Below are 50,452 nucleotides of genomic sequence, written 5' to 3'. Positions count from 1 at the left end.
ATTACAGCAACTAAATAAATTAATTAAAGAAGAGTGGATAAGTCAGGGGAACTGCGAATGGGTTGCTTCTATCTGAAATAGCTTATTGCTATAGTGTTGTGCCGATTCTCTACCAGAAAAATAGCCGAGACAATTACTCCTTGATGCCCTGGTATGATGTTAAGCTTTATGCTGGCGATCGCTTGATTGTTTTAGCCACAAGCAGTAGTTTGCAGCGAATTGAATGGGGTGAAATGCTGCCTCGCCAATGGAGCGTGCAGATTGAAAAAGCTCTGACTACAAATGCTATTATGTATGGCGCTGAGGAAATAGTCTTGATTACGGGATGTAGTTCTGTTACTGCTAGGCAATGGATGAATAATTTGCCTAGAGTGCTGCCAATACCACTTTATAAACATCAAGCTCAACGTCTTGTGCGTGAGCTAACAAAAATACAAGTTTTGGCAAATGTAATCTTTATTGGGCAAGACAATAGCTCGAATTGAGCAAACTGGCGTGTCTATTGTAGGGGCACGTATTGATATTGTGCCCCTAAGCATGAGGTCTAACTGCTAATAGCCTGAAGTTGACACAAACGCCGAGTGTACGCCTCTTACAGTGTGGTGAATACTATCTAGAACGAGTACCTGTTACTTCATTAGGATCGCTATAAGCCCGAACTTTTTCGCGATTACGAGCCAGACCTGCTAAACCGCCTAGACCAAGTAAACCTAACCAGCCCCAATCGAAACCGCGATCGCTAGTACTTTGGGTAGCTGTGATGCCTGTATTCCTGTTAGTACCTGTTGTGTCAATGCCTGTTGCACCAGTGCCTGTAGTGTCAGTACCTGTTACTCCAGTACCTGTTGTTCCAGTGCCTGTTGTGTCAGTACCTGTTACTCCAGTGCCTGTTGTTCCAGTGCCTGTTGTGCCAGTGCCTGTTGTGCCAGTACCTGTTGTGCCAGTGCCTGTTGTGCCAGTACCTGTTGTTCCAGTGCCTGTAGTTCCAGTGCCTATACCACCACCTGTAGTGCCAGTGCCTGTAGTATCAGTACCTGTAGTATCAGTACCTGTTGTTCCAGTACCTACACCATTACCTGTAGTTCCAGTACCTGTAGTTCCAGTACCTGTTGTGCCAGTACCTGTTGTGCCAGTGCCTGTTGCGCCAGTACCTGTAGTATCAGTACCTGTAGTGCCAGTACCTGTTGCGCCAGTACCTGTAGTTCCAGTACCTGTTGTTCCAGTACCTACACCATTACCTGTAGTTCCAGTACCTGTTGTACCAGTACCTGTTGCGCCAGTACCTGTAGTTCCAGTACCTGTTGTACCAGTACCTACACCACTACCTGTAGCTCCAGCGCCTGAGCTACCACCACTACCGGAGCCAGAGCCTCCGCTTTGGGCAGAAACAGAAGGAGGTAAGGACACGGAAGCGAAACTGACGGCAAAGACAGTAGCCAAAACAGCTTTAGATAAGTCGAAAGGCTTCATAATTATGGTTCCTTTTATGTTCTAGATTTCTTTGGTTGATTGATTTTCAAAACCGATATTGTCTATTCAATCCACTGCTAGATTAGGTAAAATTTCACAAGTCAAGTTAGATTGTGAAGCCTTTTACCTAGTTTTTTTGGAATATTTGAAAGCATTTTAAGCTTCTACAACAACTTACCTATTTGCCAAATTCAAACTAATTCATAATCAGTAATTACTAATTCATGATATGATTGCAAACTCAGGAGCAAAGCCACTTGTCCACAATGGCAAGGAATAATATTTTTATTTTTGGTAAAATTACATTCACTTGCTTGCGTCATAATTTTAATTACTTATTATGACTATTTTTTATTCCTATTAAACATAGCTGCTAATCTTTTAAAGGGCCTCTATCATAAGAATAAAATCAATTCTATCGCAGGAATTAATTTGCATTAAAGTTAGTTTATGAACGTGAAGATAATGAACCTTTTTGAAGCTTGCAATTAGATAAGCAGGCCTCAAGATAACCACAATCTTCACATTGGGGATTTTTCCCTGGATTGCTACATCCACAGGGAGGGTTTACAAAGCATTCAGATGGATCTTTATGTGTTTGAGATTTTTTAGATATAAAGGATAAAGCTGCTTCTTGTATACAAAAAACCAAATCTTCAACCATAAAATTCCTTGACAACCATAATTAATTTACGTTTTTTAGTTAATTATCCCAATTAGATACGTTAACTAAGTAGGCAAAAATAAATCAACCTCTGTTATGCAATCATATAGAACTTAATTTACAGTTTATAGGTCATAATAACTGATAAAGCTATATAATAGTAGAAGATATGATGTGTAGCTTGCTTCCTCCAAAGGGTATACTACAAACCTTTTAATTATTCACATCGGCTACTTAATGAGTACAAGCGATCGCTAACTTAAACAAGATTTATATCTTTAGAAATTTAATGATTTTGTTTACATTAGTTTTTGTTAATTTGCTAGAAAAACTATAAAATTCAAGTAGTCAGATGCTGCCAAAGATTAAGACCAAATTTACATTAAGAATACCCCATAATCTTATTTAACCTAAGAACTTATAACTTCATACTCTAGGTGTGTCTTATATTAAACTTAAGGAATATTTTTATTGCCATACCATTTCTATATGAGGGTGCATAGAACTGTTGACTGTTAGCCGTCAACGGCGTTGGGGCGTCTCTCATCCCATATTTAGAATATTGGGTTTTCTCAACGCATTTTTATGAAGAAGGGGAAGGGGTAAAGGGAAAGGGGGAAGGGTAAAAACCTCGCCTGCAAGTGGCGCGAAATAATCCTTATGAAGAAGGTTTGGTAAAAACCTTGCCCCTTGTGGGCAACCTAATTCATACCTTTACCCTTTACCCTTTAACCTTTACCCCTCTTTTTTATAATTTTTGCGTAATACACAGGTATTAACTTTAAGGGCGTTATTCTGTAAATATCCTTAAGCAATAAGTATTAGTTATATTATTAAGCGAAATGTTACTGTGATTTTATGAAGGCATTTATATATAAAGAGTTCATTTCAGAGAATTTACGGTAACAAAACCAAAGCGATCGCGGTACTTTAATTCCAGTAAACCTTACATTGTCAGCTTAAAAAACTCAGAAAAGATGACAGATACAGGATGTAGAAGCCCCAATTGCTATTCTGTACTGGCCTAGCCTACAGCTAGTATGGGAAAGCTCTGACAAACGCCGCAGGTATTCTCCTTTAGAGTATAAGAAGCTCTAAGCGTCTGTGCGTCTACAAAGATTTTAGGCTAAAAACCTCCCCTTCGCACTCCAGGCTTTGGTATAAATTTTGATTTTTATGATGGAATTTTTAAATAATTTTTTCTCTACTAGCCAGTTTATTCCCCACGGACATTGCTACCTCTGGAAACCAGGATTGGTGTGGTTGCATCTGGTTTCAGATGTATTAACTGGACTTGCTTATTATTCAATTCCAGTGATGTTGGTTTATTTTGTCCGTAAACGGCGAGATGTACCTTTCGGCTGGATGTTCCTCATGTTTGGCACATTCATCGTTGCTTGTGGCACAACCCATTTAATGGATGTGTGGACGCTTTGGCATCCTACCTATTGGCTATCAGGGTTAATTAAAGCTATCACCGCTTTCGTCTCGGTATTGACAGCTATACAACTTGTGCCATTAATACCTAAGGCACTTGCTCTACCGAGTTCTTCCCAGCTAGAGGCTGTAAACTACCAACTAGCAAAGGAAATTGCTGAACGCATACGAACTGAGGAGGTGTTGAGAGAAAATGAACAACGCTGGCAATTAGCTTTGCGCGGCAATAATGATGGAATTTGGGATTGGAATCTTAAAACCAATGAAGTTTTTTTCTCGGCTCGCTGGAAGGAAATGCTCGGTTACGAAGATAACGAAATTTCTAACCATTTAGATGAAAGGCTGACACGAGTGCATCCTGATGATATTGACTGGGTAACACAAGCACTTCAAGATCACTTTGCTCAAAAGACACCATTTTACATTACAGAGTATCGAGTTATATGTAAAGACGGCACTTATAAATGGATTTTAGATCGAGGTCAGGCACTGTGGGATGAAGATGGTAACGTAGTGCGGATAGCAGGCTCAAATACTGACATTACTGCGCGAAAGCAAGTAGAGGAGACATTAAGTAGTCTACTTAACCAACTAGAAAGCAAAGTTGAGCAACGGACAGCAGAGCTAACAAGAATTAATCAATCACTACAGGCAGAAATTAACGAGCGCCAGCGAATAGAAGAAGCATTGCGGGAAAGCGAACAGCGATTCCGTGCTGCATTCCATCAAGCTGCTGTTGGCATCGCCCATGTAGCAACAGATGGAAAGTGGTTGTTAGTTAACCAGAGGCTTTGCGATATTGTTGGTTACACATCAGAAGAACTACAATTGCTAACTTTCCAAGATATTACTCACCCAGATGATCTTAATGCCGATCTGGAATACGTTGACCAGATTTTAGCAGATAATATTCAAACTTACTCGATGGAAAAGCGCTATTTCCGCAAAGATAGTTCCATAGTCTGGGTTAATCTCACCGTGTCTTTAATGCGCGAACCTAACGGGGAGCCAAAGTATTTTATTTCTGTGATTGAAGACATTAGCGAACGGCAAGCCGCGCAGCGCGAAAGCAAGCAGTGGGAGGAGCAAATCCAAGCATCACTCTTAGAAAAAGAGGTGTTATTAAAAGAAATTTACCATCGGGTCAAAAATAATTTACAGGTTATTTCTAGTTTGTTAAGCTTGCAATCTGCCTATATTAAAGATAAAGATGATTTGGTAATATTCAAACAAAGCCAACAGCGGATTGCATCAATGGCTTTAGTTCATGAAAAGTTGTATCAGTCTCAAGACTTGGCAAGGATTAATTTTGGTGAATATATTCGAGACTTGGTAGGCAGTTTATTTTGTGCATACGAAGCCAACGAAGATGTGATCGCTCTGAGAGTAAATATCGATGAGCATGTGTTTCTAGGCTTAGATACAGCAATTCCTTGTAGCTTAATTATCCACGAGCTTGTATCCAATTCTTTGAAATATGCATTTCCATTAGGTAGAAACGGTACAATTTATATCGAGATGATTAAAAATCATGAACACCAAATTAAACTTGTAGTTAGTGATGATGGAATTGGTTTACCCTCAAATTTTAATTTCAAAAATATGGCCTCTTTAGGCTGGCAATTAGTAGATGCTTTAACCAATCAACTTGGAGGAAATCTCAATATTCAAGGTTCGATGGGAGTAGAGTGTCAGTTGGCATTTACATTAAGTTAAATATAAAATAGCTATAAGATGACAAAAGCAAAAATTTTAGTCGTGGAAGATGAAGCTATTGTTGCTAAAGATTTACAGTACCGACTTATAAAATTTGGTTACGCGGTTCCTGCTATTGCTTCTTCAGGAGAAGAAGCAATTAATAAAGCAGTAGAATTATCGCCAGATATAGTACTAATGGATATTAAGCTAAAAGGAGTAATGGACGGGATAGAAGCTGCCCAAGAAATCTATAAGCGTTTAGATATTCCAGTAATTTATTTGACTGCTTATGCAGATGAGAATACCTTAGAACGCGCCAAGATAACTGAGCCATTTGGCTATCTACTCAAGCCTTTTAAAGAAAAAGAACTACAAACGAATATTGAAATAACTCTGACTAAACATGCTTTAGAAAGGGAATTAAAAGCAAACAAAAAATGGTTGGATGCACTTTTAAGAAGCATTAGTGATGCTGTGATTGCTAGCGATATGCAAGAATTGATAACTTTTATGAATCCTGTTGCTGAAAATCTCACCGGATGGAAACAGGAAGAAGCTTGTGGCAGAAATTCATCAGAAATATTCAAGATTGCCAATGCAGAAACTCATAACGCTATTGAAAGTCCGATCGCAAGAGTCCTGCAAGATGGTATTACCGTTAATCTGCCAGCAGAAACTATTCTGATTACTAAAGACGGTGCAGAAATACCAATTGATGACAGCGCTGCACCAATTAAAGATGATAAAGATAATATTACAGGTGCTGTGTTAGTTTTTCGAGATATTACTGAGCGCAAACGAGCGATTGAGGCGGGTAAGAAGCAAATTGAGCAAGAGCAACTTTTGGTGCAATGGGAGGAGATAAATCAACTGAAAAATGACTTTTTGAATTTAGTTTCCCATGAACTGCGATCGCCTCTGAGTAATATGAAGTTAATGATTCAAATGTTACAATTGTCTCCTAATACTGAAGAAGCTCAACACTATCTCCACCTGATGGAGGGCGAGTGCGATCGCGAGTTAGGATTAATTAACGATTTACTAGACTTACAACGCCTGGAAAGCTCATCCTATCCAGTTATTACACCTGATGCGTTGGTATTACAACAGTGGATACCTTGGATTATTGAGCCGTTTCAAATCCGTATTCAACAACATCAGCAAACTCTAAGGTTAAATCTCCCTTCAAATCTCCCGCCGCTATTGTCAGATGGCATTAGCTTAGAACGAATCTTAGTAGAATTGCTCAATAACACGTGTAAATACACACCTGCGGGTGGTGAAATTATTTTAAGTGTACGTCACAATTCCTCAGAAGCGCCCGCAAAAACTATTATTACTGTTAGTAATTCAAAAGAAATTCCAGTAACAGAGTTACCACGAATCTTTGAGAAATTTTATCGCCTCCCCAATGCAGATATCTGGAATCAAGGTGGTTCGGGATTAGGTTTACCTATAGTAGAGAAATTAGTTGAACAACTGCAAGGAAATATTCAAGTAGAAAGCGGTAACGGATGGACGACATTTACTCTCATATTAACTGATTTATATAGCGATCCGATAGCGAAGCGGTAGCGAGTCATTGAGCGTCTTTGATTTCTGTTCGCGCAGCGTGGCGTAGCCATAATTATTTGTGTAGGAAGGCAATAGGCAATAGGCAATAGGCAATAGGCAAGAAGCCTCTTTGAGTTACACTGAATTTTTTCAAAAATCAAATATGAGTTCTATAGGTTTTTAACTTCTATGAAAAATTTATGAAATTTTTGCTTGTTGCTAGAGGCGCACATCTATGCGCTCTTACAGCCGATTCATGTATCGTAAATATTTTTGTAAATGGTATGAGATAATTAATCAAAATTATCAAATCTGAAAAATGTCATCAAATACATCTTCCGCACCTCAGGGTTTTAGTGCATTTATTACTAATTTAGGAATACGAGATACAACTGAGGATTTTGTATTTATTAAATCATCAGTTCCTTGTGTTGCTGATGGAGTCTTCACTCAAAGCCTTTTTGCCGGGCCAAGTGTTACGATTAGCCGTACTAACTTAAAAGATTCGCAAGCACAAGGAATTGTCGTTATATCTAAGAATGCAAATGTAGCTAACGGTTCTGTTGGCATCGCTGATGCTCAAGAGGTTCTGCAATTAGTTGCAACTGAAACTGGAATTGCTGCACATAATATTGTGATAGCTTCTACAGGTGTAATTGGCAGACGTTACCCAATTGAAAAAATCCGGGCAGGTTTATTAGGATTGGGGCAAAATTTGACTCCTGCTGATTTTCATGCCGCAGCCCGTGGTATTATGACCACCGATACAGTACCGAAATTAGTTACACGCCAAATAGGCAATGCCAAGCTAGTAGGAATTGCCAAAGGTGTCGGCATGATTGAGCCTAATATGGCTACCCTTTTAACTTTCTTTTTTACTGATGCTGCAATTTCTGCAAATAGCCTTCGTTCTATTTTTCGCTCTACTATAGATAAAACCTTTAACTGCCTGAGCGTAGACACCGACACTTCAACTAGTGACTCCGCCGTGATTCTAGCTAATGGAATAGCCGGTGAAGTTTCAGAGGCAGATTTTGCCAGTGCATTGCAAGAAGTTGCCCAAGAATTGGTGCTGAAAATTGCCAGAGATGCAGAAGGTGCTACCAAAGTTATTGAGGTGACTGTAGATTCAGCAATTAACTATGCACAAGCTAAAACAGTAGCTAAAGCAATTGTCAATTCACCCTTAGTAAAAACCGCCGTTTATGGAGCAGATCCTAATTGGGGACGAGTTGCTATGGCTATAGGCAAATGTGAAAATGAACAGCAAATAAATCCAGAAAAAGTTGTTATTAGTTTTGATAATGTGAAAGTTTATCCTAGTAGCTTAACTAATGAAAATTTAGAGCAGTTGCGGCAAATTATGTCCAAAGATCAAGTAAATATCCATGTTAGCCTGAATATTGGTGAAGCCTCTGCAACTGTATGGGGTTGCGATCTTTCAGAGGGTTATATAGAAATTAATGGCAAATACTCAACTTGATTAACAAGAAGAACCAGATTAAGTAAGTCGGCGTAAATAATTGTCGTTGGGATAAGGCAATAGGCAATAGGGTTTTAGCTTAGTTCATTTTTCTTCATGTAGTAAAAACTTCGCTCATCCCCCATAGATAAGAAAAAGCCAGAATTTATTGCCAGAATTGAATTTTAGCCGTTTTATAAAAATTCCGGTTTTGACAAAACAACTGCGGAGGGCAATAATTTGGGCATAATTACTCATGCATAATGCAATACGCTTGGGTTAAGGGCTAATTGTACAAAATTGTGGGTTTTCGAGACGCGATAAATCGCCGTCTCTACAAGTGTTTTGGTCTTATCTGAACTGTATTGATGCATAATGTGGGTTGGAATACAATTCTTTTGACTTTTGACTTCCCCAAAGGGGCTGCTAGCTCCTGATACCTAACATTTGTCTCCTAACAAGAGCATGGCCAGATTGAACATCAAACCAGTGAATATCCTCAGGGGGCAATGCTAATGTAATATCCTCGCCACTCCAATTTTTGTCTGTTGGCAACAAAGCACGTACTGTAATCGCTCCGGTTTGTAAACCCTCAATTCTGACACTGACTAAATAGTGCATACCCAAGTTTTCCACTAAAAACACTCGCCCTTGGATAGTTTGGGTATCACCTGGTTGAGCAATGCGGACATCTTCTGGACGGATTCCCAGAACAATCTGCGGTGGTACAGTTGGTATATCTGGAAGAAGCAGTTGGAAGTTACCCAGGATTGCGTGTTTTCCCTGACAAGGTAGAGTCAGTAAATTCATTTGCGGACTACCAACAAATCCAGCCACAAATAAGTTAGCTGGATGGTTATAGATGCGGTCAGGCGGGTCAAGTTGCTGGACATAGCCATCGTTGAGCAATGCAACTTTTGTAGAGAGCGTCATCGCTTCGGTTTGGTCGTGGGTGACGTAGACAACTGGTACTTTTTGGGCTGCAAAAATTTGCTTGATATCGGCTCGGACTCGTTCCCGCAGTAGTGCATCCAGGTTGCTTAAAGGTTCATCCAGCAGGTATACATCAGCATTACGCACCAAAGCACGACCGACAGCAACCCGTTGGCGTTGACCTCCAGACATTTGACCAGGCTTGCGGTTCATTAACTCTGCTAATCCTAAAACTTCTGCCACTTCTGCCACTCGCTGTTTAATTTCTGTAGGTGGTACTTTTTTCAGCTTGAGTCCAGAAGCGAGGTTTTCGTACACTGTCATGTGGGGATAGAGTGCATAGCTTTGAAATACCATTGCAATGTTGCGATCGCTTGCTCGTTTATAGGTGACATCTACCTCCCCAATCTTAATTTGACCGCGAGTAGGTTCTTCAAGACCCGCAATCATGCGTAAAACGGTGGATTTGCCACAGCCAGAAGGGCCAAGTAATGTGAGAAACTCATCGTTATCTACAGTTAAGCTAACGTCTTTGACAGGGACGACTTTGGGATTAAAAGTTTTATTCAAATTTATAAGTTCAAGTTTAGCCATCTTTACTTATCCTTTTACAGCACCAGCAGTAAGACCTTGGACAATCCTACGTTGGAAAAACAACACTAGTAAAATTAAGGGTAATGTGCCGACGACAGTAGCAGCAGCGATCGGGCCGTAGGGAATTTCATATACTGTCGCACCACCCAACTGAGCAGCAGCAACGGGAATTGTCTTCAACTCTTCACGCGTCATAAACGTGAGAGCGAAGATAAACTCGTTCCAAGCAAAAATAAAGGTGAGAATTCCAGTAGTCACTAAGGCGGGAAGGGTCATAGGTAGCACGATTTGCCACAAAAGTTGAAAAGTGTTGTAGCCATCGACCCTAGCAGAATCTTCCAAGTCTTTCGGTAATTGTTGGAAAAAGCTTCTAAGTACTAGAATTGTTAGCGGCAAATTTATTGCAGTGTAGGGTATAATCAGCGCCAAATAATTGTTGCCCAATCTAAGCGCCTGGATAATTTCTAACAGTCCTAAGAATAAGAGAATTCCAGGAAATAAGGTAACAATTAGAACGCTGGCGAGGATAGCTCGTTCACCCCAAGGGCGTAACCGTGCCAGGGCATAGGCAGCAGGTGCGCCGATCGCTAAAGCTACAGCTGTAGAAGTAATCGATACAAAGGCACTGTTGAAGATGTAGCGCCAAAATGGACGACGGGTGAATAACTCAATGTAGTGATTGAAAGTGAATCGCGTGGGGAAATAGACAGTAGGAACGGCGGCAATATCCTCATTCACTTTAAAGGAGGTCAGCAATTGCCATAAAGCTGGCGCTAGGCTGAATATCACCACTAATGCAACTATTATAGGCAGCAAGATTTTTTTCAGAGAAAACTTGGTTTTCCCTGTTGGTTTTGGAGTCGTTGGAACTGCTTGTGGTGTTACACTCATGAGTTAAATGGCTCCTGATGTTTTGGCACGGTATTTGTTAAGCAGGAAACTAGCGATCGCCACCGCAGCAATCAATATTAAAAATGTCACCACTACAAGGGCTGCTCCATAACCAAAATCTAAGTAGCGCATCACCGTGGAGTAAATATACAATGACACCACTTCCGTAGCGCCACCAGGGCCACCCCCAGTCATCACAGCAATCAAGTCGAAAATTCCGAAAGCTTGAGCAAACCGAAATAGCACTGCAATTAAGATTTGCGGCAGCAGCAATGGCAGGGTAATATTGCGAAAGCTTTGCCAAGCAGTTGCCCCATCAACTGAGTAAGCTTCATAGAGGTCTTTTGATATCGACTGTAAGCCAGCTAGCAACAGGATGCTGATAAAAGGTGTAGTTTTCCAAACATCAGCAAAAACCACTGCTATCATCGCCAGCGTTGGATCTCCTAACCAATTAATCCCAGTCTCAATCAGTCCCAACCGCCGCAGAATATCGTTCACAACCCCAAACTGATCGTTAAAAATCCAAGCCCACGCCAGACCAATCAGAGCGGTAGGCAAAGCCCAAGGTATAATCGCGCTTGTACGCACTATGCCCCGCCCAAAAAACGCCTGGTTGAGAACTAGGGCAATCCCCAGTCCTAGCAGTAGTTCTGTGATTACTGATGCTGTCGTGAACACAGTCGTCGCCCACAAACTCTGCCAGAAACGACCATCCCCCGCCATCCGCACATAATTGTCCAAACCAGAAAATACGGGTTGTAGCTCCGTTCCCAGATTTCTAGTAAATACGCTTAACCAAAATGCTCGTAAAATCGGGTAGGCAAATACAAACAACAGCAGCAGTAATGCGGGTGTTAATAAAATCCATGCTGTTTGTTGTTCTCGACTTCTGAGTGTATTTAAATTTGTCATTAGTTATTAGTCATTTATCATTTGTCATTGGGACTGGTTATTAATTCTTCTCCCCCTGCCTCCCCTGCTCCCTCTGCCCCCTCTGCCCCCTGCTCCCTGCTTCTAGCAGTCGGCGCGTTTCCGCAGCAGCAGCTTGCATTGCGCGTTCAGGATTCATCCGACCGGATAGGGCGGCGCTGAGATAACGTTGTAAAATATCTGATGTCTGAGCATATTGGGCGATTGGTGGACGTAAAACGGCATTGTCCACGACTTCCAATAACTGAGGATAGTGGGGGTATTTAGCAACAATCTCTGGGTCTGTAAACAATTCTCGGCGACTTGGTACATAGCCTGCGGTCAAAATGAATCGGCGTTGTGCTTCCCGGCTGGTAAAATATTGAATTGCTTTCCAAGCCTCTTCGGGATGTCTAGAGGTTTTAGAAATCCCTAAACCCCAGCCCCCTAGACAAGCTGCTCCCGTCTGCCCAGGAGCGTGAACCATCGGTTTAATCGCAATTTTACCCCGGATTGGCGAATTTTCTGCCTGAGCTAAAGGCCAGGCATATGGCCAACTACGTAAAAACGCTACTTGACCACTTTGGAACAAGCGCCGGGTATCTTCTTCCTGATAAGTCGTGACTCCAGGAGGAGAAACGCCCTCGCTAATAGTACTACGCAGAAATTCAATGGCTCGTAATGTTTCCGGTCGATCTAGTCCAACTTCGAGGGTGTCAGCATTAACCCAGAAGCCACCAAAGCCATCAAGGACTTCTGCAAACATCGCCACGAGTCCTTCATATTGGCGGCCCTGCCAAACATAGCCCCAATTCACCTGATTTTTCTTCTGCAATACTTGGGAAATTCGGATCAAATCATCAAAGGTTTCTGGCGGTTGCAATCCTGCTTGTTTGATTAAATCTTCCCGGTAGTAGAGCATTCCCACATCAGAACGTACCGGAATGCGGTACAGTTTGTCTTGGTAACGTCCCCCTTCTACATCCTGGGATGAAAATGCTGCCAACTCTTCTTTAGAAATGCGATCGCCTAAAGGTAGCAACCATCCAGCAGCAGCAAACTTGGATGTCCAGATCACATCCATATTGATCAGGTCATAAGGGGATTCACCCAAAATAAAAGATGAAGTATACAGGTCTTCGAGTAAATTTGTGGCATTCGGCCCCTCAACCAGGTTAATGCGAATACCTGGGTTTTCAGCCTCGAAATCTTTAATCAAACCCTGTCTCCAAGGTTGAGCGTCAGGGGCAGTCATTAACAGATTCAGGGTAACTGGTTGCTGCGAGAGTGCTACCCAACTGAACAATATGATGCTCAATAGAGTTGCTAGGAAAACCCCTATATGTAAATAACTTTGTTTTTGGATGAATTTTTGCAACTTGTTTATTGGCTTTCGGTACAACATTATTAATGTAGCGATCGCTAGTGGTAATTATTAGAAAATCAAAACAGAAAATTTCTAAAAAAAGATTATTTTATATTACTTTTTTATCAAAATACTATGACTAATAAACAAGCAAGTCAATAAACTTAACATCAAGCTGGCTTCAAAAAAGGTATTAGGCTTCTCTGGATATATTGCAATAGTTAATACTGTGATCAGTAATTACACGTAGACGAGATTATTCCTCATTTAGAGATGGATGAATGGCGCAGGTATATCAAGAACTAAAAGTAAACCCTCAATTAGCAATTGCTTTGCTAAAAAATTTGACATAAGTAGTTTTAATGTAATACAGTATATTACATAAAGGATGAGTTAAATTAAAAAGGTTTCTTAGCTAGGACAGCACGGTGAAAATAAAATTACCATTTGTACGCAGTTAGTTAATATAACGAGAAAAGTTTTTCAAAATCTCATACTTAACACAAAATAATTCGATTAACGCTGTATAAGTAAACAAATATGGATTTTGACTATTTTAGAAGCAATGATGGCACTCCTGGGAATAATACCCGGCAAAGCTTGCTTGCTAGCGGTTGGCGACCATTTAACCGAGAATTAGACTGGGGGTTTTTGTGGCAACTGTTGTATAGTGACTCTCACGAATTAGCTCAAAAAAGTTTGAATCTGGCGAGTAATGTTGCTGATATTTTGGGACGAAATAATTATGCTTGGTGGGCTAATTTATTAAATGTTGTATCTGATAATACCCGTTACGAAGTTGAAAAGTTTTGGAATTACATCACGCCAGATCCTCACTCACCAGATCATCGGTATAAAGATGTTTTGAGTACGGAAACGCCTATCGTTCAATTTGTTAGTCGTAGTAGTATTCCCATTGATTATGTTCTTAATCGGCTGCAAGAAATTACTGTACTGCGAGTTTTAGGAGTGTTGGGTAATCCTGATATTATTACCCAGTATTATTCAGAAAGAGATTTTTATTTTCCTATAGACAAATTTGTTAGCTGGGAACGCTTAGACGTTATCAATACTGTTTATGCTTACTGGGGAAAGTCTGACGTTTGGTTGCAAATTGATCCCTACGATCGCGGGCGACGACAATATACTTTAATGGCGAAAAATCTCGCGCCCCTAATTAACAAAGCGACTTACGACTTAGCAGTTATGCTGAGTGGATATCAAAGCCGTGTAGGCAAGGTTCATAGTCAATTTGCCATTCGCACATTTCCAGCAGATATCCAAAACTTTACTGATTCTGTACAACAAGCGATTCTTAATCAAAACCAGTTAGCGGTTGTTGTACATGGGCAACCAGGTACTGGTAAAACAGTCTGGACACAGGCAGTAGCAAAAGAAATTCTTGTACCTTTAGGGTATGTAATTTTTATTTTAGATCATGATGCGATCGCTAACTTTGTTCCTCCAACTTACATAGAGCGTATTTGTATCGTTATTAACGAAGCTGATAATCTAGCGCAAAATCGTGCTTCCGAGGTAGCGCAATACAATAACAAAACCGAACACATTCTGAGTTTGTTGGATGGTACTTTGTATCAAAGTGTAATTGATGAGTCTGGTATTCAGATGCAGCAACGCTTAGTTGTTTTAATGACTTGCAATACTACTGAAAGATTAGATCCAGCCATGTTACGTAAAGGCAGGGTGGATTTAATATATGAGTTTACGCAACTATTTATTTAAAGTGGATAACTTGGTTGCTCTCTGAGAATAACGGACAATGCAAATGGGGCGGTTGCAGAACAGTGGGATAAATTGAGGCAAGCAGGGGGAGAATTTCGGAAGTTGCTAAATTATCCCGCAACTATGCAATACCGGGAATAGAAATACTGCCTGAAGCGGGAAGATGCATATACTCCAGATTCCGCAGGTGCAACTGATCAAAAATGCTGTATTTACGTTTTCAGCAATTTTGCCAAAGTTCTACCTGTTTTTGCGATACAAGTTGATGCTCTTTGCGCCAAGCTTGGGGAGGTAAACCGTGATGTTGGCGAAACTGGCGGGAGAAATGAGACACATCCTGATAGCCCAATGCTTTCGCTATCTTCTCGACTGTCTGATCATTATTTTGGAGTAGAAAACGAGCTCCCGCCATCCGACGTTTGACAATCCAGCAGTTTACAGTCTCTCCTGTCTGCTTTGCTACTCGGTTAGTTAAGTAAGCCGGTGAGTAACCAACAGCAAGAGCCACATCACACAAAGTAATTCCTTGATGATAATGGGCTTCGATAAAGTCGAAAACTTCTTTTAATTGAGGAATGTAGGGAAAGATTGACTTAGGAGGAACCATCATTTCTGTATCAGGTGCTTCTGTTCCAGAGGCTACTCCAACACTAACACTATTATCTGCAAATACTGATTTTGGAGCTTTCTCGAATTTCATAGCCCACCAGTATTCAAGAGTAGCTTGCTTTTGCAAGCGAATAGCGATCGCTCTGAGCAATTCGTCTAGTGTAGAGGGTTTGGTAAGATAGTCGTCTGCTCCCAATTCCATAGCTTTGCGAACATCTGCCTTGGTACTACTGCCCGTCAGAAAAATGAAGGGAATAATTGCTGTAAGAGGATCTTGGCGTAGCGTAGTTAAAACGTTATAACCATCCATATCAGGCATTGTGATATCGCAAATTACTAAGTCGGGTATATGCTCTTGTGCTTGTTGGATACCAGCAAGGCCGTTATTAGCGCCTATCGTATCAAAACCTTTAGCCTCAAGACCCTTTAAGTAAAGATTACGGGTAACGTTATCATCTTCAATGACGAGAATTTTCTTTGACGATTCGTACATCATTTTGTATTACCATAACTTTTTGCAAAAGCTGCTTACTATACTCTTTGGTGAGTATGTAAATAGGCATGAAATTAATGACTTCGTTCCGAGAGTTATGATTGTTAAGCTGTTAATAAAGAACTATCTTTATGTCAACATTCATAACTCGGAACTACTAAACTCTGATTTGATTAATGGCAACATCACAGTAAACGTAGTGCCTACACCAACTTGACTGTCTACAGAGACTTGACCGTGATGTAAATCAACAAGGGTTTTAAGAATTGATAGCCCTAATCCAGTACCAGGTATACTATCAATATTAGTACCACGGTAAAATGGCTCAAATATTCGTTGTTGATCTGCTATTGAAATACCAATCCCCCTATCTTTGACCTGGAAAATTACTTTCTCATTTTTGCAAGCTAGTTTTAAATCAATTGCAATTTTGGAAGGAGAATACTTTATTGCATTGTCTAGCAAATTCTTCAATATCGGCTCTAACAGTTTTTTATCTATGCAGGCTGTTAAAGAGTTATCTTGATTTACAAAATTAATCGGAATTTGGCTAACGCTCATCTGCATTTGTGCAACTAAATCTTTACAGAATTCCACTAATTCAAGTGGTTGTGGTTCACAGCTTATTTTTGCTGCTTCTGCCTTAGAGAAGAACAAAATATCATCCAACATCTGACTCAGTTGTTCGGTAGCTTTTTGAATGTGATCCAGTAGTGGTTGTATTTTCTTCTGTGTACGTTTGTCTACTTCTTCCTTTAATAAGCTATTAGAAAATGAAACAATATTCAGTGGTGTCCGAAATTGATGACAAACCATAGAAAGGAAACGCGCTCTAAGTTCACTAAGTTGTTTTGCTTGTTCTAAAGCTTGGTTAAGATTTAATTCTGCACATTTGTAATCGGTAATATCGATACCTGCAATCATTTCTACTGGTTTTCCACCAAAATCCAGCCCTCCATCGAGCATTACAACCGCACAAGCTAGCCAGCGTTCTGTACCGTTTTTTGTCAGAATATTCATTTCCTGGTATTCAAACTTAGCTGCTTCATCCTGCTTACGTATCTGTCTGCGTTTTTTGCTCTTAATCAGTCGGCGAAGATCAAAACCTGTTAGCAGTTCCTCTTTTGTGTAGCCAGTCAGTTGCTCTACTGCTGGATTTATATAGCAAAGCCGCGTGCCTTGAATCAGAAAAGTGATGGTATCTGTTGTTTCGGCTATTGTCCGAAATCTAGCTGCGTTCAGCCGTAATGCTTCTTCAGTTCGTTTCGATTCAGTAATATCCCAAATACTCCACACTCTACCAATAATTGTGCCCTCCAATAAGTGAGGCTTAGAGTAGTGGGCAAAAACTCTCCCATCTTTCAACTCCAGAATGTCGTAGCTCTCGAAATCAGATTGGCTAGACACTTCCCAAATCAGCCGACTAAAGGCTTGTGGGTCTTTAAGTTGGTTCTCAAAAAAGGCTTTGCATCGAGGACATTTCTTAGATAGTATTAAGGACTCCGGGATCTGCCACATATCCACAAATTTCTGATTTAAGCTCAGAATATCTCCCTCAAAGTTAACTGCAACAATACCAACGGCAGTAGATTCGAGAGTAGAACGAAGTAAAGAAAGAGATGTTTCTAGTTCTACTTCTTTGGCCTTGAGTTGAAAAAATTCCTGTTGCAAATTGTCTTTGGCATCCTTTAATCCATCAGTCCACTTTTGCACGCTCAATTCTACTATCTCGTCGCTTATTTCACGAGCAAAAGCACAGCCAAATTCCATATCTTGTTGTTTTACATAATTAATGGATATTTCTACTAGAAATATCCGACCTCCTTTTGTCCGGTAACGAGATTTAAAGGTAAGAGAACCTTGTGAGCCAATATCTGACCAGTTGTGTAGAGAAAAATCTATGTCTATATCATGCAGCCTCATGGAAAGTAATTCCTCACGGGAATACTCAGTCATTCGGCAAGTGGCATCATTGACGTAGAGAAATTGTGCATTTTCTCCTAAACAGAAGGCAGCATCTACAGCGTGATTTATTAGGAAGTGAGCAAACTTCATCTCTACTTCTGGTTGTAGTACCCATTGATCGTTTGATCTAGCTAATGTATAATCGCCAGAATTCATATTCCTACTTCCTCCTGGTAATCAATCAGTACCATAGCCATTAATGAGTTAATAGTCATAACTTACTAAAATCTTTGGGTCACTCTTGGGCTATTAAAAAATAAAATCAGTTAGTAAATTAAAAAATGTTACTAATTAAGTTAACAAAACTTATCATACCAATAAAAGGTGAGTTATTAAACAAAACTTTCCTAAAAAAAACTTAAATATTTAAAATTTTTATTCAATTAAACAGCTTTTTATAGCAACAAAAAATTTAGACGAATCAAATCAGATTAGTCAAGAAACCTTATTAAAGAAGAGTTCAAAACTTGTAATCTATTAAGTAGAAAAGATATTTTATATTTAAGTTAGTACAACAGGCGCAAAAATCAACATACCATTTCAAATGGCGCAAAAGCCAGTAATAGAATTATGCGTGACTTATGACTTGCGCCTTGCGGTACTAGCCCTGCACCAGAGTTAACTTCAGCCTTATGGTTCACCAACCTAAAATTGCTGGGCTTCGACTGGGGAAAGGTTAAAAGATCAGAATTTTTATCCTTTAACCTTTCCGCAACCAAGCGCTTTGACAAACTACTGGTGTAGAGTCGTTTGATTCTCAACATAAATGAATTTGCAGTGCTGGGGTTGGCTTAAATGAACTAATTTTACTCATCCATTTATTTTCTTAAATTATCTTAACTTACTCTCTCAGGAATTTAGCTATAAAGAAGATGCTTAGTCATCCGTCCTTAGAAATACATTTGTATTAGAGATATCACGGGCATTTTACGTAATTTTAATGCTTTTTTGTTACATAAAAAACATTTATATTGATAATGTACGGGATTTATGCTAAAATATACATCGAAAATAATAAAATTTATCAAATCAATACATACTTAGTATTTAGTCATCTCTCAAAGGTAAGATAAAAATTAAGTATTTATGTCTTTATAGTTACAAATAATTGCAACAATCAGTTTTTGGTGGCAATATAAAGACCGTTAAATTCTTGTAGTTAGGCTCATGCTTTAATTCGGATAATTTGTGACGGCCAGTTCAAGAGCCAATAATCAAGCTTTTTCCTGAACTGTTAGCTCCTTCGGGGTGAGGCTGGAAGACTCGTAGGGCTTACGCACAAGAGATCCCCTAAACCTCTCAAAAGTCCTATTTTTAACGGCTTTAGGGGAGCTAAAAGCAAAAGAATTGACAGCCTCATCAAAAGATTTTCTATTGTAAATTTTGTGATCAGTCTTAATGGCAATCGCAGTGTATCAATCTTTCACAATCACTAAGCTGGAAATGTTGCAATCACGGTAAAAGCGAAAGAATTGACAGCTTCATCAAAAGATTTTTCATTGCAAATAGGTTTTGATTATAGTGGCCATAACAATATAAGCACTTATCCAAGCGGCTCGTTAATTGAGTCAGCGTTATTAAACTTAACTAAGTGTAGTTTTGTAAAGTTTATGAGAAGTGCTTGAACTAAGCTTAAATGCTCGTTTGTATACCTTTATATGGTTTAATTTTTCCCCGCCAACCTACTTAAGCACTGTAGTCATCATAGTAGAAGCGAAAAATTTGACACCTTCATCAAAGGATTTTTGATTGCACAATATTCTTCATCTCCTTTATTCTGGTTACAAGAAGCACAGTATTGATTGCTGTATGCTTTTGTAAAAATTTTTTGTTACTGCGCTCACAAGCATCAATCAGCAGCGATTAACCGTTTTTATGAACGGCCAAGCTCCGTCATAGCTGTTAAAAACAACAGGGTTGTTTGTATAAAATGTTTTTATTGCTGTGATTGTAAACTCAAGAGCTTTATGTAACTTCCTGATAATTAGTGAAACTAATGAGTCAAAATTATACTGGTTCAAACTCTCCTCTCATCACCACTGAGCCATACAAGGAATTTCCAGCAAACAGATATGTAGAGTCTGTGTCTGACTCCCGTCAGCTTGATAAATCGCAGAATAATGAGGAAATTCAGCCTTTTTTAAACAACGAAACACCCCCAACGCTCTCAGTTGCCGATGCGATCGCTCAGATGTTGGTAAATTTGGGAGTAAGCTACGCCTTTGGTGTTGCAGGTGGTGCGATGGCCAGCCTTTGGGGTGCGCTGTCAAATAGCACTATTGAAGTGTTGAACTTCCGCCATGAAGCAGGAGCAGCATTTGCAGCCACCGAAGCATACTTTGCCAATAATCGCCCCACTGTAGTTTTTACCACAGCCGGGCCGGGGATCACTAACGCCCTCACCGGATTATTTGCGGCTCGTGGTGAAGGTGCAAAGGTGATTTTAGTGTCGGCTTGTACTTCAGCACCGCAGCGTGGACGTTGGGCAATTCAAGAAACCAGCACTTACACATTGCCCAGTGGAGGAATTTTTACCTCAGGAGCGCTATTCAACTATGCAATTACTATTGAATCTGCGGCTCAACTACCGCAGATTTTCCGCAAATTGGCTCTGGCTATGGCACAACCAGGCGGATTTGTCGCTCATCTGAGCATTCCCACCGCAGTGCAGACAAGTTTAGTTGAGAATATAGCTTTACCCCAGCTAGATGTTACTCCGTTTCCGATGACTGCTTCAAAAGAAGCGATCGCTAAATCTGTAGAGTTATTATCATCTGGCCCCTTTGCCATCTGGGTTGGTTTCGGTGCGCGTGACGCAGCAGAGGAAATCCTTGAACTCGCAGAAAGAACCGGAGCAGCCGTCATGTGCTCACCCCGTGGTAAAGGCATTTTCCCCGAAGATCATCCCCAGTTTGTGGGTGTCACAGGTTTAGGCGGTCATGCTTCCGTCTTAACTTATATGGAACAGCAACCTCCACTACGCACACTCGTATTAGGAACCCGCCTTGGTGAACCGACTTCCTTCTGGAGTTCGGCGATGGTTCCAAAAGGAGGTTTTGTCCATGTAGATATTGATCCCGAAGTGCCAGGTGTAGCTTATCCACACGTTGAAACTTTTGGAGTTCGGTCTGACATCAAAGCTTTTGTGGAAGAGTTGTTGCAGCAATTTCCAGATGCTCCTGATTCCACAACTTTGCCACTACCTCGTCCAGAACACAAAGCAATTGAACCTGCACCAGAGGTAGATTATCCAGTGCGGCCAGAAGTGTTGATGGCAGCAATTCAAAAGATGATTGTTGAAGATACCGATGCCGTAATCATGGCGGAGTGTGGTAACTCGTTTACTTGGTCAACTCATCTACTCCAATTTTCCGAAGCCAATCGCTACCGAGTCAGCACCGGAGTCGGCGCAATGGGCCACGCCGTCACAGGAGTATTGGGTGCAGCGCTGGCGAGCAATAGCAAGGCTGTAGGGATTGTCGGCGATGGAGCAATGCTGATGAATAACGAAATCAGCACAGCCGTGAAATACAAAATTCCTGCGATTTGGATTGTACTCAACGATGCTCGTTACAACATGTGCCATCAAGGGATGAAAACCTTGGGATTAAAAGGTGCAGATGCAACACTTCCACCAACAAACTTTGCCATGATTGCTCGTGGTATGGGAGCAGAAGCGCTCGTAGTCGTCAGAGAGTCGGATATTGAAGCGGCATTAGAACAAGCGATCGCATCAAATGTTCCCTTTCTCATTGATGTAGTGATTGATGCTGATCGACCAGCACCTTCTGGGGCACGTAATAAAAGTTTAGCAGCACAAGGAGTCAAATCAAGTGCAGCTAAAAATGGAGCAAAGCAAGTTTCATTTCCAATGGTTTAACTGTAAAACTTGGCAATTTACTTCAATTGTTATAGACACTAAAACATCTCAACAAGACGACTTTACAATCCAGTTTTGGATTCGTCTATTCAGCAAAAGACAAAGGATGGATTTAGAAGCCTTAAAAACTTTATTCCAGCCAAAACTATACCCAATCAACTGGAATTTTAAATTTTTGATTTTTGAATCCTAAAGTCTTTCTTTTAACTCACTCAATATTAATGTTCGAGAGTGTTTTTGTGTCTATATCTTTACATTTTGTAATAGTAATTACTTTCTCTAACCAATTCCAAACAATATCGAGAGGTGAAAATGCTGCTATTTGAAACTGTTAGAGAAATGGGTCACGAACAAGTTCTCTTTTGTCATGGTAAAAATCCCGAAATTAAAGCAATTATTGCTATCCATGACACGACCTTGGGCCCAGCAATGGGAGCTACAAGAATCTTACCTTATGTCAACGAAGAAGCTGCTTTAAAAGATGCACTTCGTCTCAGCCGTGGGATGACATATAAGGCCGCCTGCGCTAATATCCCGGCTGGTGGTGGCAAAGCAGTCATTATCGCTAATCCTGAAAATAAAACAGATGATCTGTTGAGAGCTTATGGGCGTTTTGTTAACAGTCTGAATGGACGTTTTATTACCGGACAAGATGTTAATATTACCCCTGATGATGTACGGACAATCAGCCAAGAAACTAAACATGTTGTTGGGGTATCAGAAAAGTCTGGTGGGCCTGCTCCCATAACATCACTAGGAGTTTTTCTCGGAATTAAAGCTGCTGTAGAGTCTCGTTGGCAAAGCAAAAGACTTGATGGCATGAAAGTTGCAGTGCAAGGTTTAGGCAATGTAGGTAAAAACCTCTGCCGCCACTTACATGAGCATGATGTCAAGCTTTTTGTTAGCGATGTAGATCCAGTAAAAGTGGAAGAGGCAAAAAGGCTTTTTGGCGCAACTATTGTAGAACCCAACGAAATTTACTCTCTTGATGTAGATATCTTTGCTCCTTGTGCTTTAGGAGGAATTCTAAATAGTCATACAATTCCTTTCTTAAAAGCTTCCATTATTGCTGGTGCAGCTAATAATCAATTGGAAAATGAGCAACTACATAGTCAGATGCTTACCAAAAAAGGGATTCTTTACAGCCCTGATTATGTAATTAATGCCGGAGGGCTAATCAATGTTTACAACGAAATGATTGGCTATGACGAAGAAAAAGCTTTCAAACAAGTGCATAACATTTATGACACGCTATTAGCAATCTTTGATATTGCTAAACAGCAGGGAGTTACTACTAATGATGCTGCTAAACGATTAGCAGAAGACCGTATCCAGAGTGGCAAGCGAAGTAAGACTAAAGCGATCGCAGCTTAATTGTTATTATCTTAAGGAGTAAAAAGTGGAAAAGAATACCTTTGCAACATCAGCTTACATTGCTACTTCACCAGAAAGCGCCTTTGAGTACCTTTGTAGTTTAAAAAACTTAGACGAATGGACGCTTTATAGCCGGATGAAAGAGCAAGTTGACGAAGATACTTGGCTCGGAACTGCATCTGGTTATCACAAAAATCTCTATTATCATGTTAAAAAACTAGAAAATCCGCTTTTCTACGGCATTGAATGGCACTGTGGATTAGAGTATCAGAAATACTTTCAGGTTTACCCTGTTTTGTTATTTCCCACCGACTACATCGAGCCGGGAACAGATGAAAAAGGCGTTTACTTTCACTGGTTGAGCTTTGTCGATCCAAAACGGCAAACTCAGATGATCATGCAGGGAATTCACACGGTACACACTTCCGAGTGTCGTTCTCTCAAAGGTAATTTGGAACGTAAATCTGGTCTTACCGCAGCAGCCAAAGGTCGCCACTTTATAGATACTGATACTATCTATGTTGATGCCCCAATTGAAATCGGTATTGAATACTTAAAAGACCTAAAAAACATAGATGAGTGGGCACATTTATTACGCCCAAATGGCGAGATTGGAATTGAATCAGGTGAATTCAAAGATGAATATGACCAGAAGGTAAAAGTTTCCGTGCGGGTTCATAGTCTGAGTAAATACTACTTGGTTGAACAGGAACACTTTTATCCAGATTATGAATATTATCAGCGCTCTGTAGCTTTACTCATCCCAACCGCCTACGCATTCGCTGACCCCGAAGCTTCAGGTTTCATCCTGCATCGAATCACATTCTGGAAAACAGATGGAACTGTCAGCCACGGCAAACTTCAGATTGAAGACTTTGGTGCTGAGAGCATGAATATCAAACGTTTGCTCGAAGCCAAAGCTGGCAACCTCCAATCATTTGATCGGGGAATGAGCTATCTACCAAAAACTCAAGAGGAGGTAGTTATTAGTCATTAGTCATTAGTCATTGGTCAACTAACAAATGACAAATGACTAATGACAAAGGACAAAATATGAAACTGAAACAACTTACTATTACTTTCCTCTCTTTTTGTGTTGCCACTTTTTCTGGAATGAAAGCTGCGTCAGCCGGATCATTTTCGGTAATCGCCGACGGTCTATATAATGCCGGAGGTTTGAGCTTTAGCCCTGATGGTAATCTCTATGTTACAGAGGCGGGAATCGGGGGAAATGGAGCTTGTGTTCCACCACCAAGTGGTCAAGGTTATTCTTTATGCTATGGCACAAGTGGAGCAGTTACCAAAATTGAGAATGGTAAGACTGAGCGCATACTTACAGGACTTCCTTCCTTAGCATTACCAGATGGTACTGGAGCCGCTGGGCCTCGTGACATCCAATTTGATGCTACAGGTAAACCTTATGTTCTGATTGGGTATGGGGCTGATCCAGCCTTTCGCGATCGCAATTTAGGTGACACTGACCTCGGTAAAATTATCGCTGCCGATTTTAATACCAATTCCTGGACGAGTGTTGCTGATTTAGCTAACTATGAACTCGCCAACAATCCCGATGGTGGTGATGTGGGTAGCAATCCCTTGGGTTTTGCAATAGATGGCAATAAGTTAGTTGCAGTTGATGCAGGTGCAAACAACTTACTCGGTGTTAACGCTGATGGTAGTAATTTGCAGGCGATAGTTGCGTTTCCCCAAGACATCCTAACTAATCCAGTTTTTCCACCCTCCGGTACACCATCCAATGAACCAGCACAAGTGCCATCTCAAGGTGAAGAGGTGCGATCGCAGTTTGCAACTCAACCAGTACCCTCAAGTGTGACCAAAGGCCCTGATGGCGATTATTATGTCAGCCAATTTACAGGTTTTCCCTTTCCTGAAGGTGGGGCAAAAATCTATCGAGCCGGTGCTGATGGTTTATCAACAGTCTTCGCCGATGGTTTTACCCAACTCACAGACTTGGAATTTGATGCTGATGGCAACTTGTATGCTTTGCAGTACGCCAATCAGTCAGCTTGGAAGGGTGATTTTGATGGTTCTGTGATCAAAATGGCTCCCGATGGAACACGCACAATTCTGCTAAGTGGGAATGGATTAGAGTCGCCTAGCGCCCTGACTATTGGTTCTGATGGTGCAGTATACGTCACAAACCGAGGCGATCGCCCTGGAGGTGGACAAGTTCTCAGAATTGAAAATATCAAATCTGTCCCTGAACCTAATTCTGCTTTAGGTGTATTAGCGATCGGTGCCTTTGGCGTTGCTTGGTTGAACAAGAAAAGAAACTCTAAACCTCTCACAGATAGAGTTGTGGCGCTCAAGTAAAAAGTTTCAAACCAATATCAGTGCCTCTCAAGGATATTTACCCTGCATTCTTCAGGGACTAGGATTCCTTCTCTTTAAAACCATAAAACTTTCCCGAAATTAGTAACTCTTAATCTCCCTTGAAAGGTATGAAACTCAAATCATTTGCTCTTACATCTCTGACATTTTGTTTTGCTGCTATTTGTGGAACAACATCTGCACAAGCTGCAACGCTAACGACAATTGTCGATGGAGTCAGTAATGCACGGGGTGTTAGCTTTGGCCCTGACGGTACTCTTTACGTAGCAGAGCCAGGTATCGGAGGAAACGGAAATTGCCAACCATCTCCAAGTACCCTGTTTCAGCCTATCTGTGCTGGCAATAGTGGTTCACTAGTCAAAGTTGCATCAGATGGCACCACACAGCGTCTATTCAATAACTTTGAATCTATAGCAGAGCAACCCAGTGGCAACCAAGGCGCTGGTATTCAAGACGTACAATTCGACTCTCAGGGGAATGCTTATCTTCTAACTGGGTTTGCCGGTTATCCAGGAAATCGTGATCTAGAATCACTTAACCTTGGTGCTAATTTCCCAATTCCAGAGCAGCAACTTGTTACTTTCCCGCCATCCACACCGGATGAAGTACTGAATACCCCGCTTTTAGCACAACTTTTCAAAGCTGACTTGAATACCGGGGAAATAGAAAGTATTTTCGACTTTGGCAAGTATGAAATCACTAATAACCCAGATGGTGGGGATGTAGTTACCAATCCGTTTGATTTAACCGTTAATGGTGATACTGCTTATGTCGTTGACGGGGGTGGAAACACCGCCTACAAAGTCAAACTTGACGGAAGTGAGTCTGAGGCGATCGCAATTCCCAAGAAAGTTCTTAGTGCTTCAACATTGCCACCTTTACCACCAGGACAAGAACTACCTCCAGGGTTAGTAGAAATACTTCCAGGAGGAAACATCGCAATTCAATCAGTACCTACAGGTGGCACGATTGGCCCCGATGGAGCCTTGTACGTTGCCGAATACTCAGGTTTTCCATATCCAGAAAATGAATCGCGGATCTTCCGCATCGGCGAGGATGGCAACCCAGAGGTTTTCCTAGATGGGTTTACGCAAATCACAGACTTAACCTTTGATGATCAAGGCAACTTGCTGGTGTTGCAGTTCGGCGATGAGTCTCAGTTGCAGGGTGACTTACGGTTCCTTCCCGGTTCTCTGATTCAAGTTGCTCCAGATTTAACTCGTACAACCTTGGTTGCTGCCGGTGAAGGGCTGGAATCGTCTGCTGGAATCGATATTGGCCCTGACGGGCAAATATACATCACCAAGCGCGGTGTTGGCCCAGAACTAGGATCGGTTGTTCGGGTGGATGGTATCGTTACAGAAAAAGTCCCCGAACCTACTTCAATACTTAGCTTATTAGCACTTGCTAGTGTAGGCGCAACTGGTGCGATCGCCAAGCGCAAACGCCAAGACAAGTTGGGTGAATTGCTACCCAAAGCAGAGATAGTCTAATTCCTCATTACCTGATGTCAGGTAATGGTTAGAAAATAGGCTGCTGCCTCACACAGAAAGTTGCATTTCAAACAGGAGGCAGCAGCCCGAATATTAGGGTTCCCGAACTAGGACTGGGAACAAAATTAGTCTAGGAAAGAGTATACACTCCTACAACCAGGACTTCAAACTCATGGGATTAGTCAAAAATTTCTCAATCGGCATTCTCGGTACTGGATTCATGGTGCTGGCAACAGCAGCCCAAGCCAATGCTGTAACATTAACTTACGACAGAAGTATCGGTAGTCCTGGCTTCGGCCCTGGAGAACTGTTTGTCCCCCAAGGGATAGCAGTGGATAGCCAAGGAAATACCCTCATAGCTAACGGACGCGGTATTAACCCGGCGGATGGTAGTCCTAACTTCGACCTTGGTAACAAAATTGAAATATTTAATCCTAGCGGTCAGTATATTGGAGCAATTGGCTCCGGTGGCACAGGGCCTGGGCAGTTTGACGAGCCAACAACTGTAGACTTCAATCCAGTAACAGGGGATCTGTATTCAGGTGATGTTTACAACAACCGCATCAATCAATTCGATCCTCAGGGTAACTTTATTAGATCCTTTGCAAACGGAGATTTTACTCCTCGCGTAAATGATCGGATTTTCTTTGGGCCATCTGGTTTGACATTTGACGAAACTGGCAACGTGTACGTTGGTGATTTTAACGGCGAAAGAATCCTTAAATTCACACCTGACGGACAGCCACTTGGTGTCATTGGTGGCACTCTGGGCACTGCACCTGGGGAATTCCAAGGTGTAGCAGGTGTGAGAATTTCCCCAGTTAGTGGAAATATCTTTGTAGCTGACCAGTATAACAACCGCGTTCAAATACTCGATCCAACTGGTAATCCTCTGTTGGCATTTGGTTCAGCAGGTAGCGAACCTGGACAGTTTCTTCAGCCAATTGGCATCGAAGTGGACGACCAAGAGAATATTTATGTAGCTGATTCTATCAATAGCCGCGTTCAGGTGTTTGATAAAAACGGTAACTTCTTGACTTCCTTCGGTCAACCAGCCCTAGATGCATCAGGTAATCCTGTACCGCCTCCAGCATTAACCGGCCCTCCTTTTGGCGACCCCCTCGACCTCACTCCCGGCAGATTTAACTGGACGGGTGGCACAACCCTCAAAGATGACAAGCTTTATGTGGGCGATTTCTTCCAAGGTCGCGTCCAAGTGCTAAATATAGAAGACAAAAAGCAGGTACCGGAGCCAAGTTCAGCACTGAGTTTAGCATTGCTCGGACTTGGGGCTGCTACCGTCACATTGCGGAAACGTGGACAACAAAAGCCAGTCTTCAGTTTAGAGAAGTAACTGGAAAAACAGTGCTTAGTTCTCATGCTTGACTAACAGTTTCGTAGGGTGCGTTATGCCCTTGGCTAACGCACCATCTCAATAAATTCAGTGCTACACTCTCGGCGGTAAGACACTTTACGATAACTTCAAGTTATTAAATCCGGAACAAGGGAGATAAAAACTGGATACAACTAATAAAGCCAGCATTATCAAGGTGCTTTTAGGACATTAAGAGTTCATGCAAATTCTGATTTATTCATACAATTATCATCCAGAGCCAATTGGTATTGCCCCTTTGATGACTGAACTAGCAGAAGGGCTGGTAAAGCGAGGGCATCAAGTGCGGGTAATCACAGGTATGCCTAACTATCCTCAACGTCAGATTTACGATGGATATCGAGGGAAATTATACGTTACTGAACAAAAAAATGGTGTGACTATTCAGCGTAGTTATTTGCGGATTAAGTCTAAACCTAACCTTATAGATAGGCTACTTCTAGAGTTAAGCTTTGTTTTTACGAGTTTGCCACAAGCGCTTAAGGGTGAGCGACCTGATGTAATACTCTTAACAGTGCCGCCGTTACTAGTTTGCTTACCTGCAATCTTAATCGGTTGGCTATACAACTGCCCAGTAGTACTAAATGTGCAAGATATCCTCCCGGAAGCTGCTGTGCGTGTTGGGCTTATTAAAAATAAGTTGATGATTAAGGCTCTGGAAGCTTTAGAGAAGTTTGCCTACCGAACTGCACATACCATTAGCGTGATTGCCGATGGCTTTGTAGATAATTTAATAAATAAAGGTGTACCTGCTAATAAAATTGCCTGCATTCCAAATTGGGTGAATCTAAATTTTATCCGCCCTTTACCGAAGGAGAATAACTCCTGGAGGGCTACCCATCAACTTGATGGTAAATTTGTAGTGCTTTATTCAGGTAATATTGCTCTGACGCAAGGTTTGGAGACAGTAATAGAAGCAGCATCTCGCTTGCGTCATCTAAAAGAAATTGTTTTTGTCATTGCCGGCGAATCCCAAGCCCTGGAAAGGTTGCAAAAACATTGTCTTGCTTGTGGTGCAGATAACGTTTTGCTTTTACCATTGCAACCGCGAGAAAAACTACCACAAATGTTAGCAGCCGCAGATGTCGGCTTGATTGTGCAAAAAAGCAATGTGATTTCCTTCAATATGCCTTCTAAAATACCACTGCTGTTAGCCAGTGGCCGCCCAATTGTGGGTTCAGTTCCCGCCACTGGGACTGCTGCCAAAGCCATCAAAGAAAGTGGTGGCGGCCTTATCGTTGAGCCAGAGTCAGCAGATGCTTTAGCTGCGGCAGTATTGGATTTATATAATCAGCCGGAATTAGCAGCACAGTTAAGCTGCAAAGGAAGAAAGTTTGCAGTAGAAAACTATTCCTTTGAGCAAGCGCTAGATCGGTATGAAGAGTTATTTTATGATGCGATCGCCAAAGAAGCAACAACTTTGGATATCTTGCCTGAATTGAGTTCTAAGGAATCACTTGTTGATCAAGAGCTTTTGGTACATACCTTGCCCCTTGTGCGCGTGGTATCTCAAAGACTAATGACAAATGACTAATGACAAATGACTAATGACTAATTCAGATCAGCTTAAAAAAACTGACCAAAGCTTGATCGCCCTACTTAGCGATCGCATATCATTATTAGCAGCATCAGAACAACCTTCTTTAGATGAACAACTGGCTAATGTGGCTCCCTTCCTCGCTCAAGCTGGTATTCCTGAGTCTGTTTGGGCAAGTGTAGTAAATAGTTGCCATGCTACTCTGATTCCTAAATCTGCAACAAATCATATCACTCCCCGACAAATTACCATCATCGGTGGACGCGGCAGGATGGGAAGATTATTTAAAGAGCAGCTTTCGCTAGTAGGTAACAATGTTAGCGTTCTTGAACATGAAGATTGGGATTATGCAGATCAACTGTTGAGTCAGGCAGACTTAGTATTAGTAAGCGTTCCCATTGAATATACAGTTGATGTTATTAAGCGTGCAGCTAAATACCTTGCCCCAACTACAGCTTTGTGTGACATCACGAGCGTAAAGATTCAGCCAACTCAAGCGATGCTCGAACACCATTCTGGCCCAGTCATGGGTTTACATCCAATGTTTGGGCCAAATATCAAATCGTTTTTGGGACAAAAAGTGGTAGTGTGTCCAGGCCGAAACGATGAATCATTTCAATGGTTATTAGAGTTTCTTAAAAGTAAGGGTGGAGAATTGATTGTTTGCACGCCTGAAGAACATGATCAAATGATGGTGATTATTCAAGCGACGCAGCATTTTTGTAGATTTAGTCTTGGTGTTTTCTTAGCACAAGTAAAAGTGGATATAGAGCAGAGCTTAACAATGTCAACTCCTAACTACCGTCAAGAAATTGATATTGTTAAACGTTTGTTTTCTCAAAATCCTAACTTATGTGTTGATATTATGCTAGCTACAGAAGAAAGGTGTAATACAATTAGCTTTTTAGCTAAAACTTACAGCCGTTTGGCGAGACTCGTAGCAAGGAAAGATAGAGACGCATTAATTCAAGAATTTGAAAATACCCAAAGCTTTTTTGAAGAAAAGATTAACAGTTTTATACAGCCTTTAAATACAACGGCTCTCCAACGAGATTTCAAACCCCAAATGCACACAAATATGAGCATTTGAAGAACACAAGCTATGTTGATAGACATTTTTCATGATACCGTTTGCCCTTGGTGTAGAATAGGGAAAAAGCATCTGTTTGATGCACTGGCACAATGGCCAGAAAAAGAAGTAGATATCCGGTGGCATCCATTTATTCTCGATAATACTATTCCTGCTGACGGATACGAGTTTCGCAGTTTTATGCAAGATAGAAAAGGTATAAAAGCCCAAGAACTACAATATCTATTTGATTCTACGCAACATGCAGGTGAGGCGGCTGGAGTCAAGCTAAATTTTAACAAAATCCGTTTAGCTGTCAATACTAAGCTTTCGCACCACCTGATTGCACTTGCACCAGCAAAGGTAAAAAACGATGTTGTAGAAGCCATTTATAAAGCTTACTTTGAAGACGGTTTGAACATTGGAGATATCGACGTTCTAATTGCCATCGGGAAAGATTACCAAATGGATTCTAGGGAATTACGGTTGCAATTGAGTGATGATACTGGGCTTAAAGCTTTTGTAGCTGAATCAATATTTGCTAGGCCTAATGGCATCAACAGCGTACCGTTCTTTATCATCAATAATAAAGTCAAAATAAATGGTTCTCACTCGGTAGAAATATTTCTTCAAGCTTTGAATCGTGCCGCACTTATAGATATATCAGCAAAAACATGGTAGTTGACATTAAGCAAAAAAGTAAATTTAGTCTGCAACCAATTCATCAACGGGTTGCGGTTACTTTTAACTATGAGGTTCACTTCACCCAAAATTTATTTGAGTTGAAAAACCCCACCTTAGCTCAAGTGATTACAGCAGATGGGGAGAAAAAGCCGAAGAAAGTTGTAGCGATAGTAGACGCAGGAATATTGCAGCATCAACCGGAATTGGTTAAGCAATTAGTAGCGTATACCAAGTTTTATGCAGAGATACTAGCGATCGCAGCCGAACCGATGATAATTTCGGGAGGAGAAGCTGCTAAAAACGATCGCACTTTAGTAGATCAAATTCAGCAACAGATTGAAGCAGCCGGATTATGTCGCCATTCTTATGTGTTAGCGATCGGGGGCGGGGCTGTATTGGATTTGGTAGGATATGCTGCTGCAACTGCTCACCGGGGAATTCGCCTAATTCGGATTCCGACGACGGTGTTAGCACAAAATGATTCTGGGGTTGGCGTAAAAAACGGCATCAACGCCTTTGGTAAAAAGAACTTTCTCGGCACATTTGCGCCACCTTACGCAGTTATAAATGATTCTGCCTTTTTGACAACCCTAGACGATCGCGATTGGCGTTCTGGAATCGCAGAAGCCGTCAAAGTGGCGCTGATTAAGGATGCTAACTTTTTCGATTATATCCACTCTCACAGCGCAGCCCTTGTGCGGCGAGACATGGATACCATGCAACAGGTTATCTATCGTTGCGCCCAGTTGCACCTAGAACATATTGCCAATAGTGGCGATCCTTTTGAAATGGGTTCGTCTCGTCCCCTGGATTTTGGACATTGGGCGGCTCATAAACTGGAGCATTTGACAAATTATCGCTTACGTCATGGCGAAGCAGTTGCGATCGGTATCGCTTTGGATAGCACTTATTCCTATTTGGTAGGATTGCTGGATTGCTCACAATGGCAAAGGATATTAAGTACTTTATCGGCGCTGGGTTTTACATTGTATGTGCCAGAACTGGTTGAGAAGTTATCACAAATGGAACATCCCCATTGTCTGTTTCGGGGTTTAACTGAGTTCCGCGAACATTTGGGTGGAGAATTAACTTTAACCTTGCTACAACGCATTGGAAAAGCAATTGAAGTTCACCAAGTGGATTTATTGTTGTACAGACAAGCAATATCATTGTTGCGCGAGTTTTAGGATTCTTTTTTGTGGTAATTGAGGGGTGCATTTTAAATGCATAAATGCTTCTCTACGAGACGCTACGCAAATGCTTTCCCGCAGGGTAGGAGTAGGGGCGCAAGGCATTGCGCCCCTACATTGTGTAGCCGCGATTTCTAATCGCTTAGTATATTTGCTACTAATTTTTGAGATGATCTACCACCTTTGAGGGAAGCGAAGAATTTTAAACAGCGTTATCAGAAAATTTACTATAAGAGCAGTATAAAAAGCGAATAAATTGACACCTAATCGAAAAATTATTCAATGTACTACCTGCTTAATATCTAGTACTCTTAAATAAGAAGTAAAAAGTTTTTTATTACATCTTTTAAAACGAGTACGCAGATTTAGATAGTTGGAATTAAATTGACATAAAATTATCTGAATTTGTTTGTAATTATAAATAGTTATCAATAATGATTAATGGCTGCTGACTAATAAACATTTCAGAGGAATTCCCTATGATTTTTGATTCTCGTTCCTACAAAACCTCTGGCGGTGTAATTGTTTCTCGCTCCATCACTGAAGTTAAGATGGACATTGCCCTAGAAGATATTCTATTTCGCTTAAATTCTCAGCGTGGGGGTTTGCTAAGGAGCAGCTACGAATATCCGGGTAGATACAAGAGATGGGCGATCGGATTTGTCAATCCACCATTGGAATTAACTACACAGGGAAATGCTTTTACGTTGATAGCGTTGAATGAACGCGGTCGGGTACTTTTGCCATTACTATTAGAGTGCTTATCCAACTCAATACAACTTGAAAAACTTACCCTAGATAAGAACAATCTTGTAGGCTTTGTTAAACCTACAAAAAAATTGTTTACTGAAGAAGAACGCAGTAAGCAACCTTCCGCATTTACAGTTGTCCGCGAAATCCTATATACTTTCTATAGTCAAGAAGACGAGCATTTAGGATTGTATGGTGCGTTTGGTTACGACTTGGTTTTGCAGTTTGAACCAATTAACCAGCGTCTAGAACGTCCTGCGGATCAACGAGATTTAGTACTTTATCTACCTGATGACTTGATAGTTGTTGACTACTATCAACAACGCGCATTTCGTCTACAATATGAGTTTGAAACAGCGCATGGCAGCACTAAGAATCTGCCTCGAACAGGTGAGTCTGTAGACTATCGCGGTAAACATCTTCTCCCAACTCAAACTGCTGACCATAAAGTAGGCGAGTATGCGAAAAAAGTTGAGGCTGCACTCGATTACTTCCGCCGAGGCGATTTATTTGAAGTAGTTCCTAGTCAAAACTTTTTTGAAAGCTATGAAGACCAACCCAGCAAACTATTTAACACCTTAAAGGAAATAAATCCTAGCCCTTATGGATTTATTTTTAATCTAGGTGGAGAATATTTGATTGGCGCATCTCCAGAAATGTTTGTGCGGGTTGAAGGTAGGCGGGTTGAAACCTGTCCCATTAGTGGGACTATTAGCCGGGGACAAGATGCTCTTGACGATGCCGTGCAAATTCGGCAGTTACTCAACTCACACAAAGATGAAGCTGAGTTGACCATGTGTACTGATGTCGATCGCAATGACAAATCCCGAATCTGCGAACCTGGTTCGGTACAAGTGATTGGTCGTCGCCAAATAGAATTATACAGCCACCTGATTCATACAGTAGATCATGTTGAGGGGACACTGCGATCGCAATTTGATGCCTTAGATGCCTTTCTTTCGCATACATGGGCAGTTACAGTCACAGGCGCACCCAAAAAAGCCGCAATAGATTTTATTGAACAGCATGAACGTAGCGCCCGACGTTGGTATGGTGGAGCAGTTGGTTATTTAAATTTCAATGGGAATTTAAATACTGGATTAATTCTGCGGACAATCCGGTTAAAAGACTGCATCGCCGAAGTGCGAGTTGGTGCTACCGTCCTTTATGACTCCATACCCCAAGCAGAAGAACAAGAAACAATTACCAAAGCTGCTGCTTTATTTGAGACGATTCGTCGTGTAAAGGAAACGAGTCAGAAAATTGATGAGTCCAGTTCTCTAAAATCAACTAAAATCCTTCCAAGTGGAGCCGATGGCAAACGCATCTTACTAATAGACTATGAAGACTCATTTGTTCATACCCTAGCCAATTACATTCGCCAAACTGGTGCAACTGTCACCACACTGCGTCATGGTTTCTCAGAATCGCTATTCGATACAGAACGCCCTGACTTAGTTGTTTTATCTCCTGGCCCTGGTAGACCAAGTGATTTTCAGGTTCCCCAGACAGTCGGCGCTCTTCTTCATCGCAAAATTCCTATTTTCGGAGTTTGTCTGGGACTGCAAGGCATTGTCGAAGCTTTTGATGGACAATTGGGAGTTCTCAACTATCCCCAACATGGTAAATCCTCAAGGATTTTCGTCACCGATTCTAATTCTGTCACCTTCAAAAACTTACCACAATCTTTTCCAGTCGGTAGATATCACTCATTGTTTGCCCTACCACAACATTTGCCAAAAGAACTTAAGGTGACAGCGATTTCTGATGACGACGTAATTATGGGCATTGAACATCAGACACTTCCCATCGCCGCCGTTCAGTTTCATCCAGAGTCAATCATGACTCTAGCGGGAGAAGTCGGTCTGGAAATCATTAAAAATGTGGTACGTGCATATACAACGAAAGAGTCATTAGTCATTGGTCATTAGTCATTGGGGATTGGGCATGGGGCATGGGGCATTGGCAATTAGTTATTTTTTCTTGCTTCCTCTGCTTCCCCTGCTCCCCCTGCTTCCCCTGCTCCCTCATCTCCCCACTCCCCACTCCCCACTCTTCTAGCATTTTATGACTAACCGAGCTGCCCCTCCCCGCCATATTCTTGAAGAAATTGTGTTGCATAAAAGGCAAGAAGTTGCACAGATGCAGCAAGAATTGCCTTTAGCCTCCTTGCGACAACAGTTAAATACAGCCCCGACTGTACGAAATTTCTTGAATGCTTTGCAAGAAAATCCTAACCAGCCTAGCTTAATTGCCGAGGTAAAAAAGGCATCGCCTAGCCGTGGCATTATCCGCGCAGACTTTGATGCAGTAGCTGTTGCTCAAGCTTATGAGCGAGGTGGTGCAGCTTGTCTATCAGTCTTGACTGACCAAAAGTTTTTTCAGGGCAGTTTTGATAATCTGCGAAGGGTGCGTAAGCAAGTAGCATTACCCTTACTGTGCAAGGAGTTTATCATTGACCGCTATCAAATTTATTTAGCACGAACAGCAGGTGCGGATGCAGTCTTGTTGATTGCTGCCATTTTATCAGATCAAGAACTTCAGGCTTTTTTGCAACTAATTCATGATTTAGGCATGAATGCACTGGTAGAAGTCCATACCTTGGCTGAACTGGATCGAGTGTTAAAGCTTGATGACTTACATTTAGTAGGAATTAACAATCGCAATTTAGAAGATTTTACCCTTGATTTAGGCACAACACAGCAACTTTTAGCACAGCGCCAACAACAGTTACAAAGTTTGGATATTACCGTCGTCAGCGAATCTGGACTGTATACACCTGCTGATTTATCTCTTGTCGCTGAGGCTGGTGCGCGTGCGGTTTTAATCGGAGAGTCTTTAGTTAAACAAAGCGATGTCGAGCAAGCTGTGCGTAGTTTGCTAAGACTTGATTCTCCCTAACCCTCCTTCAAAATTAAAGCAAGCCTTTCTAAGGCGGTTAGGTGAATCTTTGGGAAAATAGGTTTCTTGAGGAATCTGGGTAAAGGGGACATTTAAAGGGCAAAATTCCCTTTTCCCTTGCCCCTTGACCCTTTCTTTATTCCCTAACGGAGCTAAAAGCCTCATTCACGAGTATCAAAGACTCGTTAACGGAGCTAAAAGACTCATTCACGAGTATCAAAGACTCGTTCACGAGTATCAAAGACTCGACGACAACAAATCTAGCGTGGGCATCGCTAATTGCTAAGTGTAAATTATTCCAAAACTATTAACCAATCATTAACTATTTTTCAGAATGACTTGTATCTCCGATTCCTTTCAAACTTTACGTGATCGCCAACGGTGTGCTTTAATCCCCTTTATCACAGCAGGCGATCCTAACTTAGAAACCACTGCCGAAGCTTTACGTATCTTAGATCGCAATGGTGCAGACTTCATCGAGTTGGGCATTCCCTACTCCGACCCTCTAGCAGATGGACCTGTGATTCAAGCAGCAGCAACCCGCGCTTTGCAAAATGGCACAAAATTAGAGCAAGTGCTAGAGATGTTGCACGTAGTGATTCCTAGCCTAAAAGCGCCAATAATTCTATTTACTTATTACAATCCCATTTTGCACCGAGGTATTAAGCCATTTTTAGGAAAAATTGCCGCTGCTGGCGTGCGAGGCTTGGTAGTGCCAGACTTACCCTTAGAAGAAGCAGAAGAATTAATCCAAACTGCTGCATCTTTCGGAATTGAGGTAATTTTGCTCGTAGCTCCTACCAGTTCTCAAGATAGAATTGAAGCGATCGCTCGTCAATCTCAAGGTTTTATCTACCTGGTAAGTGTCACAGGTGTTACAGGTGTCCGCGCTCAAATCCAAGAACGCGTAAAAGATTTAATTACCGATTTGCGGAACGTCACCGATAAACCTATCGGCGTTGGTTTTGGTATTTCAGGGCCAGAACAAGCACATCAAGTAAAAGAATGGGGCGCAGATGCGGTGATTGTTGGCAGTGCCTTCGTTAAAAGATTAGCTGAAGGTAGCCCAACTGAAGGACTGCAAGCTGTGGAACAACTCTGTCGAGAACTTAAAACAGCCATTACAGAAAGTCTGCGTGAAAGTCCATCTCTTCAAGGAGTGGGGAGTAGGGAGTAGGGAATAGGGAATAGGGAATAGGGCATTGGACAATAATTAATATTTCTTCTTCCCCTGCTTCCCCTGCTTCCCCTGCCTCCCCTGCCCCCTCTGCCCCTCTGCTTCCATTAAGATAATGAAATCCCTGCTGAAATCTGTCAAAATATTAATTTATAGCGTACTTCTAGTTAGCACCTGTGCGCTTACAGTCTTCGCAAATGATCGTCTTGACAAGGGACAATACAAATACGATTGGAATCACAATGTTGTAGGACAATACGCTCACCTAGCTGTAAGAAAGAACGTAACTGACCTAACATCAGCAGAGAAAACAGCCTTTGTCAAGGCTATCAAAACCTTAAAAACTGTAATACCCGCAGGTAGCAAGCTCAGTATTTACGACCAATTCGTTGCTGTACATATAGGAGCAACACGCCTAATTCATAATTATAAAGGGCATTCCAATGGTTCCGTTCAAGAACTTGCTCATGAAAATGCCGCATTTTTCCCTTGGCATCGAGAATATATCCGCAGATTTGAACAAGCTCTGCAAGCAGTAGACCCAACTGTTACTCTGCCATACTGGGATTGGACTGACCCCAAAGCACTTGATGTAATTTTTAACGATGACTTTCTTGGTTCTAACGGTCAAGGAGTAACCATCAAAATTCCAAATCAAGGAAACTTTACAGGCGGCGCTGTACCTGGGGCTTTTTCTGCTGCAAATGGCTGGGTTATGAATCCAGCATTAAACATTGACCAAGATACCGGAACATCATTAGGTACATCACTTGTTCGCTTTCTACGACTACCTCCTGCCAGTGATTACCCTGTGCCCAAAAAAGATGTTGAGCGTGCCCTGAGTCTTAATAACTATTCTCTATTTCGCCCCGCTTTGGAAGGATTTATCTCTGTAGATGAGCAGGGCAAAGTCACCCCAGGAGGATTCCTACATAACTATATTCATGGTTTTGTCGGTGGGGTACAGATAGACGCAAGCACAAGACCTGTAAAGTTTAAGGGTCTAGGTACCATGAGCAATATACCAAGTTCGCCATACGACCCAGTATTCTGGTTGAATCATGCAAACGCAGACCGCCTCTGGGCTGAATGGCAAGAGAACGGTCATCAAGGTAGCGATTTTTATCCTGCTAATGGTCAGGCTTACGGACACAATCTTAAAGACCTAATGTGGCCTTGGGATGGGGGTATGTCTACCCCCAAAGCTACGCCGTTAGGAGATTTACTATCCCTATTACCAAATTTTGACTCTAAAGATTTGGTGCGCCCCATAGACGTTTTGAATCACAGAAAACTGGGCTATAGCTACGAAACCCGCGAAAGAAAAACGCAAAGAAGATTTTAGTGTCATGAGTTCTCAAAAGTTATACCAATTGGAAAAAAGAATGCGACAAATAGACCATTTGTAGAGACGCGATTCATCGCGTCTTTACCCAAGGATATGTTGCAATCATTAATTGAATTGGTATTAGAACGAAAGCAAAAAATACTCGAACATAAAAGGATTTTAACCAGTGGTAAGCATACAAGAAATTAAGACTGCAACTGTTCAACCAGATTCTTTGGGCAGGTTTGGAAAATTCGGCGGTAAATACGTCCCAGAAACCTTAATGCCTGCATTAAGTGAGTTAGAAGCGGCGTTTCAACAATATCGCAACGAGCCGAGTTTTCAAGCAGAACTACAAAACTTACTGCGCGATTATGTGGGACGACCCAGCCCATTATATTTTGCTGAACGCCTGACAACAAACTACGCTAGACCAGATGGTACAGGGCCGCAAATTTATTTAAAGCGCGAAGATTTAAATCATACAGGCGCTCACAAAATTAATAATGCTTTGGCTCAGGTGTTGCTAGCTAAACGCATGGGCAAGCAACGGATTATTGCAGAGACAGGTGCAGGGCAACACGGCGTAGCGACTGCAACTGTATGTGCTAGGTTTGGTTTGAAATGTGTGATTTACATGGGCGTTCACGATATGGAACGCCAAGCCTTGAACGTGTTCCGCATGAAGTTAATGGGAGCAGAAGTTAGTCCAGTGGAGGCAGGTACGGGAACTCTCAAGGATGCAACTTCCGAAGCAATTCGGGATTGGGTGACAAACGTGGAAACAACCCATTACATCCTGGGTTCTGTTGCAGGGCCTCATCCCTACCCAATGATTGTCCGTGACTTCCACGCGGTAATTGGTGTAGAAACTCGCGCTCAATCCCAGGAGAAATGGGGAGGATTACCAGATATTCTACTGGCTTGCGTGGGTGGAGGTTCCAATGCGATCGGCTTATTCAATGAATTTGTCCATGAATCTTCGGTGCGACTAATCGGAGTGGAAGCGGCGGGTGAAGGTGTAAATACAGAAAAACACGCTGCTACCTTGACAAAAGGAAGAATAGGTGTACTACACGGTGCAATGAGCTATTTACTTCAAGATGATGATGGTCAAGTCATCGAAGCCCATTCAATTAGTGCCGGATTAGACTATCCCGGCGTTGGCCCTGAGCATAGTTATTTAAAGGATCTTGGTCGCGCCGAATATTACAGTGTTACCGATAAACAAGCATTAGATGCATTTCAAAGGCTGTCGCAACTAGAAGGAATTATCCCAGCCTTAGAAACTGCTCATGCGATCGCATATCTTGAAACCCTTTGTCCTCAGTTAAAAGGCAACCCCCGCATCGTCATCAATTGCTCTGGCAGAGGTGACAAGGATGTGCAAACCGTCGCCAAAGTTCTAATTCCTTAATTTTCTCTTCTTGTCATTTGTCCTTTGTCATTTGTCCTTCGTGAATGACCAATGAATATGATCGCTGTAACTAAAACCCCACTTGACAACATCCCCGTCACTTCTGAGTTATACAACTGGCCAGGTTTATTGCAACAGTTGTTTGCTCGGCAATCGTTGACGGTTTCCCAAGCTGCGGATCTGATGCAAGGTTGGCTCACAGATGCCATTCCCGATGTCCTCTCAGGAGCGATTTTAGCCGCAATTCAAGCTAAAGGCGTATCCGCCCAAGAATTAGTAGGCATGGCCAGTGTCTTACAATCCCAATCCCCACCCCTTGTACAGACGCGATTAATCGCGTCTCCCCTAATTGACACCTGTGGAACTGGTGGAGATGGCGCTTCCACCTTTAATATTTCTACTGCTGTTGCTTTTGTTGCCGCCGCCGCCGGGGTAAAAGTTGCCAAACATGGCAATCGTTCGGCATCCAGCAAGACTGGTTCAGCTGATGTGTTGGAAGCTTTGGGTATAAATCTCAACGCCACTCCAGAAAAAGTACAAGCCGCAGTGGGTGAAGTTGGAATCACCTTTTTGTTTGCTCCAGGCTGGCATCCTGCACTTAAGGCGATCGCTACTTTGCGAAAAACTTTGAAAGTGCGGACTGTTTTTAACTTGCTCGGCCCGCTAGTAAATCCCATGCGGCCAACAGGGCAAATTATTGGTGTCAACGATCCGCTTTTACTAGAGGAGATTGTGCAAGCTTTATCCCAACTGGGATGTCAGCAAGCGATCGCACTCCACGGACGCGAACGTTTAGATGAAGCTGGTTTGGCAGATGTGACTGACTTAGCTGTACTCCAAGATAAAAAAGTGCGTTCTCTAACGCTTAATCCTCAAGAACTTGGTTTGAGTTTTGCACCGACTGCGGCGTTATGCGGTGGAGATGTCCAAGAAAATGCGGAAATCTTAAAGGCAGTTTTGCAAGGTAAAGGTACGCAAGCGCAGCAGGATGTAGTCGCTTTAAATACAGCCCTCGCACTGCAAGTTGGTGAAGCCATTCACGGGGAAACTGATGTTTTAGCAGGTTGTGTCAAGGGTATTGTTCTTGCTAAGGAAATTCTGCAAAGCGGCGCGGCTTGGACAAAACTAGAACAACTTGCTGAATTTTTGCACGAATGACCAAGGTAAGGGCACAGAATTGCTGTGCCCCTACGAACGAACTGTATTACACCCAAAAACTATACGGAAGGAAAACTAGATGATTATCATACTTAAAACAGGTACGCCTGTTGAAGAAATTACTCGCATCAGCCAAGAACTGAGTGAGACTTGGGGAGTCACGGTAGAAAAAAGCGTTGGCACTCATAAAGTTGTGCTGGGGCTAATTGGTGATACCGTTAGCATCGATAAATTACAGGTTCAAGAATTCAGCCCTTGGATTGAGCAAGTATTACGGGTGCAACAACCTTTCAAACGCGTCAGTCGAGAATTCCGACATGGAGAAGCCAGCGAGGTTGTTGTACCTACACCTAACGGTGATGTCTATTTCGGCGAACGTCATCCCATCGTAGTGGTAGCCGGGCCTTGCTCTGTTGAAAATGAAGCGATGATTGTCGAAACAGCAAAACGGGTGAAGGCAGCAGGAGCAAAGTTTCTGCGTGGTGGAGCCTACAAACCCCGCACTTCACCCTATGCATTTCAAGGTTATGGTGAAAGCGCTTTAGATTTATTAGCAGCAGCGCGGGAAGCTACTGGTTTAGGTATCGTCACAGAACTTATGGATGCTGCCGATTTATCAGCAGTGGCGAGAGTAGCTGACATAATCCAAATCGGAGCGCGAAATATGCACAACTTCTCGTTGCTCAAAAAGGTAGGCGCTCAAGATAAACCCGTCTTACTCAAGCGGGGGATGTCTGCCACAATTGACGAGTGGCTGATGGCAGCAGAATATATTTTGGCATCTGGAAATCCCAATGTGATTCTTTGTGAACGGGGAATCAGAACCTTTGATGGCAAATATGCTCGGAATACTTTAGATTTATCGGTGCTTCCGGTGTTGCGATCGCTTACCCATTTACCGATTATGATCGATCCTAGTCATGGTACAGGTAAGTCTGAATATGTGCCATCAATGGCAATGGCTGCGATCGCAGCTGGTACAGATGCCTTAATGATTGAAGTTCACCCCAACCCAGCTAAGGCTTTATCCGATGGGCCTCAATCTCTCACTCCTGATAAATTTGACCGCTTAGTTCAAGAAATGTCAATTCTAGGTAAAGTAGTCGATCGCTGGTCTACACCTGCATTTGATAAGATTGGTGAAAACCGCATTCTCTTAACGCCAGAACTATCAAAGTAGATAGAGCGAAATCTTAGACGATTTTTTGCAAATGGTTAAACCTGATCAACAAATTCTTTAATCTAAAAAATCTGTTGATCAGGTCTTTTTCAAAAAAGTATAGGATATCGAGCAATACGCTTGGGTTAAACCCAGATTTCTCCCCCTGCTTCCCCTGCTTCCCCTGCTTCCCCTGCTCCCCCTGCCTGCCCCAACAGATAATGTTTTTTAACTGAGAGCGGGGCTATTGGGCTACCTATTCTTTTTGAGTTCGTGCATACTTCTCACAACCTTTGTTACTAAATTTCTGGGTGTAAATCTGACGCTTTCAGTTAATAGCTTATTTCTCATCCCAGGAACAACAACAGTTTTGTTATTCATTAAGCCGCGATAACCAATATTCGCAACGGTTGCCGTATCCATCATTCTGCTAACGTTAGCAATCTTTGAATCTTCCATTGCTGCTGTTTGTTGAAATTCTGATGCTGTTGGCCCTGGACAAAGAACAGTCACGCTAACACCTGTGCCCTCTAATTCATTAGCGATCGCTTCTGAAAATGATAAGACATAAGCTTTAGTAGCAAAATAAACTGCCATTAGAGGCCCTGGTTGAAAAGCAGCCGCTGAAGCGACATTTAATATTTTTCCATAGTCTTGCTCGACCATATCCTTGAGAAATAACTTTGTTAAGTGAGTCAGGCTGACCATATTTACCTGGAGCATTTGCAGTTCAATGCTGAGGTCTGTTTCGCTAAATGCTCCATAAGTACCAAAGCCAGCATTGTTAACCAGCACATCAATCTTAATGGATGCTTGCTGTAGTTCTGTGAAAATTTCTTCTGGTGATGTTGGGATAGATAAATCCTTGGCTAGAATTTTCACAGAAATGCCAAACTTCTGCGGGAATTCATCTATAATTTCAGTAAGTTTTTCTTCATTCTTATCTACTAACACCAGATTATAACTATGACGAGCAAAAATCTGGGTTAATTGATAACCTATCCCACTAGCCGCTCCTGTAATTAGAGCAGTTTTTTTTTGCCGACTTTCAGATGTTTTATTCATGCTAGAAAAATGGCGAACGTGAGTTAATTAATTTAAGTTTTATAAATTTAGCTACAGCAATATATAATTTTGCTGTAGCTATTTTTATACAGACAATAAATGATGCTATCCACCTGAAACGAGTATGCTTGAATCCAGGATATTAGACGCAAATATAAAAATCTGTATCTATATAAACAAGAGCAAGAATATTTAATCTCGTCATCAATGCCACAGCACAATTTGGTTACTATAACTGACGTACAGGCAGCACAAGAGCGAATTTTGGGAATTGCCCACCGCACGCCTGTACTGACTTCTAGAATCGTTAACGATCGCACCAATAGCCAAGTATTCTTTAAGTGCGAAAACTTTCAACGCACCGGTGCATTTAAATTTAGAGGTGCGTACAATGCCCTAGCCCAACTATCGGTAGCACAAAAACAAACAGGCGTTCTCACCTATTCATCGGGAAATCATGCCCAAGCGATCGCTTTAGCTGGACAATTACTAAACATTCCCACTACTATTGTCATGCCTGATGATGCACCTGCTGTTAAACAAACTGCTACTCGTGGCTATGGTGCAGAGATAATTTTATACAATCGCCAAAAAACAAACCGAGAAGAATTAGCCCAAAAATTAGCAAGCGATCGCAATCTCACTTTGATTCCCCCTTACGATCATCCTCATGTAGTCGCCGGACAGGGAACAACTGCTTTAGAACTGATCCAGGAAGTTGGTGAGTTGGATTTATTATTAGTTTGTTGTGGCGGTGGCGGCTTACTTTCAGGATGTGCGATCGTAGTCAAAGCACTTTTACCCAATTGTAAAGTAATCGGCGTAGAACCAGCCCTTGCCGACGATGCTACCCGCTCTTTTCACACCAAAACCCTGCAAACTGTCAAAAATCCTAATACCATCGCCGATGGTGCGCGGACTCCTAGCCTTGGTAAAATTACTTTCCCCTTAGTGCTGCATTACGTCGATGATATGGTGACGGTATCTGAAGAAGCGATTCTTCGCACCATGTTTTTCTTGTGGGAACGCCTGAAAATTGTCGTGGAACCTACCGGAGTACTTGCAGCAGCAGCCTTACTCGAAGGTGTGGTGACAGCACCAGAGGCGAGAGTTGGTGTGATTATTAGCGGTGGAAATGTAGATTTGGCGCAAGTTGGTAAATTGTTTTAAGACTTGTCGAACTCACGTTAATTAGTAGCTAGTTTGTCCGGCTTTTTTGCAGTTGACGATCGCGGCGATTTACGTCCAGAGATATCATACAGTAAACCCATCAGTGCGGGTACAACGGTGGGAGTCAAAATCGTAGAAAAAGCCAGACCACCTGTTAAGACAATGCCTAACCCCTGATATAACTCTGAACCTTGTCCTGGTAGAACTGCTAGCGGTAACATCCCCAACACACTAGTGCCAGCAGACATGAAAATCGCCCGTAAGCGATCGCTTGTCGCATTGTATAAGGATGCATCAAAATCCTCACCTGCTTGCTGGAGTTGCAAGGCGCGATCGACTAGTAGAATGGCGTTGTTCACAACCACACCTGTAAGGATCACAAATCCCAAGGCTGTAATCATATCCAATGCCACATTCATTCCCGGAATCATGTTGGCGATTACTAGGCTCAAGAGTGCGCCACTCATACCCATCGGCACTGTTGCCATAATTACTACTGGGTACAGGAACGAGCGATATAACGCCACTAGTAACAAGTAAGTAATCAAAATCGAAAATGCAAATGCAGCAGCTAATTGACCAACAGTTGTTGCTAACTGATCTGCTGAACCTGCCAGTTCTAGCCGGTAGCCTGTTGGTAAACTCGCACGCAGAGGAGCCAGAATTTCTTCTTCGGCACGTTCTACCAGGGTAGCAAGAGGAGCATCGGGTGCAAGGGAAACAGTGAGGCTAATTGAGCGCTCTAAATTAACGTGGTTAATGGCATCGGCTCCCGTTGTTTCCACGACTTCGGCAACATCCCCCAGTTGCACTTGTCGTCCTTGTGCATATAGAGACAATTGGCGCAGTTGTTCTGGTGTTTCCACAGCAGTATTTTGCAATTCCACTGAGACATCTAATTCATTTTTGCCATCAATGTAATTGGAGGCAACTTTACCACCCAATGCTGCTTCTACCATCGAACCAATTTCTGCTTCCGAAAGTCCGACTTCGGCGATGCGTTCGCGGTTGGGAATCACTTGTAATTCACCTGCACCCAATACAAAGTTTGAGCGCACATTCTGAACCCCTGGAAGCGATCGCAATTTGCCGGTAATTTGCTTTTCTAAGTCACCAATTTGGTTTAAATCAGCGCCAACAATATCGACTTCAAATTCTTTACCCGGATCGCGGAAGATAGAAATCCGCGTTGGGATTACAAAGCGGTATCCAGCAAAGTTACTACTTTGGGCGCGTAACCGATCCACCATTTCGGCGAGTCCGGTAGTGGTGGCAAATTCTGGTTTTAAGATAGTTGCAATCCCGCGCAGCGCCCCTGGACGATCAACGTACAGGATGCGATCAACTTCTGGTTGCGATCGCAGAAATTTTTGTACAGGTTCAGATTGCCGAATCGCTTCCGGTATACTGGTTCCCGGTAAAGGTTCCGCCCGTAATACAACTAAGTTACGATTTCCTTCGGGTAGATAATCGGCAGGTGGTAAAAGAAAAATACTAGTCACGAGTAAAACAATCGGAATCGACAGCACAATTAACCTGCGCCCAATCCGTTTACGTCCCAGTGACCAACTAACAGTAGCGACGAGAAAGTTTTCCAGTTTGGTTTGGAAATGACGGAAAACCGCAGAAGTTTTGGCTACCATCCGTTCAAACCAATTACCGCCCCGATATTCACCACCCTGCATCATTTGCATGGCTTCCGATTGCTTGAGGAACAATCCCGATAGCATGGGTACTAAAGTTAATGCCGCAAACAGCGAGAATACAGAAGAGGCAGAAAGTGCGATCGCCATATCGGTGTAAAGTTGCCCTGCTTCACCCGTTACCATTAACAGTGGTACAAATACCACTACGTTGGTTAAGGTGGAACCAAGCATTGCGCCCCAAACTTCCTGAGTCCCTTCAATGGCTGCCCGCATCGCACTTTTACCTTGCTGCATCTGGGTGAAGACATTCTCAATTACAACGATCGCATTATCTACGACCATACCCACTGCAAACGCTAATCCCGCCAAACTGATGATATTTAATGTGCGTCCAAATGCAGACATGACAATAAATACCATAATCAGTGTAGTGGGAATTGTAATTGCCACCACTGCAACGGTACGCATGGAGCCAAGGAACAGAACTAAGACGATAGTTGCTAACAGTGCCCCACTAACTAAGTTGCCTTGGACAAATGCTATGGATTGATTGATGTACTGGCTTTCATCGTAGTTGTAGACAAATTGAATACCTTGATTTTGCCGATCAAATTCAGTTTGCAGTGCGGTAATCTCTCTCCGAATGCCTTTAGCCACCTCTGGCACATTCGCCCCAATTTGCCGAATTACACCAATTGCTGTCCCAGGTTTGCCGTTGAACACCAACGCACCATCTTGGGGTTTGCGTCCCATCTGGACTTTTGCCACATCGCGCAAGTAAACAGTGCCCGATTGGTCGCGTCGCAACACAAAACCTTCAATTTGCGATAAATCTTGCGATCGGCTGATGGTGCGGACTCGATATTCTCGTCGTCCGAGAATTAATGGCCCACCCCGAATATCGCGGTTGTTTTCTTGAAGGACTCGCACTACATCACCAATTGCGAGATTGCGATCGCTTAATGCTTTCGGATCAACCTTCACTTCAACTTCTCGTTCTTGTCCACCCACTAACAAAAATTGTCCAGTTCCCTCGACTCGCCGCAAACGGGGAATTACCACTTCTTCTGCTAAGTCTCGATAACGGTCTGCATCCGGTTTAAATCCGTCTTTGGTATCAAACGGAATCCACATCATCGGCGAACTGTTACCACCCACCAGTTCCACACTCGATTCCTGTGCTTCTGGCGGCAAGCTTCCCACCTGCTGCAAGCGGTTGAGGACATCTACCATCCGTTCTCTAGCGTTGGCATCTTGAGCAAATTCCAAAGTGATGCTGCTGCGTCCAGCACGAGAAGTACTGGTAATTTCTTGGACACCTAGCACCTCTTCCATTTGTTCTTCAATGGGGCGGGTAATTAGGTCTTCTACTTCTGTTGGCCCTGCACCGGGATATGTAGTTGTGATCGTAATTTCCGGGCGATCGCCTCCTGGTTGCAACTCTAGGGGTAAGTTTAGTAGAGAGAATACCCCGAACATTGCCAGCAAGCAAAACAAAACAAAAGTTCCATGTCGCCAACGAACGGCGGTTTCAATAAAGTTCATATTAATTGGTAATTCAGAAAGTCATATTTAAACTGGGTTTCCAGTATTTTGAAGGAAAGGTTAAAGGAGAAAGAGACGATTCTTCCTCTTTAACCAACTTCTGCAAGAAGTCTATGGAAGTGTGGTACAACCTATGTTTTAACCAACTTTGGGGGTTTAAATACCCGCCACAAAACGTAATTGCGAATTGCGTTAGCGCAGCGTTAGCGAGTCTTCGAGCGTCATTGCGAATTGCGAATTGTTTTAAGTTGGATCAACTATCTTTACAGGCGCACCATCTTGCAATCCATCACCACCACGCAGCACAATGCGTTGACCTGTGCGTAAAGTGGGATGATAAATTGCGACATTTTTACCCATGTCAGAAACCATCTCGACTGGAATTTGTTTAGCTTTGCCGTCAGCAACTGCAAAAACTAGCCACTCGTTTTGTCTTCTGGTTAATGCATCTCGTGATACCACAAAGCTGGAGCGATTCGAGGGCATATTTAAGTTACCTGCGATCGCCATTCCTGGTATTAATCCTGACGGGGGTTTGTTAATTTGGACACGCACCATCTGGCGACGAGAGGCTGTATCGGCAGAAGGGACTACAGCAGTGATGGTGGCGCGTTGTTTCCATTGCGGTAGAGCGCGAGTTGTGAGATCGATTGTCATCCCTGGGGTAACTTTACCACTGAGTTCTTCTGGTAACTCTAGGAAAATGTCGAAGCGATCGCTTGCTACTAAGGTGACAATTTGACCAGAATTTTGGACTAAATCACCATTACTGATATGGCGAGTCTGCACTATACCCGATTCCGATGCCAGAATCCGCGTGCGCTGCTGTGCTAATTCTGCTTGAGCTAAGGTGGCTTTAGCTGCTTCTACATTTGCTCGTTGAGCGGCGATTTCTTCTTGAATCGGCCCAGCTTTCGCTTCAGCAAGTTCTGCCTCGGCTTCTAATCGTTCTCCTTGGATGTTATTCAATTGTGCTTGGGCTTCCACTAACAATCTTTGAGATAAAGCACCCTCTTTCACAAGATCGCTAGTCCGTTTCAGGTTATCCTGTGCTTCCAGTTCTCGCGCCTTCGCAGATGTGACAGCCGCTTGCCGTTGAGCAATAATTTCAGGACGAGTACCAACTTCCAAACGTGCCAGATTGCTCCGTTGTTGTGCCAGTTGCGCTCGTGCTTGGGTAATTGCCAATTGCTGATCGGTATCATCCAGTAAAGCGATCGCCATTCCTACTTTCACGCGATCGCCTGGTTGAACTGAAATTTGCTTGACAATTCCACTAGTTTGAGCGCGGATTGTTGACTGCTGAGTTGCTTCTACTTGTCCCAACAACTGGACACTTCTTGTAGCACTACCAGTTGCCAAGGCGATCGTTTCAATTGGCTTTGCAGGTGGCCCTTGTTGCTGTGCGACAGACGAGCGTGGTGCGCCGCCAGGAGCAAGCATTCGCCACAGGATAATTCCACCAGTTGCCAAAAATAGAATCAGCAATCTCCAGAACCAAGGTTTACCTGAACGAGTAGGTGCTAACTCAGAAGGCACAGAACTATCTGATTGGGTTTCAACCTTTGAAACTTCAGTTTCAGAAGTATCCATAGCGATTAACGGTGGGCTACTGAGGGTTAAGTACTAACTATTAACCGTTGAAAGTGAACAATGAATAGTCCAATGTTCGCTATCAACAGTCAATTATTTAGATAAAAGTAAATTTACGTTACCTTTTCTGTAGTTTATTGGATAAATATGACAAAGAAATGTCAAGGATAGTCATTGGTCATTAGACCTCTTGCATAAATCAAAAACGCGATAAATTATCATAAAGACGCGATAAATCGCTACAATAATGCATTGGATTCAACTATTAATTCTTTAACGCGATCGCGGGGTAAACCTAACTCTTGACTAAGAGCAGCTTCAAGTTTGCTTATATCTGTGATTGGAAATTCAAATACTATCCTTGTGAGAACTGAGTTGTTGGTTTTAACGTTCACCCGTGAAATTCCTTTTTTGGGGAGAACTTCCACTTTAATCGCTACTATCCTTTTCATAATCTGTCGTGCCGATTGAGTATCCGCTAGCAGATATTTTTTGGTGAGATTGGAGCGACTTAAAATCCGATCTCCGACAAAGCTGCTCCCCAGCCAAAAAACTAACCCAATCAACGGCAAGGACAACCAAAACACAAAGCCTAACGATCGCAACGCTTGAAAAAATTGAAGTTGCTGCATGGAAGGTATCAGGTTGAGTGTTTCCCGTCACTTTTGCGTCATCCTTTTACCTTAATCTAAAATTAGCAAGGAAAAATTACGGCAACCTGAGCAAATCTGACTTTTCACGTTATGTGGAAAAGTCCACCAAAAACCTAACCCCCTAACCC

Annotated in this window: 34 protein-coding genes; 23 read left to right on the top strand and 11 right to left on the bottom strand. The window is 42.3% G+C overall.

Annotated elements, in window-relative coordinates; genetic code table 11:
* Window positions 1-62 precede the first annotated feature (62 nt).
* Window positions 63-485, top strand: a complete 423-nt coding sequence (locus VB740_RS22205; RefSeq protein ID WP_323202070.1) for a hypothetical protein — start codon at window positions 63-65, stop codon at window positions 483-485.
* Between the two features lie 124 nt (window positions 486-609).
* Here VB740_RS22205 and VB740_RS36840 read toward each other — a convergent pair whose 3' ends face one another.
* Window positions 610-1,470: a WGxxGxxG-CTERM domain-containing protein gene (locus VB740_RS36840; RefSeq protein ID WP_416290392.1), complete on the bottom strand. Its 861-nt coding sequence runs from the start codon at window positions 1,468-1,470 to the stop codon at window positions 610-612.
* 1,840 nt (window positions 1,471-3,310) lie between these two features.
* On the opposite strand from VB740_RS36840, the gene VB740_RS22195 reads away from it, so the two are divergent.
* From VB740_RS22195 to argJ, 3 genes are all read left to right on the top strand, one after another.
* Window positions 3,311-5,287, top strand: a complete 1,977-nt coding sequence (locus tag VB740_RS22195) for a PAS domain S-box protein (protein WP_323202069.1) — start codon at window positions 3,311-3,313, stop codon at window positions 5,285-5,287.
* A gap of 18 nt (window positions 5,288-5,305) precedes the next feature.
* Window positions 5,306-6,844, top strand: coding sequence for a response regulator (locus VB740_RS22190; protein WP_323202068.1), 1,539 nt, complete (start codon window positions 5,306-5,308; stop codon window positions 6,842-6,844).
* Window positions 6,845-7,142: 298 nt separating this feature from the next.
* Window positions 7,143-8,306 (top strand): bifunctional glutamate N-acetyltransferase/amino-acid acetyltransferase ArgJ, encoded by a 1,164-nt coding sequence (gene argJ, locus VB740_RS22185; RefSeq protein WP_323202067.1) that lies wholly within the window; start codon window positions 7,143-7,145, stop codon window positions 8,304-8,306.
* Between the two features lie 405 nt (window positions 8,307-8,711).
* Here the strand turns inward: argJ and VB740_RS22180 are convergent, their stop codons facing one another.
* The 4 genes from VB740_RS22180 to VB740_RS22165 are packed head-to-tail and all read right to left on the bottom strand — an operon-like array spanning window position 8,712 to window position 13,020.
* On the bottom strand, window positions 8,712-9,812 hold the full coding sequence (locus VB740_RS22180) for an ABC transporter ATP-binding protein (RefSeq protein WP_323202066.1): 1,101 nt from the start codon (window positions 9,810-9,812) through the stop codon (window positions 8,712-8,714).
* Window positions 9,813-9,818: 6 nt separating this feature from the next.
* The gene (locus VB740_RS22175; RefSeq protein WP_323202065.1) at window positions 9,819-10,703 is read right to left on the bottom strand and encodes a carbohydrate ABC transporter permease; all 885 of its coding nucleotides are present in this window, start codon (window positions 10,701-10,703) and stop codon (window positions 9,819-9,821) included.
* A gap of 3 nt (window positions 10,704-10,706) precedes the next feature.
* Complete coding sequence (locus tag VB740_RS22170) at window positions 10,707-11,618, bottom strand: sugar ABC transporter permease (RefSeq protein WP_323202064.1); 912 nt, start codon at window positions 11,616-11,618, stop codon at window positions 10,707-10,709.
* Window positions 11,619-11,658: 40 nt separating this feature from the next.
* Complete coding sequence (locus tag VB740_RS22165; RefSeq protein WP_323202063.1) at window positions 11,659-13,020, bottom strand: ABC transporter substrate-binding protein; 1,362 nt, start codon at window positions 13,018-13,020, stop codon at window positions 11,659-11,661.
* A 501-nt stretch (window positions 13,021-13,521) separates the two neighbouring features.
* On the opposite strand from VB740_RS22165, the gene VB740_RS22160 reads away from it, so the two are divergent.
* Window positions 13,522-14,724, top strand: coding sequence for an AAA family ATPase (locus VB740_RS22160; protein WP_323202062.1), 1,203 nt, complete (start codon window positions 13,522-13,524; stop codon window positions 14,722-14,724).
* Window positions 14,725-14,944: 220 nt separating this feature from the next.
* Here VB740_RS22160 and VB740_RS22155 read toward each other — a convergent pair whose 3' ends face one another.
* Window positions 14,945-15,829: a response regulator gene (locus VB740_RS22155; RefSeq protein ID WP_323202061.1), complete on the bottom strand. Its 885-nt coding sequence runs from the start codon at window positions 15,827-15,829 to the stop codon at window positions 14,945-14,947.
* Window positions 15,830-15,967: 138 nt separating this feature from the next.
* Window positions 15,968-17,947, bottom strand: a complete 1,980-nt coding sequence (locus tag VB740_RS22150; protein WP_323202060.1) for a scytonemin biosynthesis sensor histidine kinase — start codon at window positions 17,945-17,947, stop codon at window positions 15,968-15,970.
* A 1,840-nt stretch (window positions 17,948-19,787) separates the two neighbouring features.
* On the opposite strand from VB740_RS22150, the gene scyA reads away from it, so the two are divergent.
* The 17 genes from scyA (at window position 19,788) to aroF (ending at window position 42,673) form a co-directional block, all read left to right on the top strand.
* Window positions 19,788-21,671 carry a scytonemin biosynthesis protein ScyA gene (gene scyA / locus VB740_RS22145; RefSeq protein ID WP_323202059.1) on the top strand — a complete coding sequence of 628 codons (1,884 nt, stop codon included), beginning with the start codon at window positions 19,788-19,790 and terminating at the stop codon, window positions 21,669-21,671.
* A gap of 312 nt (window positions 21,672-21,983) precedes the next feature.
* Window positions 21,984-23,045 (top strand): tryptophan dehydrogenase ScyB, encoded by a 1,062-nt coding sequence (gene scyB / locus VB740_RS22140; protein WP_323202058.1) that lies wholly within the window; start codon window positions 21,984-21,986, stop codon window positions 23,043-23,045.
* A gap of 25 nt (window positions 23,046-23,070) precedes the next feature.
* Window positions 23,071-24,042, top strand: a complete 972-nt coding sequence (gene scyC / locus VB740_RS22135) for a scytonemin biosynthesis cyclase/decarboxylase ScyC (protein WP_323202057.1) — start codon at window positions 23,071-23,073, stop codon at window positions 24,040-24,042.
* 56 nt (window positions 24,043-24,098) lie between these two features.
* A complete protein-coding gene (locus VB740_RS22130) occupies window positions 24,099-25,379 on the top strand; it encodes a ScyD/ScyE family protein (protein ID WP_323202072.1) in 1,281 nt (426 codons plus the stop codon).
* A 128-nt stretch (window positions 25,380-25,507) separates the two neighbouring features.
* The gene (locus tag VB740_RS22125; protein ID WP_323202056.1) at window positions 25,508-26,890 is read left to right on the top strand and encodes a ScyD/ScyE family protein; all 1,383 of its coding nucleotides are present in this window, start codon (window positions 25,508-25,510) and stop codon (window positions 26,888-26,890) included.
* Between the two features lie 172 nt (window positions 26,891-27,062).
* The gene (scyF, locus tag VB740_RS22120; protein WP_323202055.1) at window positions 27,063-28,244 is read left to right on the top strand and encodes a scytonemin biosynthesis PEP-CTERM protein ScyF; all 1,182 of its coding nucleotides are present in this window, start codon (window positions 27,063-27,065) and stop codon (window positions 28,242-28,244) included.
* Window positions 28,245-28,464: 220 nt separating this feature from the next.
* Window positions 28,465-29,817 carry a glycosyltransferase family 4 protein gene (locus VB740_RS22115; RefSeq protein WP_323202054.1) on the top strand — a complete coding sequence of 451 codons (1,353 nt, stop codon included), beginning with the start codon at window positions 28,465-28,467 and terminating at the stop codon, window positions 29,815-29,817.
* Window positions 29,818-29,830: 13 nt separating this feature from the next.
* Entirely contained in the window at window positions 29,831-30,910 is a 1,080-nt protein-coding gene (tyrA, locus tag VB740_RS22110) for a bifunctional chorismate mutase/prephenate dehydrogenase (RefSeq protein WP_323202053.1), read from the top strand.
* Window positions 30,911-30,922: 12 nt separating this feature from the next.
* A complete protein-coding gene (locus VB740_RS22105; protein WP_323202052.1) occupies window positions 30,923-31,570 on the top strand; it encodes a DsbA family oxidoreductase in 648 nt (215 codons plus the stop codon).
* Window positions 31,564-32,760 carry a 3-dehydroquinate synthase gene (locus VB740_RS22100; RefSeq protein ID WP_323202051.1) on the top strand — a complete coding sequence of 399 codons (1,197 nt, stop codon included), beginning with the start codon at window positions 31,564-31,566 and terminating at the stop codon, window positions 32,758-32,760. The genes VB740_RS22105 and VB740_RS22100 overlap by 7 nt, the downstream gene beginning before the upstream one ends.
* A 482-nt stretch (window positions 32,761-33,242) precedes the next feature.
* Complete coding sequence (locus VB740_RS22095) at window positions 33,243-35,444, top strand: anthranilate synthase (protein ID WP_323202050.1); 2,202 nt, start codon at window positions 33,243-33,245, stop codon at window positions 35,442-35,444.
* A 136-nt stretch (window positions 35,445-35,580) separates the two neighbouring features.
* Window positions 35,581-36,414 (top strand): indole-3-glycerol phosphate synthase TrpC, encoded by an 834-nt coding sequence (gene trpC / locus VB740_RS22090; RefSeq protein WP_323202049.1) that lies wholly within the window; start codon window positions 35,581-35,583, stop codon window positions 36,412-36,414.
* Between the two features lie 334 nt (window positions 36,415-36,748).
* On the top strand, window positions 36,749-37,591 hold the full coding sequence (gene trpA / locus VB740_RS22085; protein WP_323202048.1) for a tryptophan synthase subunit alpha: 843 nt from the start codon (window positions 36,749-36,751) through the stop codon (window positions 37,589-37,591).
* 115 nt (window positions 37,592-37,706) lie between these two features.
* Window positions 37,707-38,936, top strand: a complete 1,230-nt coding sequence (locus tag VB740_RS22080; RefSeq protein WP_323202047.1) for a tyrosinase family protein — start codon at window positions 37,707-37,709, stop codon at window positions 38,934-38,936.
* Between the two features lie 169 nt (window positions 38,937-39,105).
* Window positions 39,106-40,335 (top strand): tryptophan synthase subunit beta, encoded by a 1,230-nt coding sequence (gene trpB / locus VB740_RS22075; RefSeq protein ID WP_323202046.1) that lies wholly within the window; start codon window positions 39,106-39,108, stop codon window positions 40,333-40,335.
* A 57-nt stretch (window positions 40,336-40,392) separates the two neighbouring features.
* Window positions 40,393-41,493: an anthranilate phosphoribosyltransferase gene (trpD, locus tag VB740_RS22070; protein WP_323202071.1), complete on the top strand. Its 1,101-nt coding sequence runs from the start codon at window positions 40,393-40,395 to the stop codon at window positions 41,491-41,493.
* 79 nt (window positions 41,494-41,572) lie between these two features.
* The gene (gene aroF, locus VB740_RS22065; RefSeq protein WP_323202045.1) at window positions 41,573-42,673 is read left to right on the top strand and encodes a 3-deoxy-7-phosphoheptulonate synthase; all 1,101 of its coding nucleotides are present in this window, start codon (window positions 41,573-41,575) and stop codon (window positions 42,671-42,673) included.
* A 231-nt stretch (window positions 42,674-42,904) separates the two neighbouring features.
* Here aroF and VB740_RS22060 read toward each other — a convergent pair whose 3' ends face one another.
* Window positions 42,905-43,717 carry an SDR family oxidoreductase gene (locus VB740_RS22060; RefSeq protein WP_323202044.1) on the bottom strand — a complete coding sequence of 271 codons (813 nt, stop codon included), beginning with the start codon at window positions 43,715-43,717 and terminating at the stop codon, window positions 42,905-42,907.
* A 207-nt stretch (window positions 43,718-43,924) separates the two neighbouring features.
* Here VB740_RS22060 and VB740_RS22055 point away from each other — a divergent pair, with 207 nt between their 5' ends.
* Window positions 43,925-44,887 carry a threo-3-hydroxy-L-aspartate ammonia-lyase gene (locus VB740_RS22055; RefSeq protein WP_323202043.1) on the top strand — a complete coding sequence of 321 codons (963 nt, stop codon included), beginning with the start codon at window positions 43,925-43,927 and terminating at the stop codon, window positions 44,885-44,887.
* Between the two features lie 17 nt (window positions 44,888-44,904).
* On the opposite strand, the gene VB740_RS22050 is transcribed toward VB740_RS22055, so the two are convergent.
* The 3 genes from VB740_RS22050 to VB740_RS22040 form a co-directional block, all read right to left on the bottom strand.
* Window positions 44,905-48,078: an efflux RND transporter permease subunit gene (locus VB740_RS22050; RefSeq protein ID WP_323202042.1), complete on the bottom strand. Its 3,174-nt coding sequence runs from the start codon at window positions 48,076-48,078 to the stop codon at window positions 44,905-44,907.
* 243 nt (window positions 48,079-48,321) lie between these two features.
* Window positions 48,322-49,671: an efflux RND transporter periplasmic adaptor subunit gene (locus VB740_RS22045; RefSeq protein ID WP_323202041.1), complete on the bottom strand. Its 1,350-nt coding sequence runs from the start codon at window positions 49,669-49,671 to the stop codon at window positions 48,322-48,324.
* 239 nt (window positions 49,672-49,910) lie between these two features.
* Window positions 49,911-50,303: a hypothetical protein gene (locus tag VB740_RS22040; protein WP_323202040.1), complete on the bottom strand. Its 393-nt coding sequence runs from the start codon at window positions 50,301-50,303 to the stop codon at window positions 49,911-49,913.
* Between the last annotated feature and the right edge of the window lie 149 nt (window positions 50,304-50,452).

Source organism: Nostoc sp. UHCC 0251 (assembly GCF_034932245.1).
Taxonomy (GTDB): Bacteria; Cyanobacteriota; Cyanobacteriia; order Cyanobacteriales; family Nostocaceae; genus Nostoc.
Note: the sequence above shows the minus strand (reverse complement) of the source record. Positions and strands in the feature narration are given on the sequence as shown.

Coding starts and splice junctions, on each gene's coding strand:
- scyA (WP_323202059.1), top strand. CDS start 19,788: ATGAGTCAAAATTATACTGGTTCAAACTCTCCTCTCATCACCACTGAG.
- VB740_RS22170 (WP_323202064.1), bottom strand. CDS start 11,618: ATGACAAATTTAAATACACTCAGAAGTCGAGAACAACAAACAGCATGG.
- VB740_RS22130 (WP_323202072.1), top strand. CDS start 24,099: ATGAAACTGAAACAACTTACTATTACTTTCCTCTCTTTTTGTGTTGCC.
- VB740_RS22190 (WP_323202068.1), top strand. CDS start 5,306: ATGACAAAAGCAAAAATTTTAGTCGTGGAAGATGAAGCTATTGTTGCT.
- scyB (WP_323202058.1), top strand. CDS start 21,984: ATGCTGCTATTTGAAACTGTTAGAGAAATGGGTCACGAACAAGTTCTC.
- trpC (WP_323202049.1), top strand. CDS start 35,581: ATGACTAACCGAGCTGCCCCTCCCCGCCATATTCTTGAAGAAATTGTG.
- VB740_RS22050 (WP_323202042.1), bottom strand. CDS start 48,078: ATGAACTTTATTGAAACCGCCGTTCGTTGGCGACATGGAACTTTTGTT.
- aroF (WP_323202045.1), top strand. CDS start 41,573: ATGATTATCATACTTAAAACAGGTACGCCTGTTGAAGAAATTACTCGC.
- scyF (WP_323202055.1), top strand. CDS start 27,063: ATGGGATTAGTCAAAAATTTCTCAATCGGCATTCTCGGTACTGGATTC.
- VB740_RS36840 (WP_416290392.1), bottom strand. CDS start 1,470: ATGAAGCCTTTCGACTTATCTAAAGCTGTTTTGGCTACTGTCTTTGCC.
- VB740_RS22060 (WP_323202044.1), bottom strand. CDS start 43,717: ATGAATAAAACATCTGAAAGTCGGCAAAAAAAAACTGCTCTAATTACA.
- tyrA (WP_323202053.1), top strand. CDS start 29,831: ATGACTAATTCAGATCAGCTTAAAAAAACTGACCAAAGCTTGATCGCC.
- VB740_RS22095 (WP_323202050.1), top strand. CDS start 33,243: ATGATTTTTGATTCTCGTTCCTACAAAACCTCTGGCGGTGTAATTGTT.
- VB740_RS22100 (WP_323202051.1), top strand. CDS start 31,564: ATGGTAGTTGACATTAAGCAAAAAAGTAAATTTAGTCTGCAACCAATT.
- trpD (WP_323202071.1), top strand. CDS start 40,393: ATGATCGCTGTAACTAAAACCCCACTTGACAACATCCCCGTCACTTCT.
- VB740_RS22155 (WP_323202061.1), bottom strand. CDS start 15,829: ATGATGTACGAATCGTCAAAGAAAATTCTCGTCATTGAAGATGATAAC.
- VB740_RS22150 (WP_323202060.1), bottom strand. CDS start 17,947: ATGAATTCTGGCGATTATACATTAGCTAGATCAAACGATCAATGGGTA.
- VB740_RS22125 (WP_323202056.1), top strand. CDS start 25,508: ATGAAACTCAAATCATTTGCTCTTACATCTCTGACATTTTGTTTTGCT.
- VB740_RS22045 (WP_323202041.1), bottom strand. CDS start 49,671: ATGGATACTTCTGAAACTGAAGTTTCAAAGGTTGAAACCCAATCAGAT.
- VB740_RS22115 (WP_323202054.1), top strand. CDS start 28,465: ATGCAAATTCTGATTTATTCATACAATTATCATCCAGAGCCAATTGGT.
- VB740_RS22055 (WP_323202043.1), top strand. CDS start 43,925: ATGCCACAGCACAATTTGGTTACTATAACTGACGTACAGGCAGCACAA.
- VB740_RS22195 (WP_323202069.1), top strand. CDS start 3,311: ATGATGGAATTTTTAAATAATTTTTTCTCTACTAGCCAGTTTATTCCC.
- VB740_RS22160 (WP_323202062.1), top strand. CDS start 13,522: ATGGATTTTGACTATTTTAGAAGCAATGATGGCACTCCTGGGAATAAT.
- VB740_RS22040 (WP_323202040.1), bottom strand. CDS start 50,303: ATGCAGCAACTTCAATTTTTTCAAGCGTTGCGATCGTTAGGCTTTGTG.
- VB740_RS22080 (WP_323202047.1), top strand. CDS start 37,707: ATGAAATCCCTGCTGAAATCTGTCAAAATATTAATTTATAGCGTACTT.
- VB740_RS22165 (WP_323202063.1), bottom strand. CDS start 13,020: ATGTTGTACCGAAAGCCAATAAACAAGTTGCAAAAATTCATCCAAAAA.
- VB740_RS22105 (WP_323202052.1), top strand. CDS start 30,923: ATGTTGATAGACATTTTTCATGATACCGTTTGCCCTTGGTGTAGAATA.
- VB740_RS22175 (WP_323202065.1), bottom strand. CDS start 10,703: ATGAGTGTAACACCACAAGCAGTTCCAACGACTCCAAAACCAACAGGG.
- trpA (WP_323202048.1), top strand. CDS start 36,749: ATGACTTGTATCTCCGATTCCTTTCAAACTTTACGTGATCGCCAACGG.
- argJ (WP_323202067.1), top strand. CDS start 7,143: ATGTCATCAAATACATCTTCCGCACCTCAGGGTTTTAGTGCATTTATT.
- VB740_RS22180 (WP_323202066.1), bottom strand. CDS start 9,812: ATGGCTAAACTTGAACTTATAAATTTGAATAAAACTTTTAATCCCAAA.